General features: G+C 73.1%; 52 protein-coding genes and 1 riboswitch (1 of these 53 only partly in view). Of the genes, 23 read left to right on the forward strand and 29 right to left on the reverse strand.

Translation table 11 applies throughout. From position 1 onward, the window contains the following. Positions 1–919: 919 nt before the first annotated feature. A complete protein-coding gene (locus ACZ4W9_RS19760) occupies positions 920–2617 on the reverse strand; it encodes a recombinase family protein (RefSeq protein WP_467937402.1) in 1698 nt (565 codons plus the stop codon). An 88-nt stretch (positions 2618–2705) separates the two neighbouring features. Between ACZ4W9_RS19760 and ACZ4W9_RS19765 the strand changes: the two genes are divergently transcribed. Both ACZ4W9_RS19765 and ACZ4W9_RS19770 read left to right on the forward strand, forming a co-directional pair. Further along, positions 2706–3416 carry a DsbA family oxidoreductase gene (locus tag ACZ4W9_RS19765; RefSeq protein ID WP_467937404.1) on the forward strand — a complete coding sequence of 237 codons (711 nt, stop codon included), beginning with the start codon at positions 2706–2708 and terminating at the stop codon, positions 3414–3416. Positions 3417–3513: 97 nt separating this feature from the next. Continuing rightward, positions 3514–4575: an aminotransferase class V-fold PLP-dependent enzyme gene (locus ACZ4W9_RS19770; RefSeq protein WP_467937406.1), complete on the forward strand. Its 1062-nt coding sequence runs from the start codon at positions 3514–3516 to the stop codon at positions 4573–4575. 60 nt (positions 4576–4635) lie between these two features. Here the strand turns inward: ACZ4W9_RS19770 and thpD are convergent, their stop codons facing one another. The 5 genes from thpD to ACZ4W9_RS19795 all read right to left on the reverse strand — a co-directional run bounded on the left by thpD (position 4636) and on the right by ACZ4W9_RS19795 (position 9221). Then, positions 4636–5529, reverse strand: a complete 894-nt coding sequence (gene thpD / locus ACZ4W9_RS19775; protein ID WP_467937409.1) for an ectoine hydroxylase — start codon at positions 5527–5529, stop codon at positions 4636–4638. Positions 5530–5534: 5 nt separating this feature from the next. Further along, positions 5535–5939, reverse strand: a complete 405-nt coding sequence (locus tag ACZ4W9_RS19780; RefSeq protein WP_467937411.1) for an ectoine synthase — start codon at positions 5937–5939, stop codon at positions 5535–5537. A gap of 53 nt (positions 5940–5992) precedes the next feature. Next, positions 5993–7264 (reverse strand): diaminobutyrate--2-oxoglutarate transaminase, encoded by a 1272-nt coding sequence (ectB, locus tag ACZ4W9_RS19785; RefSeq protein ID WP_467937413.1) that lies wholly within the window; start codon positions 7262–7264, stop codon positions 5993–5995. A 13-nt stretch (positions 7265–7277) separates the two neighbouring features. Then, a complete protein-coding gene (gene ectA / locus ACZ4W9_RS19790; RefSeq protein ID WP_467937415.1) occupies positions 7278–7796 on the reverse strand; it encodes a diaminobutyrate acetyltransferase in 519 nt (172 codons plus the stop codon). Between the two features lie 324 nt (positions 7797–8120). Further along, complete coding sequence (locus tag ACZ4W9_RS19795) at positions 8121–9221, reverse strand: pyridoxal-phosphate-dependent aminotransferase family protein (RefSeq protein ID WP_467937578.1); 1101 nt, start codon at positions 9219–9221, stop codon at positions 8121–8123. Positions 9222–9361: 140 nt separating this feature from the next. Here ACZ4W9_RS19795 and ACZ4W9_RS19800 point away from each other — a divergent pair, with 140 nt between their 5' ends. The 11 genes from ACZ4W9_RS19800 (at position 9362) to ACZ4W9_RS19850 (ending at position 18639) form a co-directional block, all read left to right on the forward strand. Then, positions 9362–10210: a transporter substrate-binding domain-containing protein gene (locus tag ACZ4W9_RS19800; RefSeq protein ID WP_467937418.1), complete on the forward strand. Its 849-nt coding sequence runs from the start codon at positions 9362–9364 to the stop codon at positions 10208–10210. Next, the gene (locus tag ACZ4W9_RS19805; RefSeq protein ID WP_467937421.1) at positions 10207–11040 is read left to right on the forward strand and encodes an amino acid ABC transporter permease; all 834 of its coding nucleotides are present in this window, start codon (positions 10207–10209) and stop codon (positions 11038–11040) included. The genes ACZ4W9_RS19800 and ACZ4W9_RS19805 overlap by 4 nt, the downstream gene beginning before the upstream one ends. Continuing rightward, a complete protein-coding gene (locus ACZ4W9_RS19810; protein WP_467937423.1) occupies positions 11037–11831 on the forward strand; it encodes an amino acid ABC transporter ATP-binding protein in 795 nt (264 codons plus the stop codon). The genes ACZ4W9_RS19805 and ACZ4W9_RS19810 overlap by 4 nt, the downstream gene beginning before the upstream one ends. Positions 11832–11849: 18 nt before the next feature. Then, the gene (locus ACZ4W9_RS19815) at positions 11850–12941 is read left to right on the forward strand and encodes an amidohydrolase family protein (RefSeq protein ID WP_467937425.1); all 1092 of its coding nucleotides are present in this window, start codon (positions 11850–11852) and stop codon (positions 12939–12941) included. A 133-nt stretch (positions 12942–13074) separates the two neighbouring features. After that, the gene (locus tag ACZ4W9_RS19820) at positions 13075–13983 is read left to right on the forward strand and encodes an SCO1860 family LAETG-anchored protein (protein WP_467937427.1); all 909 of its coding nucleotides are present in this window, start codon (positions 13075–13077) and stop codon (positions 13981–13983) included. A gap of 316 nt (positions 13984–14299) precedes the next feature. Then, entirely contained in the window at positions 14300–14734 is a 435-nt protein-coding gene (locus ACZ4W9_RS19825) for an ATP-binding protein (protein WP_467937580.1), read from the forward strand. Between the two features lie 202 nt (positions 14735–14936). Further along, positions 14937–16463: a radical SAM protein gene (locus tag ACZ4W9_RS19830; protein ID WP_467937430.1), complete on the forward strand. Its 1527-nt coding sequence runs from the start codon at positions 14937–14939 to the stop codon at positions 16461–16463. Between the two features lie 58 nt (positions 16464–16521). Further along, on the forward strand, positions 16522–17151 hold the full coding sequence (locus ACZ4W9_RS19835) for an aspartate racemase/maleate isomerase family protein (RefSeq protein ID WP_467937433.1): 630 nt from the start codon (positions 16522–16524) through the stop codon (positions 17149–17151). Then, positions 17148–17741 (forward strand): hypothetical protein, encoded by a 594-nt coding sequence (locus tag ACZ4W9_RS19840; protein ID WP_467937437.1) that lies wholly within the window; start codon positions 17148–17150, stop codon positions 17739–17741. Before ACZ4W9_RS19835 ends, ACZ4W9_RS19840 begins: the two co-directional genes overlap by 4 nt. Further along, the gene (locus tag ACZ4W9_RS19845; protein ID WP_467937439.1) at positions 17738–18241 is read left to right on the forward strand and encodes a P-loop nucleotide/nucleoside kinase family protein; all 504 of its coding nucleotides are present in this window, start codon (positions 17738–17740) and stop codon (positions 18239–18241) included. The genes ACZ4W9_RS19840 and ACZ4W9_RS19845 overlap by 4 nt, the downstream gene beginning before the upstream one ends. An 83-nt stretch (positions 18242–18324) precedes the next feature. After that, positions 18325–18639, forward strand: coding sequence for a nucleoside triphosphate pyrophosphohydrolase family protein (locus ACZ4W9_RS19850; RefSeq protein WP_467937442.1), 315 nt, complete (start codon positions 18325–18327; stop codon positions 18637–18639). Positions 18640–18665: 26 nt separating this feature from the next. Here the strand turns inward: ACZ4W9_RS19850 and cobC are convergent, their stop codons facing one another. From cobC to cobM, 6 genes are read right to left on the reverse strand one after another with little or no spacing between them, the layout of a single operon-like run. After that, the gene (gene cobC, locus ACZ4W9_RS19855) at positions 18666–19730 is read right to left on the reverse strand and encodes an Rv2231c family pyridoxal phosphate-dependent protein CobC (RefSeq protein WP_467937444.1); all 1065 of its coding nucleotides are present in this window, start codon (positions 19728–19730) and stop codon (positions 18666–18668) included. After that, positions 19720–20631, reverse strand: coding sequence for a sirohydrochlorin chelatase (locus tag ACZ4W9_RS19860; protein ID WP_467937446.1), 912 nt, complete (start codon positions 20629–20631; stop codon positions 19720–19722). Before ACZ4W9_RS19860 ends, cobC begins: the two co-directional genes overlap by 11 nt. Further along, positions 20628–21218 (reverse strand): precorrin-8X methylmutase, encoded by a 591-nt coding sequence (locus ACZ4W9_RS19865; RefSeq protein ID WP_467937448.1) that lies wholly within the window; start codon positions 21216–21218, stop codon positions 20628–20630. The genes ACZ4W9_RS19860 and ACZ4W9_RS19865 overlap by 4 nt, the downstream gene beginning before the upstream one ends. Beyond that, on the reverse strand, positions 21215–22897 hold the full coding sequence (gene cobJ / locus ACZ4W9_RS19870) for a precorrin-3B C(17)-methyltransferase (protein WP_467937450.1): 1683 nt from the start codon (positions 22895–22897) through the stop codon (positions 21215–21217). The genes ACZ4W9_RS19865 and cobJ overlap by 4 nt, the downstream gene beginning before the upstream one ends. Next, positions 22894–24129 (reverse strand): precorrin-6y C5,15-methyltransferase (decarboxylating) subunit CbiE, encoded by a 1236-nt coding sequence (gene cbiE / locus ACZ4W9_RS19875; protein WP_467937452.1) that lies wholly within the window; start codon positions 24127–24129, stop codon positions 22894–22896. The genes cobJ and cbiE overlap by 4 nt, the downstream gene beginning before the upstream one ends. Beyond that, on the reverse strand, positions 24126–24944 hold the full coding sequence (cobM, locus tag ACZ4W9_RS19880) for a precorrin-4 C(11)-methyltransferase (RefSeq protein WP_467937453.1): 819 nt from the start codon (positions 24942–24944) through the stop codon (positions 24126–24128). The genes cbiE and cobM overlap by 4 nt, the downstream gene beginning before the upstream one ends. Before the next feature lie 82 nt (positions 24945–25026). Between cobM and ACZ4W9_RS19885 the strand changes: the two genes are divergently transcribed. Then, the gene (locus tag ACZ4W9_RS19885; RefSeq protein ID WP_467937455.1) at positions 25027–25785 is read left to right on the forward strand and encodes a ZIP family metal transporter; all 759 of its coding nucleotides are present in this window, start codon (positions 25027–25029) and stop codon (positions 25783–25785) included. 11 nt (positions 25786–25796) lie between these two features. Here the strand turns inward: ACZ4W9_RS19885 and cobI are convergent, their stop codons facing one another. The 10 genes from cobI to ACZ4W9_RS19935 all read right to left on the reverse strand — a co-directional run bounded on the left by cobI (position 25797) and on the right by ACZ4W9_RS19935 (position 39546). Further along, positions 25797–26528: a precorrin-2 C(20)-methyltransferase gene (gene cobI / locus ACZ4W9_RS19890; protein ID WP_467937457.1), complete on the reverse strand. Its 732-nt coding sequence runs from the start codon at positions 26526–26528 to the stop codon at positions 25797–25799. Further along, on the reverse strand, positions 26525–27874 hold the full coding sequence (locus tag ACZ4W9_RS19895; protein ID WP_467937582.1) for a cobyrinate a,c-diamide synthase: 1350 nt from the start codon (positions 27872–27874) through the stop codon (positions 26525–26527). The genes cobI and ACZ4W9_RS19895 overlap by 4 nt, the downstream gene beginning before the upstream one ends. After that, on the reverse strand, positions 27871–28470 hold the full coding sequence (gene cobO / locus ACZ4W9_RS19900; RefSeq protein ID WP_467937459.1) for a cob(I)yrinic acid a,c-diamide adenosyltransferase: 600 nt from the start codon (positions 28468–28470) through the stop codon (positions 27871–27873). The genes ACZ4W9_RS19895 and cobO overlap by 4 nt, the downstream gene beginning before the upstream one ends. Then, entirely contained in the window at positions 28470–30458 is a 1989-nt protein-coding gene (locus ACZ4W9_RS19905; protein ID WP_467937461.1) for a putative cobaltochelatase, read from the reverse strand. Before ACZ4W9_RS19905 ends, cobO begins: the two co-directional genes overlap by 1 nt. 169 nt (positions 30459–30627) lie before the next feature. Next, positions 30628–34278 carry a cobaltochelatase subunit CobN gene (cobN, locus tag ACZ4W9_RS19910; protein WP_467937463.1) on the reverse strand — a complete coding sequence of 1217 codons (3651 nt, stop codon included), beginning with the start codon at positions 34276–34278 and terminating at the stop codon, positions 30628–30630. Further along, positions 34275–35783, reverse strand: coding sequence for a cobyric acid synthase (locus ACZ4W9_RS19915; protein ID WP_467937465.1), 1509 nt, complete (start codon positions 35781–35783; stop codon positions 34275–34277). Before ACZ4W9_RS19915 ends, cobN begins: the two co-directional genes overlap by 4 nt. Continuing rightward, positions 35780–36724, reverse strand: coding sequence for a cobalamin biosynthesis protein (locus ACZ4W9_RS19920; RefSeq protein ID WP_467937467.1), 945 nt, complete (start codon positions 36722–36724; stop codon positions 35780–35782). Before ACZ4W9_RS19920 ends, ACZ4W9_RS19915 begins: the two co-directional genes overlap by 4 nt. A 98-nt stretch (positions 36725–36822) precedes the next feature. Further along, positions 36823–36965: riboswitch (cobalamin riboswitch) on the reverse strand. A 160-nt stretch (positions 36966–37125) separates the two neighbouring features. Then, on the reverse strand, positions 37126–37353 hold the full coding sequence (locus ACZ4W9_RS19925; protein ID WP_467937469.1) for a hypothetical protein: 228 nt from the start codon (positions 37351–37353) through the stop codon (positions 37126–37128). 34 nt (positions 37354–37387) lie between these two features. Next, a complete protein-coding gene (locus ACZ4W9_RS19930) occupies positions 37388–38665 on the reverse strand; it encodes an inorganic phosphate transporter (protein ID WP_467937471.1) in 1278 nt (425 codons plus the stop codon). Positions 38666–38808: 143 nt separating this feature from the next. Then, complete coding sequence (locus ACZ4W9_RS19935; protein ID WP_467937473.1) at positions 38809–39546, reverse strand: lysozyme; 738 nt, start codon at positions 39544–39546, stop codon at positions 38809–38811. Positions 39547–40006: 460 nt separating this feature from the next. Here ACZ4W9_RS19935 and ACZ4W9_RS19940 point away from each other — a divergent pair, with 460 nt between their 5' ends. From ACZ4W9_RS19940 to ACZ4W9_RS19950, 3 genes are all read left to right on the forward strand, one after another. Further along, positions 40007–40699, forward strand: coding sequence for a class II aldolase/adducin family protein (locus ACZ4W9_RS19940; RefSeq protein WP_467937475.1), 693 nt, complete (start codon positions 40007–40009; stop codon positions 40697–40699). 650 nt (positions 40700–41349) lie between these two features. Continuing rightward, positions 41350–42471, forward strand: coding sequence for an alpha/beta hydrolase (locus ACZ4W9_RS19945; protein WP_467937584.1), 1122 nt, complete (start codon positions 41350–41352; stop codon positions 42469–42471). A gap of 344 nt (positions 42472–42815) precedes the next feature. Then, positions 42816–44081 (forward strand): hypothetical protein, encoded by a 1266-nt coding sequence (locus tag ACZ4W9_RS19950; RefSeq protein WP_467937586.1) that lies wholly within the window; start codon positions 42816–42818, stop codon positions 44079–44081. Between the two features lie 17 nt (positions 44082–44098). On the opposite strand, the gene ACZ4W9_RS19955 is transcribed toward ACZ4W9_RS19950, so the two are convergent. Continuing rightward, entirely contained in the window at positions 44099–44512 is a 414-nt protein-coding gene (locus ACZ4W9_RS19955; protein WP_467937477.1) for a VOC family protein, read from the reverse strand. Positions 44513–44739: 227 nt separating this feature from the next. Between ACZ4W9_RS19955 and ACZ4W9_RS19960 the strand changes: the two genes are divergently transcribed. From ACZ4W9_RS19960 to ACZ4W9_RS19975, 4 genes are all read left to right on the forward strand, one after another. Further along, positions 44740–45468 (forward strand): hypothetical protein, encoded by a 729-nt coding sequence (locus ACZ4W9_RS19960; protein WP_467937479.1) that lies wholly within the window; start codon positions 44740–44742, stop codon positions 45466–45468. Positions 45469–45561: 93 nt separating this feature from the next. Continuing rightward, positions 45562–47160, forward strand: a complete 1599-nt coding sequence (locus ACZ4W9_RS19965) for an ABC-F family ATP-binding cassette domain-containing protein (protein WP_467937481.1) — start codon at positions 45562–45564, stop codon at positions 47158–47160. A gap of 336 nt (positions 47161–47496) precedes the next feature. Continuing rightward, positions 47497–47718 carry a helix-turn-helix domain-containing protein gene (locus ACZ4W9_RS19970; RefSeq protein ID WP_004002281.1) on the forward strand — a complete coding sequence of 74 codons (222 nt, stop codon included), beginning with the start codon at positions 47497–47499 and terminating at the stop codon, positions 47716–47718. 117 nt (positions 47719–47835) lie between these two features. Continuing rightward, on the forward strand, positions 47836–48639 hold the full coding sequence (locus ACZ4W9_RS19975) for an enoyl-CoA hydratase/isomerase family protein (RefSeq protein WP_467937483.1): 804 nt from the start codon (positions 47836–47838) through the stop codon (positions 48637–48639). A 91-nt stretch (positions 48640–48730) separates the two neighbouring features. Here the strand turns inward: ACZ4W9_RS19975 and ACZ4W9_RS19980 are convergent, their stop codons facing one another. The 5 genes from ACZ4W9_RS19980 to ACZ4W9_RS20000 all read right to left on the reverse strand — a co-directional run bounded on the left by ACZ4W9_RS19980 (position 48731) and on the right by ACZ4W9_RS20000 (position 53563). Further along, positions 48731–49486 (reverse strand): SDR family oxidoreductase, encoded by a 756-nt coding sequence (locus ACZ4W9_RS19980; protein WP_467937485.1) that lies wholly within the window; start codon positions 49484–49486, stop codon positions 48731–48733. A gap of 4 nt (positions 49487–49490) precedes the next feature. Then, on the reverse strand, positions 49491–51275 hold the full coding sequence (locus tag ACZ4W9_RS19985; RefSeq protein WP_467937487.1) for a glycoside hydrolase family 15 protein: 1785 nt from the start codon (positions 51273–51275) through the stop codon (positions 49491–49493). A gap of 124 nt (positions 51276–51399) precedes the next feature. Next, positions 51400–52197, reverse strand: a complete 798-nt coding sequence (locus ACZ4W9_RS19990) for an SURF1 family cytochrome oxidase biogenesis protein (protein WP_467937489.1) — start codon at positions 52195–52197, stop codon at positions 51400–51402. 49 nt (positions 52198–52246) lie between these two features. Beyond that, a complete protein-coding gene (locus ACZ4W9_RS19995; protein WP_467937491.1) occupies positions 52247–52480 on the reverse strand; it encodes a hypothetical protein in 234 nt (77 codons plus the stop codon). Between the two features lie 99 nt (positions 52481–52579). Beyond that, the gene (locus tag ACZ4W9_RS20000) at positions 52580–53563 is read right to left on the reverse strand and encodes a DEDDh family exonuclease (protein WP_467937493.1); all 984 of its coding nucleotides are present in this window, start codon (positions 53561–53563) and stop codon (positions 52580–52582) included. Between the two features lie 464 nt (positions 53564–54027). Between ACZ4W9_RS20000 and ACZ4W9_RS20005 the strand changes: the two genes are divergently transcribed. Both ACZ4W9_RS20005 and ACZ4W9_RS20010 read left to right on the forward strand, forming a co-directional pair. Continuing rightward, complete coding sequence (locus ACZ4W9_RS20005) at positions 54028–54738, forward strand: VIT1/CCC1 transporter family protein (RefSeq protein ID WP_467937495.1); 711 nt, start codon at positions 54028–54030, stop codon at positions 54736–54738. Positions 54739–54969: 231 nt separating this feature from the next. Next, positions 54970–56019 (forward strand): zinc-dependent alcohol dehydrogenase family protein, encoded by a 1050-nt coding sequence (locus tag ACZ4W9_RS20010; RefSeq protein ID WP_467937497.1) that lies wholly within the window; start codon positions 54970–54972, stop codon positions 56017–56019. A gap of 9 nt (positions 56020–56028) precedes the next feature. Here ACZ4W9_RS20010 and ACZ4W9_RS20015 read toward each other — a convergent pair whose 3' ends face one another. After that, positions 56029–56654: the 3' end of a CoA transferase gene (locus ACZ4W9_RS20015; protein WP_467937499.1), read on the reverse strand. 772 nt of this gene lie beyond the right edge of the window; the window shows 626 of its 1398 coding nt (coding positions 773–1398); the start codon falls outside the window, past its right edge; its stop codon occupies positions 56029–56031.

Genomic DNA, 56654 nt, shown 5'->3' on the forward strand with positions numbered 1-56654 from the left:
AGGCCCTATCCGGGGGACTCGCACATCGGGACACCACGACCGGATGTGCGAGTCAACCCAGATAGGGCCTTGTCACGCGCGTTTGTTACCGACGCGCGGAACGGGGGTCTAGCGAGCGAACTAGAGTGGTGTCGTCCGCCGTGAGGAACAACCAGCGGTGTCCCCTACTTGTACTAGAGCGCAAGGGTTTCGGATTTCGGCGATTCTAAGACTGTCGAGCGAATTTGTTATCCCACCGTTACCGAGCCGGCTTCCGGGTAGCAGAGGCATGACGAGCAGCGCGAGGGAAGACCCCTTCTGACCTGCGAATATGACGCACATGACGAAATGACACCGGGGCGCAATCACGCCTACAGCAGAGGGAGAGAGCGGCTGTATAGGGGGATTGAGATTTAGCGCCATATTCATCATATCGTCATGCTCTAGAGAGTTTCCGCTGGTCAGAGGCTTATGGAGGGCATGACGGAACCTTGCCTCCCCTTTGCTGTTCGTCATGCGTCGTCATGTCTGCCACCGTCGGCACGGTCCGTGCTGCGGGGAACGCGCTCGTTCCTCGCTACGAGCCTGAGCCGTCCACGTGGTGGGGAGCGTGGGCCCGGCTCCGCGTACGGCCGCAGACGGGCTCTCAGAGGCTTGGGAACGTCCAGTACGGACCGGTGGCCGCTCGTAGTGCCGTAAGGCCGTCTGGGGGCACAAAGAAAGCCCCCCGCCGCTCATTGCTGAGGGACAGGGGGCCGGGGCCGGAAGGGTCAGAGAGACAGGGCCTCAGGGAAGCCGAGGAGCGCGGTTATCAGAGCCTCTGTGCGCCTCAGTCGCTCCCGGATATAGGCCGACTCGCCACCGGTCGTCAGTCGGGCGCTCAGGGCGTTCCAGCGCTGCGAGAGGGCTCGGTATTCAGCCGTGCGAAAGTCCTGCATCTTCACGCTGCCTCTTGGCCAGCAAACGGGCTGCTGTGCTGTGCGCTGGCGAAGGCCAACTCATATTCCTCGCTGCCGCGTCCGTTCTTTTTGTCCTTCCAATCGGGCACAAGCCGCTCAAGGATCGGAGTTCGGTCGCCCCGGTACTTGGACGGCAGCAGCGTGATCCCGTTCAGCGCTGCCCGCAGCAAAGCGCGCTGTCCGCCGATGCCAGCACCTTCCCAAATGCCGATGAGTGTTTCCGGATTCATCAACGGGGAAATATCGGCCTCCCGAGACAGCTCCTCAAGTTCTGCCTTGAGGCTGTCTATCTGCCCGTTAAGTTCTCGCCACAAATACTCATAGGTGGCCTCGTCCATACGGTTGAGGATGAACCGCTCTTTCCGGAGCTGTATTTCGCGGCCTACCGCCGACTCAAGCGCAGCGTTTACGTGAGCCTTGCGTGCCTCCTTTTCCGGGTCTTGGTAGGACAGCCACTCGCGTGCGATGGCGAGAATGGTTGGAGAGTGAGGGGACAGTGCAAGTATGTGATTGACCCACAGGTTTGTTACTGCCTCATCTACGCGATTGCGTTCCGTGGAAACTCCCTGGCAGGAAGACGCTCCCTCGACCTGCCGTGCATAGCACCGGTAGTTGACTCCGCCATTCGCCATAGGGCCACCGCATCGCGCGCACTTGAGGAGTCCGGAGAGGAGCGCCACCGTTTCTCGCTTACCGCGCTTGCGAGAGCCGATGGAGGTTCCCGGCTGCGCCCGCTCAGCAAGGATTTTGCTAATCTTCACGTGTTCGGCAAAGGTGATCACGCCCTCACCGCACGAAATCGGGTTTCCGCGCTTGTCCAGAAGAGGAGCCCCACCCCTGTGGTACTTGCCGGTTTCGTTGCCGTGCTCATCGAGCATCTTCTCTCGCTTGACCACAAGTCCCGCCCATGCGACGGAGTGAGCAAGGCTGACGATTCCGGGGCCGGTCCACTTCTTTCCGTGGCGAGTTTTGATTTCCTCGCTGTTCAGCTTGTCAGCGATCCAATTTGGGGTCTTGCGGTGAAGCAAGTAGTCGGCGATGCGCCGGGCAATCGGGTATTCCTGCGGTTGGCGCTTGAGCTTGCCTGAACCCTTGGGGGAGTAGAGCCCGAAAGGAGTGACGCCCCCGGTCCAGCGACCGTCAGCCTTGTTGCCGTCAATTCCGATCTTTGTGAAATCGCCAATGTCCGATGCCTGCTCGCGTGCCTGTTCGCTCAGGATGGCGAGCACCATGCGTGATTTGGTGGAGTCCAGATTTTCGGCGACGACGAAAATCCTTGCCTGTCGCTCCTCGAACTTGTCCAGCAACAGGCCAACCTGTCCCATACCGCGACGGGAAAGGCGACTGGTCTTGAACACGTACAGGGTCTTGGACAGCCCAGCGTGAGTGATTGCAGCCGTCGCCTTTTCGAACTCTTCTCGCCGGACGTACGACTTGCTGGCGCTCTTCTGCTCAAACCAGACGTGCCGGATGCGTTTTCCCTCGTGCGCTGCGTGAGCGCACATTCGGCGAACCTGTTCCCGCAGGGAGCTGAGTGTGTCCTTTTTCTTGCTGCGCCGGACATACATCTCTGCCAGCGAGGCAGGGTCACCGATTACCGGTTCCCAAAGACCAAGCTCTTTCAGATCTGCTTCGTTGAAACCAAGTGCCAGCAGCGCGGGGCGGTCGTCGCGGTCCATGCGGTTCCTTCACGGAGGAGGGGGCTACCGCCCGCCGCTAGAGCGCAAGAGCTGTCACTCAGACACGTTTCCGCAGGTCAGTAGCCGTATGGCTCCGTTGGTCCATGGGTGCCCCTGGTGCTACGTGGGCAAGGCCCGCTTCGAGAAGGCGCTGGCTGCCTTCCCGCACCGTGCCGAGGTCGAGGTGGTGCACCGGTCCTTCGAGCTGGACCCGGGCCGCGCCAAGGACGACGTGCAGCCGGTGATCACCATGCTGACCAGGAAGTACGGCATGAGCGAGGCCCAGGCCCAGGCCGGCGAGGACAACCTCGGCGCCCAGGCCGCCGCCGAGGGCCTGGACTACCGCACCCGGGACCGCGACCACGGCAACACCTTCGACATGCACCGCCTGCTGCACTTCGCCAAGGAGCACGGCCGCCAGGACGCGCTGATCCAGATCCTGTACCGGGCCAACTTCGCCGAGGAGCGGTCCCTCTTCACCGAGGGCGACGTGCGCCTGGTGGAGCTGGCCGCCGAGGCCGGACTCGACGCCGGGGCCGCCCGCGCCGTCCTCGCCGACCCGGACGCCTACGCCGACGAGGTCCGCGCCGACGAGCGCGAGGCCGCCGAGCTGGGCGCCACCGGCGTGCCGTTCTTCGTCCTCGACCGGAAGTACGGCGTCTCCGGCGCCCAGCCCGCCGAGGTCTTCACCCAGGCGCTCACCCAGGCCTGGGGCGAGCGCCCCCCGCTGCGGCTGGTCGGCGAGGGGGACGCCGACGCCTGCGGCCCGGACGGCTGCGCGGTTCCCCGGCACGGCTGAGAAACCGCGGGTGGGGGCCGTCGTATCAGCGCCCCTGAGGGCCACCACGCGACAATCCGCGATGGACGGGGTGTTCCGGGGGACGCAGAGTGGTCCCATGCAGACCACGGAGACGTTCGACCGCCTCGTCCGCGCCGAGTTCCGCCCCCGGGGCACCTATCTCAACACCGCGAGCAACGGCCTGCTGCCGGCCCGCGCCGTCGCCGCCCTCCAGGAGGCGGCGCTGCTGCGGGCCGAGGGCCGGCCGCTGACCCCGCTCTACGAGGACGTGGAGGCGAGCCGGGCCGCGTTCGCCCGGCTCGCCGGGGTGCCGGCCACCCGGGTCGCGGCCGGCGCCTCCGTCGCCGCGCACACCGGGGTGATCGCCGCCGCGCTGCCCGAAGGTGCCGAAGTCCTCACCGCCGAGGACGACTTCACCTCCGTGCTCAACCCGTTCCACGTCCGCGGCGACCTCAAGATCCGCACCGTCCCGCTGGAGCGGATCGCCGAGTCCGTCCGGCCGGGCACCGCGCTCGTCGCGGTCAGCGCCGTGCAGTCCGCCGACGGCCGGCTCGCCGACCTTTCCGCCCTGCGCGAGGCCGCCCGCGCCCACGGCGCCCGCACCTACGTCGACTTCTCCCAGGCCGCCGGCTGGCTGCCCGTCGAGGCGGACGCCCACGACTTCACCGCGAGCGTCGCCTTCAAGTGGCTGCTGGGCCCGCACGGCGCCGCCTTCCTCACCGTCCCCGAGGACTTCGGCGGGCTCACCCCGGTGCTCGCCGGCTGGGTCGCCGCCGAGCGGCCGTGGGACAGCTGCTACGGCCCGGTCGCCGAACTCGCGCGTTCGGCCCGGCGGTTCGACCTCACCCACGCGCTGTTCACCTTCGCCGGACTGCGCCGCTCCCTCGAACTCGTCGAGGAACTGGGCGTGTCCGCGATCCACGCCCACGACACCGCGCTCGCCGACCGGTTCCGCGCGGGGCTCGCCCGCCTCGGCCACGAACCGGTCCCGGCCCCGGGCTCGGCGATCGTCTCGGTGCCCGGGCTGGGCGTCCGGCAGGCGGGGTTGAGCGAGGCGGGCATCGAGATCTCCGACCGCGCGGGCAACCTGCGCGCGGCCTTCCACCTCTACAACACGGCCGAGGACGTGGACCGCCTGCTGGAGAGGCTGTCCGGCTGAGACGCGACCGGGCCGGCACCCCCGTCCCGCGGGAGGTCCCGGCCCGGTGGCCGGGGGCGGCTACCGCACCGGTGTGAAGTCCCGGGCGCCGATGAACTCCGGCCGGCGCACCGGGGCCGCGAACGGCTCGACCGCCGTGTTCTCCACGCTGTTGAACACGATGAAGACGTTGCTGCGCGGGAACGGGGTGATGTTGTCGCCCGAGCCGTGCATGCAGTTGCAGTCGAACCAGGTCGCGGAGCCGGCCCTGCCGGTGAACAGGCGGATGCCGTACTCGCCCGCCAGCGCGGTCAGCGCCTCGTCGGACGGGGTGCCCGCGTCCTGCATCTGGAGGGACTTCTTGTAGTTGTCCTCCGGCGTGGCACCGGCGCAGCCGAGGAACGTCCGGTGCGAACCCGGCATGATCATCAGGCCGCCGTTGGTGTCGTGGTTCTCGGTCAGCGCGATCGAGACGGACACCGTGCGCATGTTCGGCAGGCCGTCCTCGGCGTGCCAGGTCTCGAAGTCCGAGTGCCAGTAGAAGCCGCTCGCACCGAAGCCCGGCTTGACGTTGATCCGGGACTGGTGGACGTACACGTCCGAGCCGAGGATCTGGCGGGCGCGGCCCACCACCCGCGGGTCGCGCACCAGGTTCGCGAAGACCTCGCTGATCCGGTGGACCTCGAAGACCGAGCGGATCTCCTTCGACTTCGGCTCCACGATGGAGCGCTCGTCGGCGCGGATCGCCGGGTCGGCGACCAGCCGGTCCAGCTCGCGCTTGTACATCGCGACCTCGTCCGGACCGATCAGCTCCTCGACGGCGAGGAAGCCGTCGCGCTCGTACGCCTGGAGGTCGGCGGTCGTGATCGGGCCCGGGGTGTCCGGGGCGCCCCAGACGACGGGGTCCTGGCGGGGGACGGTCACCTCGGTGGTGCCGCGGGTCGGGTAGAGGTCCCTCACGGTGGCGGTGGTCATGGTCCTCACACCTCCTCGTCCTCGGTGAGCAGGGGATAGACGCCGTTCTCGTCGTGGTCCTCCCGGCCGGTGACCGGCGGGTTGAACACGCAGATGCAGTGGAAGTCCTCCTTGACGCGCAGCGTGTGCCGCTCGTGCCCGTCGAGGAGGTACATGGTGCCGGGCGTGATGGTGTACTTCTTCCCGGTCTCCTGGTCGGTGAGTTCGGCCTCGCCCCGGGTGCAGACGACGGCCTCGATGTGGTTGGCGTACCACATGGACGTCTCGGTCCCGGCGTACAGAATCGTTTCGTGCAGGGAGAAGCCGACCCGCTCCTTGGCCAGGACGATCCGCTTGCTCTCCCAGGTGCCCGACGCCGCCTTCACATGACGGTCGGTGCCCTCGATCTCCTTGAACGATCGGACGATCACGGTGGTGCTCTTCCTCCTTGCCCGGCCCGTGCCAGGCGGTCTCCAGGCGGTTGCTAGGCGGTTTCGCGGACGGAGCGGGCGAGGACGCTCAGGCCCTCGTCCAGCTCCTCGGGGGTCACGGTGAGCGCGGGCAGCAGCTTGACGACCTCGCCCTGCGGGCCGGACGTCTCGATCAGCAGCCCCAGTTCGAAGGCGCGCCGGGCGACCCGCGCGGCCCGGTCCTTCGCGTGGAACTCCAGTCCCCAGACGAGACCGCGCCCGCGGTACTCCTTGACGTCGGCGAGGTTCTCCTCGGTGAGGGAGATCAGGGCCCGCTCGACCTGCTCACCGCGGGCGCGGGTCTGCTTCTCCATGGCCGAACCGTCGGTCCAGTACGTCTCCAGGGCGGCGGTGGCGGTGACGAACGCCGGGTTGTTGCCGCGGAAGGTGCCGTTGTGCTCGCCCGGCTCCCAGACGTCCAGCTCCGGCCGGAACAGGCACAGCGACATCGGCAGGCCGTAGCCGCTGATCGACTTGGAGACGGTGACGATGTCCGGGGTGATGCCCGCCTCCTCGAAGGAGAAGAAGGCGCCGGTGCGGCCGCAGCCCATCTGGATGTCGTCGACAATCAGCAGCATGTCCTGCCGCTCGCACAGCTCCTTCAGGGCGCGCAGCCACTCGGGCCGGGCGACGTTGATGCCGCCCTCGCCCTGCACGGTCTCCACGATCACCGCGGCGGGCTTGTCCAGTCCCGAGCCCTGGTCCTCGAGCAGCCGCTCGAACCACAGGAAGTCCGGGACCGTGCCGTCGAAGTAGTTGTCGAACGGCATCGGCGTGCCGTGCACCAGGGGGATGCCGGCGCCGGCCCGCTTGAAGGCGTTGCCGGTGACGGCGAGCGAGCCCAGCGACATGCCGTGGAAGGCGTTGGTGAACGACACGACCGCCTCGCGGCCCTTCACCTTCCGGGCCAGCTTCAGCGCGGACTCCACCGCGTTGGTGCCCGTCGGCCCCGGGAACATCACCTTGTACGGCAGGTCGCGCGGGCGTAGCACCAGGTCCTGGAAGGTGCGCAGGAAGGTCCGCTTGGCCGTGGTCGACATGTCCAGGCCGTGCGTGACGCCGTCCCGTTCCAGATAGTCGAGCAGCGCCCGTTTCAGTACCGGGTTGTTGTGACCGTAGTTGAGTGATCCGGCACCGGCGAAGAAGTCGAGGTAGGCATGGCCGTCCTCGTCGTACATCCGGCTGCCCCGGGCCCGGTCGAAGACGGCGGGCCAGCCGCGGCAGTAGCTGCGTACCTCGGATTCGAGGGTCTCGAACACGCTCAGGTCGGGCTGGGTGATGGTCATGGTGAAACGCTCCTCACAGGGCGGTGGACTCGGTCAGCGGGCCGATGCGGTAGAGGACTTCGGGGTCGTGCGAGCCGTCGGGGAACAGGTCGGCGGAGAAGAGCACCTCGCGGCTGACCCGTGCGCCGTGCCGCTCGGCGAACGAGGTGAACAGCCGCTCGGAGGCGGTGTTGCCGGGGGTGATGGTGGTCTCCAGCCCGGTGATGCCGTGCTCGGCGGCGAGCCGTGCGGTCAGCGCGTCCAGCAGTCGCCCGGCGATGCCGTGGCCCTGGTGCGCGGGGTCGACGGCCACCTGCCAGACGAGCAGGGTGCGGGGGCTGCCGGGCCGCAGGTAACCGGTGACGAAGCCGATCGGCTCTTCGTCCGCGCCACGGGCCACCACCGAGGTGCCGGCGAAGTCCCGGCACCACAGCAGATAGCTGTAGGACGAGTTCAGATCGAGGGTTTTCGAGTCCTTGGCGATGCGCCAGAGCGCGGCCCCGTCATGGGGCGCCGGATGGTCGATGAGCAGGTCTGCGGGTGCGGCGGTCATGCGGCACGAATTTAGCGAGGCGAATTAGAAAATGCACGGGAGTCGACACGAGGGCCCTGTGACGCCAGAGGCTAATGTCCGCAATGTCCCTAGGAAAATCGGTACAAAACATCTATCCTGTGGAACGTGTCACAGCCTGAAATGCCCGGGAAGCACACCGGAAAAGTCTCCGGTTTAGCTCTGCAAAAAGCGGGCAGAAGAAAACGGGAAGCTATCGTCCGGAGAATTGGCGGAAATCGTGAAAATGAAAGGGAGTGGGTTTCGATAACATCCGGGCATAAAAAAGTTCCCGGGAGCGGAGCCCCCGGGAACCGTGACCGACGGCTAACGCCAGGCGTCCTCCGCGGCCCGGCGGGCGGCGGCCGGGTCGACCGGCACGCCGTGCTCCGCGAGCGCCGCGCCCAGCGCCGCCAGCGAGCCCTGCACCGCGCCCGGCGTCGCGTCCCGGCCGTAGTGGTTGACCCGGATCATCTCCTTGGCCAGCGCTCCGCCCCCGGCCGCCAGCGGCAGCGCCGGATCGCTCCGCAGGGCCCGCGCCACGAGGTCCGACGCCGCCACGCCGGCGGGCGCCCGCAGCGTCGTGGCGACCGGCGCCGCGTCCCGCTCCTCGTACACATACGGCTCCAGGCCCCCGCCCAGCGCCACCGCGCCGGCCCGCGCGGCCCGCGCCGCGCGCCGGTGCCGCGCCATCACCGTCTCGAGCCCCTCCGCCTCGATCCGCTCCACACACGCCTGGAGCGCCAGCATCTCCAGCTGGGCCGGCGCGTGCGGCAGCACCCTGCGGCCGGCGTCGGTCCAGCGCTCCTTCCAGTCCAGCAGGGAAAGGTAGGAGCGGCGCGGGGCGTTCGGGTTGGCGGCCATCCGGGCCCACGCCCGCTCGCTCACCGAGATCGCCGACACGCCCGCCGGACCGCCCATCGCCTTCTGCGCCCCGATCACGCACAGGTCCACGCCCCACGCGTCCGGCAGCACGGGCTCCGCGCCCACGGAGGCCACCGCGTCCAGATAGAAGAGGGCGCCCTGCTCCCGCACCGCCTCTCCGATCTCCGCGACCGGGTTGGTGTTGCCGGTCGCCGCCTCGGCGTGCACCAGCGACACGAAGTCGATCTCCGGGTGCTCGGCGAACGCCTCCCGGATCTGCCCGGCGGTCACCGCCGTGTGGAAGGGGACGGAGAGGTCGTGCACGGTGGCACCGGCGTCCCGCAGCCAGTTCCCGAAGGTCTGCCCGTACGGACCCGTGATCACGTTCAGGGCCACCGTGCCCGGGCCGGCCGCCGCGCGGATCGCGCCCTCCAGGGGCAGCAGCGCCTCGCCCTGGGTGATCAGGACGTCCTGCCGGGTGTCCAGCAGCCGGGCCACGCCGTCCTCGATGGCGGCGAAGCGCTCGGCACTCAGCGGGGGCAGGTCGAGGAAGGGATGAATCACGGCGTGCTCTCTCTTCATACGCGGAGGTCGATTCTCCCGATCTTAGGCGCAGCGCCTCCGTTACCATGGGTTTGATTTGAGGGGCTCAAACTTTTCCTTATAATCGGAACCCATTGTTCCCCTACCGGGAGATTCCCCCCATGACAACGCTCCTCGGACGCCGGACCCGCGCTCTGGCAGCCATCACCGTGACGGCCGGGCTCGCGCTCGTGGCCGGCTGCTCCTCGGACGACGGCGGGGGAAGCGGCAAGACCACCGTCAAGGGCGTCCACCTGGCCAAGGCCGGCCGGCTGACCACCTGCACCCACCTTCCGTACCCGCCGTTCCAGTCGGAGGTCGACGGCAAGGTGCAGGGCTTCGACGTCGCCCTGATCGACCTCGTCGCCAAGGACCTCGGCGTCGAGCAGAAGATCCTCGACACGCCCTTCGAGAACTTCAAGACCGGCGCCTTCCTGAACTCCGGGGAGTGCGACCTGGCCGCCGCCGGCATGACCATCACCGACGAGCGCAAGAAGAACGTCGACTTCTCCGACCCGTACTTCGAGGCCACCCAGGCCGTCCTCGTCGACAAGGACAGCGGGCTCACCTCGCTCGCCGACGTCAAGGCCAAGGGCAAGAAGCTCGGCGCCCAGGCGCAGACCACGGGCGAGGACTACGTGAAGGGCAAGGGCTACGACCCGATCTCCTTCGAGTCCTCCGACGCCGTCCTCAACGGCCTGCGCACCGGCCAGGTCAAGGCCGTCGTCATCGACTACCCGGTCGTCCAGGGCTGGCTGAAGGACAAGGCCAACGCGGACGAGTTCAAGGTCGTCGACAACCTCAAGACCGGCGAGCAGTACGGCTTCACCGTGAAGAAGGGCAACACGGCGCTGCGCGACGCCATCGACAAGGCGCTGGCGCAGGCCAAGGCCGACGGCACCTACAAGAAGATCTACGAGAAGTGGATCGGCCCGTACGAGGCATCCGTCGCCTCTCCCGCCGCCTCATGACCGACACGGACACACCCCTCCAGCCGAAGAAGAAGGGACTGACCCGGCGGCAGAAGCGCACCCTGTCGCGGGGCGCGCAGTACGCCGTCTTCGCCGCGGCCGTGATCGCCTTCGCGGCCACGGCGGACTGGGGCCGGCTGAAGAACCAGTTCGCCCAGGCCGACATCGCGCGGCAGATGTTCCCGGACGTCATCACGCTGGCGCTGAAGAACACCGTGCTGTACACGCTGTCCGGCTTCGTCGTCGGGCTGGTCCTCGGCATGGTCATCGCGCTGATGCGGCTGTCCTCCGTGGGTCCCTACCGCTGGCTGGCCGGCGTCTACATCGAGATCTTCCGCGGCCTGCCCGCCCTGCTGATCTTCATCTTCGTCGGCGTGGCCGTCCCGCTCGCGTTCCCGGGCACGGAGATCCCCGGCGGCACCTACGGCAAGGTCGCCCTCGCGCTCGGCCTGGTCTCGGCCGCGTACATGGCCGAGACGATCCGCGCCGGCATCCAGGCCGTGCCCAAGGGACAGATGGAGGCGGCCCGTTCGCTCGGCTTCTCGCCGGCGAAGGCCATGGTCTCGATCATCGTCCCGCAGGCGTTCCGGATCATCCTGCCGCCGCTCACCAACGAACTCGTCCTGCTGTTCAAGGACTCCTCGCTGGTGCTGTTCCTCGGCGTCACCCTGGAGGAACGGGAACTGTCCAAGTTCGGCCGGGACCTGGCCAGTACGACCGCCAACTCCACGCCGATCCTGGTCGCGGGCCTGTGCTACCTGCTGGTCACCATCCCGCTCAGCTTCGTCGTCCGCCGCATGGAGACCAAGGCCCAGGAGGCGATCCGATGAGCCGCCCGGAGATCGAGGTCCGCGGGCTGCACAAGTCCTTCGGCGACAACGAGGTGCTGCGCGGCATCGACCTGGAGATCGGCCAGGGCGAGGTCGTCTGCGTCATCGGTCCCTCCGGCTCCGGCAAGTCGACGCTGCTGCGCTGCGTGAACCTGCTGGAGGAGCCCACCAAGGGCCAGGTGTTCGTCGGCGGCACCGAGGTGACCGACCCCGACGTCGACATCGACGCCGTACGCCGCCGTATCGGCATGGTCTTCCAGCAGTTCAACCTCTTCCCGCACCTGAGCGTCACCGAGAACCTCACGCTGCCCCAGCGCCGGGTCCTCCGGCGGGACAAGGCGACCGCCGCGCGGATCGCCGCCGAGAACCTGGCCCGGGTCGGCCTCGCCGAGAAGGCGGACGCCTACCCGTCCTCCCTCTCCGGCGGCCAGCAGCAGCGCGTCGCCATCGCCCGCGCGCTCGCCATGGGTCCCGAGGTGATGCTCTTCGACGAGCCGACCTCCGCGCTCGACCCCGAGCTGGTCGGCGACGTCCTCGCCGTCATGCGCATGCTCGCCCGGGAGGGCATGACGATGATGGTCGTCACCCACGAGATGACCTTCGCCCGCGAGGTCGCCGACCGGGTCGTCTTCATGGACGGCGGAGTGATCGTCGAGGACGGCAGCCCGGACCAGGTCATCGGAGACCCGCGGCACGAGCGCACCCGGCACTTCCTGTCCCGCCTGCTCGACCCGGCGATGGCCGACGTGGAGGAGGAGACCTCCGACCAGGTGGGGAAGTCCGAGCCGTAGGCCGTTAGGGTGCGGTGCATGAGCGATGGCGCTGTGCTGCACGTGAAGGGGCGCGTCCTGGCCGGTCCGGACGACGTCCGGGACGAGCTGTGGGTGGTCGGGGGCCGGATCTCCTACGACCGCCCCGCCGGAGCCCGGGACCTGCGGACCGTCACCGGCTGGGCCCTGCCCGGCCTGGTCGACGCGCACTGCCATGTGGGCCTGGACGCGCACGGCCCCGTCGACGCCGAGACCGCCGAGAAGCAGGCGCTCACCGACCGGGACGCGGGCGCCCTGCTGCTCCGGGACGCCGGCTCGCCCTCCGACACCCGCTGGATCGACGACCGCGCCGACCTGCCGAAGATCATCCGGGCGGGCCGGCACATCGCCCGCACCCGCCGCTACATCCGCAACTACGCCTGGGAGATCGAACCGGACGACCTCGTCGCCCACGTCGCCCGGGAGGCCCGGCGCGGCGACGGCTGGGTCAAGCTGGTCGGCGACTGGATCGACCGCGACCTCGGCGACCTCGCGCCCTGCTGGCCCCGCGAGGCGGTGACGGCGGCCATCGCCGAGGCCCACCGGCTCGGCGCCCGCGTCACCGCGCACTGCTTCGCCGAGAGCTCGCTGCGCGACCTGGTCGAGGCGGGCATCGACTGCGTCGAGCACGCCACCGGGCTGAGCGAGGACCTGATCCCGCTGTTCGCCGAGCGGGGCGTCGCCATCGTGCCCACCCTCGTCAACATCGCCACCTTCCCGAAGCTGGCGGAGGGCGGCGAGCGGAAGTTCCCCCGCTGGTCCGCCCATATGCGCCGGCTGTACGAGCGGCGCTACGACACCGTGCGCGGCGCCTACGACGCCGGCGTCCCGGTCTACGTCGGCACGGACGCCGGCGGCTCACTGGCCCACGGCCTGGTCGCCGAGGAGGTCGCCGAGCTGGTCGGCGCCGGCATCCCGCCCGTCGAGGCCCTCTCGGCGACGGCCTGGGGTGCCCGCGCCTGGCTCGGCCGGCCCGGACTGGAGGAGGGCGCCCCCGCCGACCTGGTGGTGTACGAGACCGATCCCCGGGCCGACGTACGGGTGCTGGCGGCGCCGCGCCGGGTGGTGCTGAACGGGCGGGTCATCGAGTAGACGCACCCCCGATTCGAACCACCGTGCGGGGTATTCACGTTCGGGTGAAGTGACCCCGGAACGCTGACCGTTCACCCACACCGGGGACAAGGTTGACGGGTCCCAAGCACTTCCTTCTGGGGGGCCCACCGCCTTGAACAGCACCAACTTCCGCATGTCCGCACGCCGTCCGCTCGCCCTCGCGACGGCCGCCGTCCTCACCGCGGCGCCCGTGGTCCTGGGCGCGGGCACCGCGCACGCGGCCGGCGGCCACGGCCGCGCCTCCGCCGTCGTGCTGCGCACCGCGCTCGACGTGTCCCTGCTGAACAAGACCGTGCACGTCCCGCTCGCGGTCTCCCTCGACGAGGTCCGGGCACCGCGCAGCGCGGACCGCACGGCGCTGTCCGCCCGGCTCGACGGCGTCGACGGCGGCAAACCGTTCACCGTGCTCGGCGCGGACGTCGCCGAGTCGAAGGCCACGGTCACCGCCCGGCGCGCCGAGGGCTCGGTCCGCGTCGCCCACGCCCGGCTGCACGTCCCCGGGCTGCCGCTGCTGTCCCTGATCGAGGCCGACGCGGTCACCGCGAAGGCCACCTGCGCGGTCGGCGAGGCGCCCACCGCCGACGCGAACGTCCTCGGCACCGTCACCGTCCTCGGCAAGCGCGTCACCCTGACCGCCGGCGCCCCCGTCGAGGTGAAGGTGCCCGGCGTCGGCGAGGTCCGCCTCGGCCTGTCCCGGCGCACCACGACGACCCGGACGGCCGCCGCGACCGCCCTGGAACTCGAAGTCGCCGTCAACCCGCTGCACCTCGACGTCGCCGAGGTCGAGGGCACCCTCACCCTGGCCGAGGCCACCTGCGCGTCCCCGATGACCCCGCCCACCGCCAAGCCGGTCCCGAGCCACGACCCGGCCGCCGGCACCCGCCCCCAGGGCGCCCCCGCGGAAGCCAACCTTGCGGAAACCGGCGGCAACTCCACGACCCCGTACATCGCCGGCGGCGCCCTGGCACTCCTCCTCGCAGGCGCCGGAGCCCTGACTCTGTCTCGCCGCAGGAAGCACTGACGGCTCGGGCGAGTCAAGGGCAACGACCCGGTTCCCTTTTACGGATGGGGGACCGGGCCGTTCTGCTTGGTGCCGGTCAGGCGGTGAAACACCGCTCGGCGGCACGGCCCGGCTTGGCGGCTCCGGCCTCTGCTCCCCGTCGGAGACCGGGGCCGCCCACCCTCACGCAGTCGATCCCCGCAGAGGCCACCACGAGCCTGAACTCCATCGCCACCCCCGCCCCCCACCTGTCACGCTCGCACCATGGCCGCACCCCAGCCATAAACGGCCCCACCGTAACCGGCCCCACAATCACGCCCGGCCGCTGACCGGCGTGATGACCGACCCCATGACGGCTTCCGCGATCGAGCCGCAGCAGTACAGCGACGGCTACACCGCCGACCACTCCGCGCCCTCCCGCGCCCGTCAGGAGCTCCGCCTGTACCTGCAGAGCTGGCAGTTGGAGGACTTGGTCGACAGCGCCGAGCTGATTGTGTCCGAGTTGGTCACGAACGCGGTCACGCACACCACCACGGGACGCGTCGGTTTGTCCGTGACTCGGTTCGCCGACCGGGTAAGGATCACTGTCACCGACACCAGCCGCACCAAGCCCACTGTGCGCACCGAGACACCCTCGGACAGCGACGAGCACGGCCGTGGCCTCTTGCTCGTGAAAGCCATGGCGATGCGCTGCGGCGCTGAACGAGTCACCACCGGCAAACGCGTATGGGCCGAGATCGCCGTGCCCTCAGAGGATGCAACAACCACGTGATCACCACGGCCATCCGCCATCCGTCCGCCAGTGGCCGGCGCTGGAATCCGCACCCCGGCTCTTCCGCTGGTTGCGCCCCGTAGACCGGTGGGGCAACACGTGCCAATCTCGGCATCCCGTTTCCGAGTCTGGTATCCCCTCGTATTTCCACCCGGCCGGCCATCCGGCGGGCCAGGCCGCAGAACAGGTGAAGGGATCACCGATGAGCCAGCACTCCGTCGTACTGGACTGCTACACCGTCGAGCCCAGCGGGCTGGGAGTCCCGCCTTACCTCTCCACATACGTGCGCACCGCGTACTCGGCGTTGCGGCAGGCACGCCCCGACCACGACGTCCGGTATCTGACGATCGACGACATCCGCTGGTGCCTCAACGGCGGGCAACCGCACGTGGCCGCACCCCTCAGCGACCCGCTCACCTACTCCACGACCGTCAACCGGGACGAGGCGATCCGGCTGTTGCGCGACGCCCGGGAAGTCGTCGTCATCGGCGGGGACAAGGTGCCCTCCGTCCACCTGCACGCGGTCAACGGTGGACTCCAGGACATCGCACGCGCGCTGTCCTGCGTGCGCGGCAATCGGTATCTCCTGGGCCCGATGACCACATTCATGCTCTCGGAACCCGCCGAGTACGCCGGGCTGTTCGACGCCGCCCACACGCACACCATTACCTCGCACGACATCGCGCTCGGCAGTCGCACGCCCGCGCCCTACGACCGGCTCCGCGCCGACCGGGATTCCTTCGCCGGCCTGGTCGACCAGATGCCCTGGACCCCCATCGCCGAGCTGGAGATGTACCGCGGCTGCACCCGCCGCCATTTCTGCGACTTCTGCAACGAACCCGGCAAGTCCCCCATCGTCGCGTTCCGGGACGTGGACGACATCGTGGACGAAGCCGCCCGGCTCCACTCCGCCGGCGTCAGGCACTTCCGCCTTGGTCAGCAGACCTGCTTCTTCTCGTACCACAACCGTGACCTCGGCAAGATCAAGGCGCTGCTGGCCGGCATCCGTGAGCGTTGCCCCGACCTGGAAGTCCTGCACATCGACAATGCCGATCCGCTGGCAGTGGCCGCCCCGGTCGGCAAGAAGATCGCCCGGCTCGTCGCCGAGTACTGCACCGAGGGCAACTGCGCTCCCATGGGCATCGAGTCCTTCGACCCGGTGGTGATCGAGCGCAATACCCTCACCTGCACGCCGGAGATCCTCATGCGCGCGGTGCGGCACGTCAACGAGGCAGGTGCCGAACGCGGCCCCGATGGACTGCCGCTACTGCTGCCCGGTCTGAACCTGATCTATGGCCTGCCCGGTGAGACCCACGCCACGCACATCGCCAATCTGACCTGGCTGACCAGGATCCTCGACGCCGGACTGATGTGCCACCGCACCAACGTGCGCCAGGTGCGCGCCTTTCCCGGCACCCCGCTCGCCGCCCTGCCCGGTCTGCCCCCGGCCCCGTCGGTCAAGCACTTCGACACGTGGAAGGCCGACATCGACCATGGATGGGACCAGCCCATGAAGGAGCGGGTCTATCCCACCGGCCTGCACGTGCCGGGTCTGCACTCGTATTTCGTCAACGACAAGGGCACGTGGTGGCGGCGCCTGGGCTCGTACTCCATCCAGATCATCGAGCCCGACACCGCGACCCCCGTCGGCACCGGCGCAGGCCTGTCCGTCACCGGCCATGCCCCCCGTGTCATCTTCGGACAGCGCCTTGTCGCCGGCGCGGCCTGACCGGCCACCGGCCGTTCCTTCGCCCGGGGGCGGCCGGCGGTACCGGGTCGGCGTTCTGTTGCCGTGGGCCAACGTCGCCATCGAGGAGGAACTGCCTCTCCTGGCACCCGACTGGGTCATCTTCCACTACGCCCGTCTCGTGCCGGCTTCGCGCACCACCGCCATCGACAACAGGTTCTGGGAGGGCTTGCGGGGCGCGGCCTCCATCGCCGTCGACTCCATGCGGCACATCCCGCTGGACGTCACGCTCCTTGGGTGCACGTCCGCCGGCTTCACCGAGGGAGCAACTCCCCTCCCCGAAGGGCTGGTCACCGCGTTCGACGCGCTGCTCACCGAACTCGCCCGCATTGAGGCCCGCCGAGTCGTTCTGGCCACACCGTACCCGGATGACGTCACCCGAACAGAAGCCGCCGCGCTGGCCAGTCATGGCGTCGAAGTGCTGGCATCGGCCGCCCTGGGCCTCACCGACGGCTATCCGCAGGTAGACCCGCGGCAGGCCAGAGCCCTGGTGCTGAACATGCCCGAACGCGCGCTTCGGGAGGCGGACGCCGTGGTCCTGTCCTGCACCGGCTGGCGAACTGCGCCGATTTTGGCCGAAGTCGCCCAGTGTACGGGCCGTCCCGTCGTGTCGTCCGTCTCCGCCATGGCCGGCTACTCCGCTCACCTCGTGCAAGGAGCGATCCCGTGACCCACTCCACCGCGATCCAGCGCAAGCGGATCACTCGTCTTGCCGAGATCGCTGCCTCCCTTCCCGACGTGCGTGCGGAAGTCGAGGCCAATCACGACGACAATCGCTGGTGGCCGACCCGTATCGCCGATCCGCGCATGCGGATGCTGGCCGCAGGGTGGTCCACCCGCGTCAGCTACCGCATGGTCGGGTCGTACGCCGACGTGATCGGCAAGGCCGACGCCCTCGGCTTCGACGCGCTCACTGCCCCCGGCCTGCTCGCCGCTGTCCGGTCCAGCGGCCACCCCGCACGCGCCTCGCGTCGGTTCACCGCCTGTGATCCCCTCAGCGCCGCCGTGGAGGACTGGGACCTGGCCGCCACCTCGTGGGCACTCGTCGCGGACGTATCCGGCCCCGAAACCCCGCCTGGTGCAGCCATTCTGATCGGGGCCGCAGCGGCCCGCCGCCAACGCGTCATCGCCTACCAGCCGCGCCCCACCTACACCCATGCCCCTGGTCGGGAACCCAACTGGCGCAACCTGATGATCCAGTACGCGAGCGACCTGCACGCGACCACCCTGTCCGACGTGACCACCGGCCTGGCGCCATGAACGCCGGCGCCCTGGCCGCCGTCCGGTACGACACCGTGATCCTGGAGGGCGGCGACGGAGCGGGAAAGAGCACCTTCGCCAGACACTTGGCCGACAGGCATGGTTTCACCATCGTCCACTCGCCCCTGACCCCGCACACCGTCAGCCTCGTCGACCGCTACACCGACCTCCTGAACAAGCCGGGCCGGCTCGTTCTGGACAGGTGCTTCATCAGCGAACTCGTCTACGGCCCGCTGTACCGAGGACGCTCCCGGATCACCTGGTCGGAGGTGCTGGAACTGGTCGATCTGGTCATCACCCGCAAGGGCGTGCTCGTTCACCTCACCGCATCCCCTGCCGTGATCCGTGACCGCCTCCTCCAGCGTGACGGGATCGCGCCGCCGCTCTCGGAGCTGGAGGATCTGATCGCCGCCTATCAAACGGTCTTCAACAGCCTGAGCACTTGCATCGACATCATCACCATCAGACCAGAACCGGACACCGCACGCTCGACTGGCTGACAATCGCCGTACGGGCACTCTGGACCATTCCGCCCCGCTAGGCTCCTCCGGCATCAGTTCCCCCCCCCACGCCGGAGGCAGCCATGGAGATCCGCGAGGCGCAGAAGCTTGCCTGGGCCAACAAGGTCGCGAAGGGGTTCAACACCACCGACGTGCCGCTGGAGTTCGGGCTGCTGACGGCGGAGGTGGGGGAGGCCTTCACGGCCTGGCGCAAGGGGCTGCCGGACTTCGGGGAGGAGTTGGCCGACGTCCTGCTGTACCTGGTGGGCGTCGCCGAGATGGCCGGTGTCGATCTGGCCGGCGAGGTGGAGCGGAAGATCCGTAAGAACGAGGCGCGGGTCTATGCCCGTGACCGGCGGGGGGTGCCGGTGCGGGTCGCCGAGGGCGGGGCCTCGTAGGTGTGTACGAGGTCCCGTCCCGGGTGTCAGCCCAGCGCGGTCGACAGGGCTTCCAGGAAGGCGTCCGTCGTCTGCCGGTCGCGTACGGCCAGGCGGATCCAGTTCTCGTCCAGGCCCGGGAACGTGTCGCCCCGGCGGACCGCGTAGCCGAGGTCGCGCAGGCGGCGGCGGACCGTGGCCGCGTCCGGGACGCGGGCCAGCACGAAGGGGCCTCGCGCCGGCTGCACCACCCGTACCCCGTGGGCGGCGAGCGCGGTCAGGCCGCCCACCAGGTGCGCCCGGTCGCCCGCGACGCGGTGGGCCGCGTGGCCCGCCTCGGCCAGGGCCCGGGGGGTCACGCACGCCCGCGCCGCGGCCAGGGCCGGGGTGGACACCGGCCACAGGGGCTGGGCCCGCTCCAGTTCGGCGATGATCTCCGGGGGAGCCAGGACGTAGCCGATGCGCAGACCGGCCAGGCCCCAGGTCTTGGTCAGGCTGCGCAGCACGACGAGCCCGGGCACGTCCGTGCGGCCGGCCAGCGCCTCGTGCTCGCCGGGCACCGCGTCCATGAACGCCTCGTCCACCACCAGCGTCCGGCCGGGGCGCGCGAGCCGTGTGACCGTCCCGGCCGGATGCAGGACCGACGTCGGGTTGGTGGGGTTGCCGATCACCACCAGGTCGGCGTCCTCGGGGACGGCCGCCGGGTCCAGCCGGAACCCGTCCCGCTCGCGCAGCAGCACCCGGTCCACGCGGTGCCCCGCGTCCCGCAGCGCCGCCTCCGGCTCCGTGAACTGCGGATGCACGACCACCGGCCGGCGCACCTCCAGCGCGCGGGCCAGCAGCACGAACGCCTCCGCGGCCCCCGCCGTCAGCAGCACCCGCTCCACCGGCAGCCCGTGCCGCTCCGCCACCGCCGCCCGCGCGGCCCGCCCGTCCGGGTAGGCCGCGAGGGAGGACAGCGAGCCGGCGATCTCCTCCCGCAGCCACGGCGGGGGCGTGTCCGCCCGGACATTGACGGCGAGGTCCACCAACGCGGCCCCGCCGTCCCGGACCTCGGCGTCCCCGTGGTGCCGCAGATCGTGCCCGGACCCGCCGCCCGGCTCAGTGCGCATGGCTGTGCGAGTGGCCCCCGTGATGGTGGTGCCCGTGGTGGTGACCGTCGTCGTCCGGGTGGAAGTGCGGCTGCTGCGGCAGCCCCACCTTGTCCTCGAACCCCGGCAGCGCGATCCGGTACACGCACGAGTCGCAGTTCATCCGCAGATCGCCCTGCACGGCCTCCTCGTACCGCTCCATCACCAGGTCCAGCAGCTCCGGCTCGGGCCCGATGACATCGGCCGACCGCACGTCCAGCTCCGGGTGCGCGGCGGCCCATTCCCCGGTCTGCCGCCGCACCCGGTCCGGCAGGATGCCGGTGAACAGGAAGTACGGCAGGACGACGATCCGCCGCGCGCCCAGCGCCGCGCACCGCTCCAGCCCGCTCGGCACGTCCGGCGCCGCCAGCGACACGAACGCCGTCTCCACCCCGGCGTACCCCCGGCCCTCCCACAGCAGCCGCGCCGCCTTGAACACCTCGGCGTTCGCGTCGGGGTCGGTGGAGCCGCGCCCCACCAGCAGCACCGTCACGTCCGCGCGGTCGGCGCCGTCCAGCACCTCCTCCAGCCGCCGCTCCAGCACGTTCAGCAGCGCCGGGTGCGGGCCCAGCGGGCGGCCGTACGTGTACGAGATGCCCGGGTGCCGCTCCTTCTCGCGGGCCAGCGCGGCCGGGATGTCGCCCTTGGCGTGCCCGGCGGACACCAGCATCAGCGGCACCGCGGCGAACCGGCGCACCCCCTGCCCCACCAGTTCGGCGACGGCCTCGCCGAGCGGCGGCGGGGACAGTTCGATGAAGCCGCCCGCGACGGGCAGGCCGGGGTGGCGGCGTCCCAGTTCCCGGACGAAGTCGCGGAACGCCTCGGCACCGGCGTCGTCACGGGTGCCGTGTCCGGCGATGAGCAGGGCGGGCGGGGTGGTCACGAGGTCTCCTCGGAGTACGGAACGGGGTGGTACAGCAGGGCGTTGAGCGCGGCGGACGCGACCGCCGACCCGCCCTTCTCGGACACGTTGCTCACGGCCGGCAGTCCGCTCTCGCGCAACGCGGCCTTGGACTCGACCGCGCCGACGAAGCCGACGGGCAGCCCGATGACGAGCGCCGGGGCGGCGTCCAGGGTCAGCAGCTCCTCCAGCGCGGTCGGCGCGTTGCCGATCACCCAGAGGGCACCGGGACCGACCTGCTCGTACGCGAGCCGGATCGCGTGCGCCGACCGGGTCAGCCCCGGCCCGGCCACGGCGTCCCTGAGCCGGCAGACGGTCTCCCGCCGGGTGATCCCGGCGGCCACCATCTCGACGTCCACGACCACCGGCGCCCCGGCGTGCAGCGCGGCGTGCGCCCGCACCAGGTCGTCCTCGGCCATGACGAGATCGGTCGCGTACTGCAGGTCGGCGGCGGAGTGGACGACCCGCTCCACCACCGCCCGGGTCAGCGGCGGGAAGTGCGAGGTGTCCAGGCGGGCGCGCAGCCGCCGGTAGGACTCCTCCTCGATCGGGTGGACGACGCGGTTCACTTCGGCTCCTCCTGCCAGCGGTAGCCGCGCGGGGTCACCATGCGGCCCGCGATGATCCGGGTGGCCGTGTTGCCGACGGTGACGACCGTCATCATGTCGACCGTCGCCGGATCCAGCGCGGCCAGCGTGGTGACCCGGCTCGACTCGTCCGGCCGGGACGCGTTGCGCACGACACCGACGGGCGTCGCCGGCTCCCGGTGCGCGGCGAGGATCGCCAGCGCCTTGGGCAGCTGCCAGTCCCGGCCCCGGGAGCGCGGGTTGTAGAAGGTGACGACGAGGTCCGCCTCGGCCGCCGCCCGCACCCGCCGCTCGATGACCTCCCACGGCGTGTGCAGGTCGGACAGGCTGATGGACACGTGGTCGTGGCCCAGCGGCGCGCCCAGGATCGCCCCGGCGGCCAGCGCCGCCGTCACCCCGGGCACCCCGACCACGTCGATGTCGTCCGACGCCTCCGCGAGCGCCGGGGAGGCCATGGCGTACACGCCCGCGTCCCCGCTGCCGATCAGCGCCACCGCGTGCCCCTCGCGGGCCTGGGCGACCGCCGTCCGCGCCCGCTCCTCCTCCGCGCCGAGCCCCGACTCCAGCACCCGGGTGCCGGGCCGCAGCAGATCGCGGATCTGGTCGACGTACTGGTCCAGCCCGACCAGCACGGACGCCCGCCGCAGCTCGGCCGCCGCGCGCGGGGTGAGCAGGTCCCGGGCGCCCGGCCCAAGCCCGATCACCGCGAGCCGCCCGCGCGCCGGCCGCCGCACCACCGCACAGGTCGCCATCGCGGGGCGCGCGTCCGACTTCCGCTTGGGCACGAGGAGTTCACCGCCGCGCAGCAGGGCGGCGGCCTCCGCCACCGACGGCGTGCCGACGGCGGCGAGCGGGGCGGCGGACGGGTTCGGCACCTCCACCCGCGCCAACTCCTCGGCGGAGTACGTCACCAGGGGCACCCCGAACCGCTCGGCGGCGGCCACGATGCCCGGCTCCCCGGCCTTGGCGTCCACGGTGGCCAGCTCGGCGACCGACCCCGGCGAGAGTCCCGCCTCCCGCAGCGCCCCCTCGACCAGGGCGACGACCTCCTCGGCGGGCGCGTCCTTCGACGCCCCGACCCCGACCACCAGCGACGGCGGACGCAGCAGCACCTCCCGCTCGCCCGGTACGACATCCCGGTCGGTGACCCGGACCGTGTACGCCCCCTCGGGCGCGAGGGGCAGCGGCGGCAGCGGCCACGCCACCTCCGCCGCCAGCGCGACCGGCTCCCCGTCCAGCAGCGCCCGGGACACCGCCGCCACCGCACCCTCGTACGGCAGCCCCAGCGTGTCCAGACCCGGCAGCCCGACGGCGTCCGTCGCGGTCGTCACCACCGGCTCGGCGCCCAGCAACGCGCCCACCTCGCGGGCGAGTGCGTTGGCGCCGCCACCGTGCCCGCCGAGCAGCGACACCGCGAACCGTCCGCCCTCGTCCACGCACACCACACCCGGGTCGGCCGCCTTGCCGGCCAGCAGCGGCGCCAGCAGCCGCACCACCGCGCCCGTCGCCAGGAAGCACACCAGCTGCTCGCACTCGGCGAACGCGGCCCGCACCGCCTCCTTGACGGGACCCTCGTACACCCGCGTGCGGTCCGGCCAGGCCGCGGCCAGCCGGTCCCGCGCCGCCGCCCCCGCCGCGGTGGCGGAAATCAGGCCGATCACTGGTCAACTCCTTCACTAGACACCGGGGTTCTCACGCCCCACAGCAAAAACACCGGATTGGTGGCCGCCAGCCGGGTCACGTCCCCCGGCAGCGGCGCGAGACGCGAGGACTGCAACAGCACCCCGTCGCAGGCGAACCCGGCCTCGGTCAGCGCCGCGCGCGCCGCCGGCACCCGGTCCAGCGCGGCCATCGCGACGACGACCGTCCGCCGCGCCCGCCGCGCGCACGCGGCGACCACGTCCGGCAGCTCCCGGCCCCCGCCGCCGACGAACACCGCGTCCGGATCGTCCGCCAGCCCCGCCAGCGCCCCGGGCGCCGCACCGTGCACCACGTCCACCCGCACGCCGTGGGCGTGCGCGTTGGCCCGGATCCGCCCGGCCCCGTCGGCCGTCTTCTCCACGGCGACGACCGCCGCGCCGAGCCGCGCGCACTCCACCGCGACCGACCCCGACCCGGCGCCCACGTCCCACACCAGGTCGCCCAGGCGCGGCCCCAGCCGGGCCAGTGCCAGCGCCCGGACCTCGAACTTGGTGATCATCGAGTCCCGGTGCGCGAACGCGTCCTCCTCCAGCGCCCACCGGTCCGGCGCCCCCGGCACCCCCGCGACCGTCCGCACCGCGCCGAGCGCCCGCGCCTCGTCCAGGCACAGCACCACGCTCACCGCCGTACCCCAGTCCCGGGCCGCCGCCTCGGCCGCCGTCACCCGCTCCACGCGCTCGCGCCCCGGGTCGCCGAGGGCGCTCGCCACGACCAGCACCCGGTCCCCGGGCAGCGCCGCGCCCAGCTCGGCCGGCCCGGCCCCCGGACCGGTCAGCACCGCCACCTTCGGCCGCGCCCGGCACACGTTCACCGCCGTCCGCAGCTCCCGGCCGTGCGCGCTCACCACGACCGCGTCGTCCCAGGGCAGCCCGATCCGGGCGAACGCCGTCGCCACCGAGGACACCCCCGGCCGCACGTCCAGCAGCCCGGCACCGAACCGCTCCGCCAGCGCCCGCACGATCCCGAAGAACCCCGGGTCCCCGGAGGCCAGCACCACGACCGGCAGTTCCTTGCCGACGTACTCCGCGACGGTGTCCAGCGCGGGCGCCAGCGGCCCGAGCACCACCCGGTGGGCGCCCTCGGGCAGCCCCGCGGCGTCCAGGTGCCGCCGCCCGCCGACCACCAGCGCGGCCCCGGCGAGCACGTCCGGGGGGACCGGCGCCCCGGTCCCCGTGCCGACGACCGTGATCAACTCTTCGCCCTCTGCTCCCGCAGGGCCCGCCGGGCCTCGGGGTCCGCCTTGCGGTAGCCGTGGAAGTGCCCCGGGTGGTACAGGTGCGAGCGGGTGCCGTGCGCGTCCAGCGCCGGACCGACCAGGAACAGCGTGTGCTTCCAGAGCCTGTGCTCCTTGACCGTCTCCTCCAGCGTGCCGATCGTGCACTTCACGACCAGCTCCTCCGGCCAGGTCGCCTGGTAGGCGATCACCACCGGGGTGGACGTGGGGTAGCCGCCCTCCAGCAGCTCCCGCACCAGCTGCCCGCTGCGCGCCGCCGACAGGAAGACGGCCATGGTGGTGCCGTGCCGGGCGAACTCGCGCACCTCCTCGCCGGGCGGCATCGGCGTCTTGCCGCCGCCCAGCCGGGTCAGCACCACGGACTGCGCGACCTCCGGGATCGTCAGCTCCCGCTGCGCGAGCGCGGCCACCGCCGAGAACGAGGACACGCCGGGCACGACCTCGGTCGCGATGCCGATCTCCCGGCAGCGGTCCAGCTGCTCCTGCGTGCCGCCCCACAGCGCCGGGTCGCCGGAGTGGATCCGGGCCACCCTCAGCCCCTCCTCGAACGCACGTCGGTACACCGCGACGACGTCCTCCAGCGACATGGCCGCCGAGTCCAGGATCTCGGCGCCCTCGCGCGCGTGGTCCAGGACCTCCGCCTGGACCAGGCTCGCGGCCCAGATCACGACGTCGGCCTCGGCGATGGCCCGCGCGGCACGGAACGTCAGCAGATCGGCGGCGCCGGGGCCGGCACCGACGAAGGTCACCTTGCCGGTGGTGGCATCGGCCATGGGAATCGGTCCTCTCCTACGAGTACTGCGGTGATTGCCGTCGGACGTGCGGGAACACGGGTGGATCCGATAGCAAGGGCGTATGGCGGTCTTCGTCGCGCTCGGCGCGTTCCTGATGACGCTGGCCGGCGGCTGGACGGCACAGCGCGTGACCGACCGCCGCCATCTGGTGCTGGGCCTGGCCGGCGGGCTGATGCTCGGCGTGGTCGGCCTCGACCTGCTGCCCGAGGCGCTGAGGGCGGCGGACGACGAGATCCACGGCGTCCCGGCCGCGCTCCTGCTGTTCGTGGCCGGCTTCCTCCTCGCCCATCTGGTGGAACGCCTGCTGGCGGCCCGCAGCGCCGCGCACGGGGGTGTCGAGCACGCGGGCGCCGCGCACGGAGGTGGGGAACACCCCCACCGCAGCCCCGAGGTGGGACTGACCGCGGCGGCGGCGATGGTGGGGCACAGCCTCATGGACGGCGTGGCGATCGGCGCGTCCTTCCAGGTGGGCGGCGGCATGGGCACCGCGGTCGCGCTCGCCGTCATCGCCCACGACTTCGCGGACGGCTTCAACACCTTCACCCTCACCCGCCTGTACGGCAACGCCCGCCGCAAGGCCCTCGCCATGCTCTTCGCGGACGCGGTCGCACCCGTCGCCGGGGCCGCCGCGTCCTCGTTCCTGACCATCCCGGAGAACGTCCTCGGCGGCTATCTCGGCCTGTTCGGCGGTGCCCTGCTCTACCTCGCCGCCGCCGAGATCCTCCCCGAGGCCCACCACGAGCACCCCGCCCGCTCCACCCTGCTGTGCACGGTCGCGGGCGTCGCGTTCATCTGGCTGGTGGTGGGCGTCACCGGATGACCCGGACGGTCTCACAGCTTCCCGCCCCGCCCGCCGTCCCGCCGCGGCGGCGCGATCAGCGTCGACAGATACGGCAGCGCGGACCCGTCCAGCTCGGCGGCCGGCCGCACCGACTCCTCCGGCAGCCCGAGCGCCGACCCCCACACGGCGTCCGCGAGCCGCCCCGTCCGCGCCAGCGCCTCGGCGACCTCGCCGGCCTGCCGGCCGAACTTGTACGCCACCACCGTGCCCGGCCCGGCCAGCGCCTCCCTCAGCACCGCCGCACCGGCCGTCACCGGCACCAGGGTCAGCGGCTCGGTGCCCTCCGTCAGCACCGCTCCGGACCGCGCCGCGAGATCCTGCATCGCGGTGATCCCGGGCACCGTCTCCACGGCCACCCCGGGCACCAGCTCCACGATGGTCTGCGCCAGATAGGTGAACGTCGAGTACACGTTCGGGTCGCCGATGGTGGCGAACGCCACGGACGCGTGCGCCCGGAGCAGCTCCGCGACCCGCTGCCCGGCCGCGTCCCAGGCCGCCTCCCGGCGCCCCCGGTCGGTCCGCTCGTTCAGCGCGAACACCACCCGCACGATCTTCTCCGCGGGCACGTAGTGCGCCGCGGTCGCCTCCGCCCGGCCCCGCTCCCCGGTGTCCATGACGGGTACGACGACGACGTCGGCCTCCCGCAGCGCGTTGACCCCCTTGACGGTCACCAGCTCCGGGTCACCGGGGCCGACCCCCACTCCGACCAGCCTGCTGCTCATGACGTCCGGCACCTCTCCACGAACCGACGGGCCACACCGGGCGCGGACGCCCAGTGCGTGTGCAGATAACTCGCGTGCACGCCCTGCTGTACGAAACCCTCGACCCGCCGGACCGGGGCCGTGACCCCCCAGGCGGGGGCGGCACCGGCGCCCGGCTCCACGACCGTGCGGTGGAACTCGTGCCCCCGCATCCGCGTCCCGGCCGCCGCCAGCGCGCTGTCGCCGACGGCCACGGCGTCCCGGTAGCCGAGGGTCAGCCGCTCACTCATGCGCGCGGTGGCGTCCAGCACGCCGCACAGGGGCTTCCCGTCCAGCTCGCGGCACAGGTAGAGCAGCCCGGCGCACTCGGCGGCCACGGGGGCGCCGGAGCGCGCGAGCCGGGCCACGGCCTCGCGCAGCGGCTCGTTGGCGGACAGCTCGGCGGCGTACACCTCGGGGAAGCCGCCGCCGATGACCAGACCGGCGGTGCCTTCCGGGAGCCGCTCGTCCCGCAGGGGATCGAAGGTGACGACCTCGGCCCCGGCGGCGGTGAGCAGCTCGGCGTGCTCGGCGTAGGAGAAGGTGAACGCGGGCCCGCCGGCCACGGCGACCACCGCACGCCTGCCCGCCGCGCCGACGGGGGCTTCCCAGGGCGCGTCCGGCAGCGGCCCCGCACCGCTCGCCAGCCGCGACAGGGCGTCGAGATCACATCCCCGCTCGACCTGCGCGGCCATCGCCGCGACCGCCTCCAGCGCCCCGGCCCGCCGCTCCGCGACCGGCACCAGCCCCAGGTGCCGGGACGGGGTGTCCACCTGCGGAACCCGCCGCAGCACACCCAGGACCGGCACCCCGGCCGCGTCCAGTGCCTCCCGCAGCAGCGCCTCGTGCCGGTCGGAACCCACCTTGTTCAGGATCACGCCCCCGACGCGCACCCGAGGGTCCCAGGAGGCGAACCCGTGCACCAGCGCCGCCACCGACCGCGACTGCGAGGACGCGTCGACCACCAGCACCACCGGTGCCCGCAGCAGCTTGGCCACGTGCGCGGTGGACGCCAGCTCGCCCTGCCCGGCCGCCCCGTCGTACAGCCCCATCACGCCCTCGACCACGGCCAGGTCGCACCCCCGCGCCCCGTGCAGGAACAGCGGGGCGATCAGCTCCGGTCCGCACAGGTACGCGTCCAGGTTGCGCCCCGTACGCCCGGTCGCCAGGGCGTGGTACCCCGGGTCGATGTAGTCCGGCCCGACCTTGTGCGGGGACACGGCGAGCCCCCGCGCGGCGAACGCGGCCATCAGCCCCGTGGCGACGGTGGTCTTGCCGCTGCCCGAGGAGGGCGCGGCGACGACCAGCCGAGGCACCGACGATGTCACCACTCGATGCCCTTCTGGCCCTTCTGCCCCACGTCCATGGGGTGCTTGACCTTGGACATGTCGGTGACGAGATCGGCGAGGTCCACCAGCTTCTCCGGCGCGTTGCGCCCGGTGATCACCACGTGCTGGGTGCCGGGCCGCCCGCGCAGCACCTCGATCACCTCGTCGGTGTCCACCCAGCCCCAGTGCATCGGGTACGCGAACTCGTCCAGCACGTACAGCCGGTACGTCTCGGCGGCCAGGTCCCGCTTGACCTGCTCCCAGCCCTCCCGGGCCTTCTCCTCGTTGTCCATCTGAGCGTCGCGCTGGACCCACGACCAGCCCTCGCCCATCTTGTGCCAGGCGACCGTGCCGCCCTCACCGGAGGCGCCGAGCACGCGCAGCGCGTTCTCCTCGCCGACCTTCCACTTCGCCGACTTGACGAACTGGAACACCCCGATGGGCCACCCCTGGTTCCAGGCGCGCAGCGCGAGCCCGAACGCGGCGGTGGACTTGCCCTTGCCGACGCCCGTGTGCACGACGACCAGCGGCCGGTTGCGCCGCTGACGCGTCGTCAGCCCGTCGTCCGGTACGACACTCGGCTGTCCCTGCGGCATTACGCGGCCCTCCTGCCCTGAATTCCCTTCACCAGCCCGGCGATCGAGTCCGCCCGCAACTCGTCCAGCGTCACCGCCGTACCGCCCAGCTCGCCCGCGAGCCGTCCCGCGAGCCCCAGCCGTACCGGCCCCGACTCGCAGTCCACGACCACCGAGGCGACCTGCTCGCCCGCCAGCAGCCGCGCCGCCCGCTCCGCCAGCGCCACCGGCTCCGGACCTCCCGTGGCCCGCCCGTCGGTCACCACGACCGCCAGCGGCCGCCGCGCCGGGTCCCGCAGCCGTTCCACCCGCAGCACCTCGTGCGCCTTCAGCAGCCCGGCGGCGAGCGGCGTGCGCCCGCCGGTCGGCAGCGACTCAAGCCGCGCGGCGGCGGCGTCCACGGAGGACGTCGGCGGCAGCGCGACCTCGGCCGCCGATCCCCGGAAGGTCACCAGCCCCACCTTGTCCCGCCGCTGGTAGGCGTCCAGCAGCAGCGACAGCACGGCCCCCTTCACGGCGCTCATCCGCTGCCGCGCGGCCATCGAACCGGAGGCGTCCACGACGAACAGCACGAGGTTTCCCTCACGCCCTTCGCGCGTCGCCTGCCGCAGATCGTCCCGGCGCACGACCAGCCCCGGCCCCGACCGCCCCCGCGCCCGCTGATGCGGCGCGGCAGCCAGCACGGTGGCCGCCAGGTGCAGCTTGGTCAGCGTGCCCCGGGGCCGGCGGGCCCCGGTGGTCCGGCCGTGCTCGGTCCGCGCCCGGGACCGCCGCCCGGCGGCGCCCTCCCCGATGCCGGGGACGGTCAGCGCCCTGGTGCGGAAGGGTTCGGCGGCCCGCGCGGCCGGCTGCTCGCCGGCGCCGGACGCCTGCGGCTGCCCCTCCTCACCGGCTTCCGGCCGCGCGGCCCCGCCCCCGTCGCCCTGCGGAGGGCCGTCCGGCGCCGGCTGCCCGCCGCCACCGGGGCCGTCGGGGTCGGGCTCGTCGTCGCCGCCGTCCCCGGAGTACTGCTCCAGAGTCTCGTCCAGCTTGTCCTCGTCCAGGCCCGGCGCGTCGAACGGGTTGCGCCGCCGCCGGTGCGGCAGCGCCAGCAGCGCGGCCTGCCGCACGTCCTCGGCGAGGACGTCGGTCCGCCCGGCCCACGCGGCCAGGGCGGTCGCGGTCCGCGCCATCACGATGTCGGCGCGCATGCCGTCCACCTCGAACGCGGCGCAGGTCGCCGCGATCTGTCGCAGCGCGCCGTCACCCAGCCGCACCTGCGGCAGCAGCTCCCGCGCGGCGACGATCCGCTGCCTTACGGCGGCCTCTTCCTCCGCCCACTTCGCGGCGAAGGCGGCGGGGTCGTCGTCGTAGGCGAGCCGGCGCCGCACGACCTCCACCCGCTGGTCCGGCTCCCGCGAGGCGGCGACCTCCACGGTGAGCCCGAACCGGTCCAGCAGCTGCGGCCGCAGCTCGCCCTCTTCCGGGTTCATGGTGCCGACGAGCAGGAACTTCGCGGCATGCCGCACGGACACACCCTCGCGCTCCACGTACGAGGCGCCCATCGCCGCCGCGTCCAGCAGCAGGTCGACCAGGTGGTCGTGCAGCAGGTTCACTTCGTCGACGTAGAGGATGCCCCGGTGGGCGTCGGCCAGCAGCCCCGGCTCGAACGCCTTCACGCCCTCCGCGAGCGCCCGCTCGATGTCCAGCGCGCCGACCAGCCGGTCCTCGGAGGCGCCGACGGGCAGCTCGACCATCCGCGCGGCCCGCTCGGTCCCGCCCTGTGCCTCGTGCGGCCCGTCCGGGCACCCCGGGTCCGGGGCGGCCGGATCACAGGAGAACCGGCACCCGGGGACCACGGCCACCGCGGGCAGCAACGCCGCGAGCGCCCGCACGGCCGTCGACTTGGCGGTGCCCTTCTCGCCGCGCACCAGCACACCGCCGACCGCCGGCGACACGGCGTTCAGCAGCAGCGCGAGCCGCAGATCGTCCTGGCCGACAACGGCCGTAAAAGGAAAGGGGGCAGTCACGCCGCGATCACTCCTTCGAGCGCCTTGTGCGATGGCAGGGTGCCGCGAGCTGTACAGGCTGTCAGGCTGCTGCTCTGCTCCCCGCCACTGCGGGGGTGGTCCCAAGTCGAACCCGTGGGCGTTGCGGGGGATGACGTGCTCCCCGCCACCGCGGGGGTTTCCGGGTACATCACTCTTCTCCCTCCAGATCGCCCTCAAGTTCGAGGTAGGTCGCCCGGAGCCGGTCCAGGGTCTCCTGGTCCGGTTCCGCCCACAGACCACGGTCCGCCGCCTCCAGCAAGCGTTCGGTGATGCCTCTCAAGGCCCATGGGTTCGAGCGCTTCATGAACTCCCGGTTCTCCGGGTCGAAGACGTACTCCGCGCTGAGCTTCTCGTACATCCAGTCGTCGACCACGCCCGCCGTGGCGTCGTAGCCGAACAGGTAGTCCACGGTCGCCGCCATCTCGAAGGCGCCCTTGTAGCCGTGCCGGCGCATGGCCGCCATCCAGCGCGGGTTGACCACCCGCGCGCGGAAGACCCGGTGCGTCTCCTCGCCCAGCGTGCGCGTCTTCACCTGGTCCGGCGTCGCCGAATCGCCCACGTAGGCCTCGGGGTTGGCGCCCGTCAGGTGCCGGACCATGGCGACCATGCCGCCGTGGTACTGGAAGTAGTCGTCGGCGTCGACGAGGTCGTGCTCACGCGTGTCGACGTTCTTCGCCGCCACCGCGATCCGCCGGAACGCCGTCTCCATGTCCCCGCGTGCCGCCCGGCCGTCGAGACCGCGGCCGTAGGCGTAACCGCCCCAGACGGCGTACACCTCGGCCAGGTCCGCGTCGCTGCGCCAGTTGCGGGCGTCGATCAGCGGCAGCAGGCCGGCGCCGTAGGCACCCGGCTTGGAGCCGAAGACGCGGGCCGTGGCGCGGCGCCGGTCGCCGTGTCCGGCGGTGTCCTCGTCCACGTGCGCCCGCACGTAGTTGGATTCGGCCGGCTCCTCCAGCTCCGCCACCGCCCGGACCGCGTCGTCGATCAGCCCGACCACGTGCGGGAAGGCGTCCCGGAAGAACCCGGAGATGCGGACCGTGACGTCGATGCGGGGCCGCCCCAGCTCCGCCAGGGGGATCACCTCGAAGCCGGTCACCCGGCGCGAGGCCTCGTCCCACACCGGGCGGCAGCCCAGCAGCGCCAGGATCTCGGCGATGTCGTCGCCCTGGGTGCGCATCGCGGAGGTGCCCCACACCGTGAGGCCCACGGACTTCGGGTACTCGCCGGTGTCGCTCAGGTACCGCTGCACCAGCGAGTCCGCCAGCGACTGCCCGACCTCCCAGCTCAGCCGGGACGGGATGGCCTTGGGGTCGACCGAGTAGAAGTTGCGGCCCGTCGGCAGGACGTTCACCAGGCCGCGCGTCGGCGACCCGGACGGGCCCGCCGGGACGTAACCGCCGTCCAGGGCCCGCAGGATGTGCCCGATCTCGTCGCTGGTCCGCGCCAGCCGCGGTACGACCTCGTCGCACGCGAACTCCAGCACGGCGACCGCCTCGGTCGGCTCGGCACCGAGCACGCCCCGCAGGAGGGCCGGGACCACCGCACGGTCCCACGCCCGGGCCTCCATGCCCTCCGCGATCCGCCGGCACAGCTGCTCCAGCAGGTCGATGGCGTCGGCGGCGGACCGGGCCGGGCCCTCCACCAGGTCCGTCAGCTCCACCGGCACCTTCACCGGGGCACCCGGCTCGGCCAGCAACTCCTTCTCCACCAGCCCGAAGTGGGCCGCCAGCGAGGCCCGCAGCCCGGGCAGGGCGTCGGCCTGCCCGCCCCACACCTGCGAGGCGCGCAGCACGGCCAGCACGAGGTTCACCCGCGGTTCGCCGACCGGGCCGCCGCCCAGGATGTGCAGGCCGTCGCGGATCTGCACGTCCTTGATCTCGCACAGATAGCCGTCGATGTGCATGACGAACTCGTCGAACGCGTCGTCGTCGGGCTGCTCGTCCACGTGCAGGTCGTGGTGCAGCTCCGCCGCCTTGACCAGCGTCCAGATCTGCGCGCGGACGGCCGGGGCCTTCGCCGGGTCCAGGTCGCTCACCAGCGCGTACTCGTCGAGGAGCTGCTCCAGCTTGGCCAGGTCGCCGTAGGTGTCCGCGCGGGCCATCGGCGGCACCAGGTGGTCGACCACGGTGGCGTGGCCACGCCGCTTGGCCTGGGTGCCCTCGCCGGGGTCGTTGACGATGAACGGGTAGATCAGCGGCAGTTCGCCGAGGACGGCGTCCGGGGCGCAGCCGCGCGACAGCCCGAGGCCCTTGCCCGGCAGCCACTCCATCGTGCCGTGCTTGCCCATGTGCACGATCGCGTCGGCGCCGAAGCTGTTCTCCAGCCAGCGGTAGGCCGCCAGGTAGTGGTGGGAGGGCGGCATGTCGGGGTCGTGGTAGATCGCGATCGGGTTCTCCCCGAAGCCGCGCGGCGGCTGGATCATGACGACGACGTTCCCGTACCGCAGACAGGCCAGCACGATGTCGTCGCCGTCCACGTAGAGGCTGCCCGGCGGCTCGCCCCACGCCTCGGTCATGGCGTCCCGCAGCTCCGGGTCGAGCGTGCCGAACCATGCCCGGTAGTCGGCCAGCGGCACCCGCGCGGGCGCGGCGGCCAGCTGTTCCTCGGTCAGCCATTCCACGTCGTGGCCGCCGGCCTCGATGAGCCGGTGGATCAGCTCGTCGCCGCCGTCCGGGTACGCGGTCAGCGAGTAGCCGGCGTCCCGGAGCGCGTCGAGCACCCGGACGGCCGACACGGGGGTGTCCAGGCCGACCGCGTTGCCGACCCGGGAGTGCTTGGTCGGGTAGGCGGTGAAGACGAGCGCGACCTTCTTCTCGGCGTTCGGCTTGTGCCTCAGCCGGGCGTGCCGGACGGCGATGCCGGCGACCCGGGCGGCCCGCTCGGGGTCGGCGGTGTACACCGGGACGTCGTCGGGGCCCTGCTCCTTGAAGGAGAAGGGGACGGTGATCAGCCGGCCGTCGAACTCGGGGATGGCGACCTGCATCGCCGCGTCCATGGGGGACAGGGCCGCGTCGGACTCCTCCCACGCGGCGCGCGAGGAGGTGAGGCACAGCCCTTGCAGCACGGGGACGTTCAGGTCGGCGAGCGCGCCGATGTCCCACGCTTCGTCGTCGCCGCCCGCCGACGCCTGGGAGGCGTGCGTGCCGCCGGCCGCGAGCACGGTGGCCACCAGCGCGTCGGCCCGCCCCAGCAGTCCGTACAGCGCGGGATCCGCGCCGCGCAGCGAACCGCAGTACACCGGCAGGGCGTTGGCGCCGGCCGCCTCGATCGCCTCGCACAGGGTGTCCACGAAGGCGGTGTTCCCGCTCAGTTCGTGCGCCCGGTAGAACAGCACACCCACGGTCGGGCGGCCGTCCCGGATGTCGTAGGCGCCGTGCACGCCGAACTCGGGCATGCGGTGCGGCTCCGCGAAGCCCTCGCCGGTCAGCAGCACGGTGTCCGACAGGAACCGGGACAGCTCCAGCAGGTTCGCGGGGCCGCCCTCGACCAGGTACTTCAGCGCCTCCGCGACCACACCGGCGGGCACCGACGACTCGGCCATCAGCTCGGCGTCCGGTACGGCCTCGCCGCCCAGCAGGACGGTGGGGATGCCGGACGCCTTCAGCGCGGCCAGCCCGTCCTCCCAGGCCCGCTTGCCGCCCAGCAGCCGTACGACGGCGAGGTCCGCGCCCTCGATCAGGGCCGGCAGTTCCCCGGCGACGTCGACCCGGGTGGGGTTGCCGATGCGGTAGCCGGCGCCCGAGGCCCGGGCCGCCAGCAAATCCGTGTCGGCGGTCGACAACAACAACACTGTGCTCATGCGGGCGCTCCCGGTGGGATGAAGGGCAGTCCTTGCGGCGCGCCGGACTCGATGAGCCGCCACAGCGCGTCCGTGTCCGCGTGCTGTTCGATCAGGTCGCCGAGCCGGTCGAGCTGCTCCTCGCGCAGCGCGGCGAAGGAGGTGTCCGGCGCGGGCACGAAGCGGCGGCCCGCGGCGGCGGCCACCTCGCGCAGGAAGGCCCGCCGGAAGCCGTCCGACTCCAGCGAGCCGTGCCAGTGGGTGCCCCAGGTCTGGCCGACGCGGCAGCCGTCGAGGAAGGGCTCGCCGCCCTCGACCGTGGCCACGCCGTGGTGGATCTCGTAGCCGTCGACCCGCTCGCCGAGAGCCTCTCCGCTGGGCCGGGTGAGGGTCTTCTCGCGGGCGAAGCGCACGCGCACGGGCAGGATCCCGAGCCCGTCGACGTGGCCCTGGCGGCTCTCGACCTCGTCCTCGATGTGCTCGCCGAGGATCTGGAAGCCGCCGCAGACGCCGAGCACGGGCCGTTGTTCGGCGGCCCGGCGCACGAGGGCGTCCGCCAGCCCGCGTTCCCGCAGCCACCGCAGCGCCCGTACGGTGCCGCGGGTGCCGGGGATCACCACGAGGTCGGCGTCGGCCAGTTCCTCCGGCCGGTCCACGAACCGCACGACGACGCCCGGTTCGGCGGCCAGCGCGTCCACGTCGGTGAAGTTGGACATCAGCGGGATCGCGCACACGGCGACCCGGAGCACGTCCGCGCCGACCGGGGGAGTGACGGCGGACTCCCGTACGGTGCCCCGCAACGAGACCCGCAGTCCGTCCTCCTCGTCGATGCCGAGTCCGTGCCGGAAGGGCAGCACGCCGTAGGTCCGCCGCCCGGTGAGGCCGTGCAGCATGTCCAGGCCGGGTTCCAGCAGGCCGACGTCGCCGCGGAACTTGTTCACGAGGAAACCGGCGACGAGTTCCTGGTCCTCGGGCGAGAGCAGGGCGACGGTGCCGAAGAAGGACGCGAAGACGCCCCCGCGGTCGATGTCGCCGACCACCAGCACCGGCAGCCGCGCGCCCCGCGCGATGCCCATGTTGACGATGTCGGTCCGGCGCAGGTTGATCTCGGCCGGGCTGCCCGCCCCCTCGCAGATCACCGCGTCATACGTGCCCCGCAGTTCGGCCAGGCAGTCCAGCACCGTGCCCAGCAGCCGCTGCTGGCGCCCGCCGTGGTAGCCGCGTGCGCTCAGCTCGCCCACCGGCTTGCCGAGCAGCACGACCTGGCTGCTCTGCTCGCCGCCGGGCTTGAGCAGCACCGGGTTCATCAGCGCGGTCGGCTCGATCCGGCAGGCCTGGGCCTGCATGGCCTGGGCCCGGCCGATCTCCGCGCCCTCCCGGGTCACGAACGAGTTCAGGGACATGTTCTGCGCCTTGAACGGCGCCACTTTCACGCCCTGGCGGACCAGCCACCGGCAGATCCCGGCCGTCACGACGCTCTTGCCGGCGTCCGAGGTGGTGCCGGCCACGAGGAGGCCACCGTTCACTTCCCACGTCCTTTCAGGAGTGTGCGCGCGGCGAGTGTGGTGCCGAGGGCGAGCAGGCCGACGCGGCGGGAGAGCCGTACGGCCCGGTCGATGTCGGTGACCTCGACCGGGCGTCCGGTGCCGCCGTTGAGCACGGGCCGGTGCTCGACCCGGCCGCCGTAGGAGAGCGTCCCGCCCAGGCGCACGCCGAGGGCACCCGCGAAGGCGGCCTCCACGGGACCGGCGTTGGGGCTCGGGTGCTTGCCCGCGTCGGCCTTCCAGGCGCGCAGGGCGCCGCGCGGGTCGGGTCCGGCGACGGCGGCGAGGGCGGCGGTCAGCCGGGCCCCCGGCCAGCCGGCGACGTCGTCGAGGCGGGCGGAGGCCCAGCCGTAGCGGCGGTGGCGGGGCGACTTGTGGCCCACCATGGCGTCCAGCGTGTTGACGGCCCGGAACCCGAGCAGACCCGGCACCCCGGCCACCGCTCCCCACACCAGGGCGCCGACCACGGCGTCGGAGGTGTTCTCGGCGACCGACTCGACCACGGCCCGGGCCATCCCGTCGGCGTCCAGCGCCTGCGGGTCCCGGCCGCACAGATGGGGCAGCCGGGCGCGGGCGGCCTCGATGTCCCCCGCCGCCAGGGCACGCCCGACGGTGCGGGCCTCGCGGCCGAGCGAGGTGCCGCCGACGACGGCCCAGGTGGCGGCGGCGGTCAGCGCGACGGAGGCGGTACGGGAGGGGCGTACGGCGCGTGTGGCCAGCGCCCCGAGGGCGACGACGCCACCGGCGCACACGGCGGTGTGCAGGGCGCCCCAGCCGCGGTGGTCGTGCCACAAGGCGCCTTCCACGGCCGTGGCCGCGCGGCCGAACGCGGCGACCGGGTGCCCGCGGCGGGGATCGCCGAGAAGCAGGTCGCCGAGGACGCCGGCGGCGGCGCCGTACGCGTAAGTGCGATCGGCACCCATCGGCTCAGCCGGCCGTGGGCACAGGGGCGTTCCCGGTACGGGTCCTACGGCAGCCGAGCATGGCGATTCGTGTCCTCACTCAGGGTGTCCACGCCCTGGGTCGACGGATTCCGGCGGCGAGAGTTCCTGGCTCCCGGGGAGTTCTTCCCCGGTGACAGTGGCGGGACCGCGCCGGATTCGCACCGGCTTCCTCTTCTGCCGCCGTACATGGCCTGGGCAGTCCACCACGTGCCCGGAAGGGCCGTCAACTCGCCTTTGACCTGGGATGCCCGACTGTGCCGAGGCCCACATCGCCGGGACGCCGGGCGGGCTGACGGGGACCGCCCCGGCATGCGTCCGCCCCGCCGGCTCCGGCGGGCGGGCCGGTCGGCGGGGCGGTCGCGGGGATCGGGGGCGGGCGGTCAGCCCTTGCCCACGATCAGGTAGATGCCGTAGGCGACGGCCGCCGCGCAGGCCGCGAAGCAGACGTAGGCACCGGTGACGGCGAGCGCGGCGGAGCCGCCCTGGGCCGCGGCCCGCTCGCGGCGGGACAGGCCGTTGACGCCGAGGGTGAACAGGGCCACCAGGCCCACCGTGAACACGACGCTGGTGCCGAGAACGGAGCCGAGGGCCGCCCAGTCGATCTTCATGGGGATGCTTCCTTCAGTAACCGTGCGGGCGGGGTCAGACCGTGGCGGCCGGCGGGACGGCGGCGGGCGCCGGCTCGGTGGCCGGGGCGGGGATCGTGGCCGTCAGGCCGGCGGTCGCCAGGTCCGCGGTCGTCAGTTCCCCGGCGATCTGGCCGGCGGGCGGCGGGGTCACCGCGGCGATGGCGGTGGTGACGACACCGGCCGGCTCGCCGGTCTCCCCGACCACGTTGGTGTGGTCGACGACCTCGCGGCGGGAGATCTTCCAGATCGCGGCGCTCGCGGCGACCAGGAAGACGGCCACGGCGGCGGTGCCCCAGTCACCCAGGTCGGTGACGGACTCGGCGCCCGCGCCGACCAGCGCGGCGGCCGGCAGGGTGAGGACCCAGGCGACGGCCATGCGGGTCGCGGTGGACCAGCGGACCACGCCGCCCTTGCGGCCGAGACCCGCGCCCATCACCGAGCCGGAGACGACATGGGTGGTGGACAGGGAGAAGCCGAGGTGGGAGGAGGCCAGGATAGCGGTCGCGGCACCGGTCTGGGCGGCGAAGCCCTGGCGCGGCTCCAGGTCGGTCAGGCCCTTGCCCATGGTGCGGATGATGCGCCAGCCGCCGATGTAGGTGCCGAGCGCGATGGCCAGGCCGGCGGAGAGGATCACCCAGGTGGGAGGGTTGGAGCCGGGGGCGAGGGAGCCGCCCGCGATCAGGGCCAGGGTGATGATGCCCATCGTCTTCTGGGCGTCGTTGGTGCCGTGCGCGAGGGAGACCAGGCCGGCGGAGGCGATCTGGCCGGCCCGGTAGCCCTTGCGGCTGGCCTCGGTCTCGGCGGTGCCGCCGACGCCGTAGGAGAGCCGGGTGGCCAGGAACGAGGCGAGGCCCGCCACGACCGGCGCCGCGACGGCCGGCAGCAGCACCTTGGTGACCAGGACGCCGCCGTGGACGGCGTCGAAGCCGGCGGAGGCGACGGTGGCGCCGACCAGGCCGCCCATCAGGGCGTGCGAGGAACTGGAGGGCAGGCCCACCAGCCAGGTCAGCAGGTTCCAGAGGATCGCGCCGACCAGGGCGGCGAAGATGACCTCGGGGCGGATGCCGGTCTCGTCGACGAGACCCTTGGAGATCGTGTTCGCGACCTCCACGGAGAGGAAGGCGCCCGCGAGATTGAGGGCGGCGGACATGGTCACCGCGATCTTGGGCTTCAGGGCGCCTGTGGAGATGGTGGTGGCCATCGCGTTCGCGGTGTCGTGGAAACCGTTCGTGAAATCGAACGCGAGAGCGGTTATTACCACAATCGCGAGGATCAGCGAGAAGCTTTCCATTTACCCAGGCAATCGTTCGAGGTCATTGGCTGGATGAACGTAGGCAAGCTGGGTGAACGGAAGATGAACTGGGACGGGCGTGGTGGTGTCGGTAACGCCATGCCGAAGTCGTGTTCCGCGCCGTCGGGCCGGGCGCCCCTTGGCTACCGGGTCCGCGCGAAGATCCGCAACCGGTCCAGGGTGCCGTTGAAGAGATCCTGGTCACCCGGCAGCGCGCCCTTCACGCGGTACTGCCAGAACGTCCAGTACCGCCAGCCGCCGGGCAGCGTCCCCGGCCGCGCCGTGCCGTGCCGGGCGATCCACAGCGGGTGGTCCTTGGAGAACGCGCGGCTGTTGCCGGTGCACAGCTTCCACCACTGGGTCGTCGTGTAGATCACCGGGCGACGGCCCGTCCGGCGCCGGGTCTCGTCGCTGAACGAACGGATCCAGCCGACCATGCCCTTCTTGCTCAGCCCGTAGCACTTGCGCCGCGCGTTGTACGGGTTGTACTCGATGTCGAGCGCCGGCGGCAGCGTCCAGCCGTCCGCCCGCCAGCCGCCGCCGTGCCGCACGAAGTACGAGGCCTGCTTGGCGCCGGAGGACCGGTCCGGGAGGGCGAAGTGGTACGCGCCCCGGATCAGCCCCGCCTTGCGGGCGCCGGAGTACTGCCCGGCGAAGTAGGGGTTGCGGTAGCCCGTGGACTCGGTCGCCTTGACGAAGACGAACCGCGCGCCCTTCTTCCGGGCGGCCGGCCAGTCCACGCGCCCCTGGTGGGACGACACGTCGTGGCCCTGGGGCGGCTTGGCCGCGGCGGTCGCGGGGCCGGTGAGGGCGAGGACCGCCGCCACGGCCGCCGCGAGGAAGCTCGCGCGGCGACGGGCAAGGGTGGGTACACGGGCCATGCGACTCCCCCGGGGGATGGCGGTCGGCGGGCGCGCCGGGCCTCGGGGCGGCGGCGGCCGTGGGGTGGGCAGGAAGCAGCCATTCAAGGTCCGCCGATCACGAAAGCGAGGGTGATTTCAGGCGTTTCAGCCCGAATTCCGCCCGTTCGGCTCCACGGCCCCCGGCCCGGAACCACCGGCCCGCGCGCTCCCCGCCCCGCCCGCCGGCTGGCAGGATCACCGCATGGCTGAACCGCGACGGAACGTGGAAGACGGGCGACGGGACGAACGGCCGGACGCGGGACCGGCGGCGCGCCGGGCCGGCCGGGGGAGCGAGACACCGGACGGGACCGGGGACGGGAACGGGGGCGCACGCCGGGGCGCGGGGGAGGGGAGGGCCGAACCGGGCGCCGCGGCGCCGGAGGGGGGACACGCCGGCGATACGGCGTCGGAGGCGGGGCGGAGCGCACCGGGCGGCGGGATGCCCGAGGCGGGGGAGGTCGCGTGGGGCGGTGGGGTGGCCGGGGTGGGGCAGGACGTGGCGCTGCTCTGGGACGAGGTCGTCGCCACGGCGCGGCGGACCGTCGTCGACGGGCTGGTGGTCGGCACCTCCGGCAACGTCTCCGCCCGCCTCGGCGACCTCGTGCTGGTCACCCCCTCGGGCGTCCCCTACGACCGGCTCACCCCGGCCGATCTCACCGGCGTCGACCTCACCGGCCGCCAGGTGCTCGGCCGCCTCGTGCCGACCAGCGAGCTGCCCATGCACCTCGCCGTCTACCGCACCACCGACGCCCGCGCGGTCGTCCACACCCACGCCGTGCACGCCACCGCGGTCTCCACGCTCGTCCCCGAGCTGCCGCTGGTCCACTACATGGCGGCGGCGCTCGGCGGTCCCGTACGGGTCGCCCCCTACGCCGCCTACGGCACCGACGAGCTGGCCGGGAACATGCTCCGCGCCCTCGCCGGCCGCTCCGGCTGCCTGCTGCAGAACCACGGCACGGTCACCTACGGCGCCACCCTCGACCAGGCCTACGACCGCACCGCCCAGCTGGAGTGGATGTGCCGCCTGTGGCTGACGGCGTCGGCGGTGCCGGGCCTGAGCCCGTCCCTGCTGACCGAGGCACAACTCGCCGAGGTCGGGGAACGCTTGAAGGGATACGGCCAACGGAGGTGATCCCCTTGCCGAGCGGCAACCCGTCCCGCGCCCCGCGGACCCCGCCCGCCCCGCCGGTCCCCCACGGCCGGGCCCGGCCGCCCTTGGTCACCGCCCTGCGCCAGGCCCCGCCGCCCCGGCCCGCCGTGCGCGGGGGAGTCGGCCTGGCACCGGCCGCCCCCGCGTGGGCGGTGTTCGCCGGTCTCGGCCGCGCCCTGCCGGTCCGCCTCCGCCGGGCCCGGCCGCCCTTGCTCACCGCCCTGCGCCAGGCCCCGCCGCCCCGGCCCGCCGTGCGCGGGGGAGTCGGCCCGGCACCGGCCGCCCCCGCGTGGGCGGTGTTCGCCGGGCTCGGCCGCGCCCTGCCGGTCCGCCTCCGCCGGGTCCGGCCGCTCTTGCTCACCGCCCTGCGCCAGGCCCCGCCGCCCCGGCCCGCCGTGCGCGGGGGAGTCGGCCTGGTACCGGCCGCCCCCGCGTGGGCGGTGTTCGCCGGGCTCGGCCGCGCCCTGCCGGTCCGCCTCCGCCGGACCCGGCCGCCCCTGCTCACCGCCCTGCCGGACCGGTCCGCCCCGGTGCTCCCGGGGTCCTCGGCCCGCCCGTCACCCCTCCCGTGGTCCTCACCCCGCCCCGCGGTTCGGCTGGCCGCCGTCCGCCCTCCCCGTGACACTGGAGCCGTGCGTACCGTCACCGCGACCGCCAGTGCGGTCACCGCCGTTCTGGCCGCCGGCACGGCCTCCGTGGTCGCCGGCCGGCTCGCCAGCGACGCCGCGCTGAAGGCGTCCGCGGGCCGTCCGCTACCCACCGAGCCCCGGCTCACCGTGCACGGCACGGCCGCCGGCCGGATCACCCTCACCCGCGACCTGGCCGCCCTGCGCCCCGGCGTCTACGGCCTCGCCGGCGACGGCTCGCACGCGGTCGTCGGCCCCGTCCTGGAGGGCACCCCGCACGCCGCCGACACCGTCGTACGGCGCCTGGAACGCGTCACCCACGGCACCCTCGCGCCCCGCGACGCGGCCTGGCTCACCCCCAACCTGTACGTCGGCAACCCCCGTACCGCCCTCGGCCTGGACCACGCCGACGTCGACGTGCCCGGCGAACTCGGCCCCCTGCCCGCCTGGTTCGTCCCCGGCGCCCGGGACACCTGGGTGATCGCCGTGCACGGCCTCGGCACCACCCGGGAGCACGCCCTGAACGTCATGGGCTTCCTGCACGCCCGCCGGCTGCCCGTCCTCGCCCTCGCCTACCGCGGCGACCCCGGCGCCCCCCGCCCGCCGGACCGGCTGAACCACCTCGGCGAGACGGAGTGGCGGGACGTCGAGGCGGCGATCCGGCACGCCGTGGACCAGGGCGCCCGCCGGGTCGTCCTCCTCGGCTGGTCCACCGGCGCCACCATGGCCCTGCGCGCCGCCGAGCACTCCGCGGTCCGCGACCGCATCGCCGGGCTCGTCCTCGACTCCCCGGTACTCAGCTGGCAGGCCACGCTGCGCGCGCTGGCCCGCGCCCGCCACGTCCCGGAGCCGCTGCTGCCGCTCGCGGTACGGGCCGCGCAGGGCCGGGCCGGACTGCACACCGACGGGCTCGCCGAGGCCGCCGGCCGGCTCCAGGTCCCCGCCCTGCTCGTGCACGGCCCGGACGACCGGGTCGCCCCCTGGGAGTACTCCCGCCGGCTCGCCCGGCGCCTGCCCGGCCTCGTCACCCTGCACACCGTCCCGGACGCCCCGCACGCGGCGATGTGGAACGCGGACCCCGAGGAGTACGAGGAGCGGCTGCGCCGGTTCCTCACCCCGCTGCTGTGACACCCCGGCGCCGGGCCCGCCGGCGCCGGTGGCGGACATTCCGGTTACGGCCGTGGCGCCGGTCCGGCCACGGCCGTACGACTGGCTCGATCCCGCCCGTCCCCCGCGTCCCGCGCCCCGTGCGTTGGCCAGTCCCGTCGCCCGCCGTGACATTCCGTTTGGGTTTTCGGACCGTCAACCGGAAGACTGCACCCGTGACGTCCCGTATCCCGCGCGACTCCAGGCTCCGACTCGTCCGACCTCGACCCCTGGCCGCCGCCCCCAGAGCTGTGAACCAGCGGCGCCCCCGCCGCGCCGCGCCCCGGCCGCCCGAGGGCACACCCGCCCCCGCCGAACTGGCCGGAATGGCCCGTGCCGGTCTGGCCGGCGCGGTCCGCGTCGCCCGCTGGGCCGACGCCGCCCTCGGCCCCGGCCGGGACGGTGCCACCGCCGACGGCAAGGCCACCCTCTCCGACGCCACCGCCGAACGCGCCGCCGCCGACCTCGGCCTGAGCGCCGCTCAGGTCCGCGCCGACTGGGACACCGCCCGCCTCGCCGGACTCGTCGAGGTGCACGGCGACCGCGCCCGCCCCGGCTGGCGGCTGCGCGCCTGGGACCGCGACGACAGCGCCGTGCTGCGCGGCTGGGTCGCCCTCTTCGACGCCTGGTCGCTGGCCTCCGCCGAGCCCGGGGGGTACGAGCCGGCCGCCGTCGCCGAGGTCGTCTCGGCCATGCCCCAGGTGCTCTCCTTCCTCCAGCTGTCCGCCGGCCCGGTCCCGGTCGAGCAGCTGCTCGACCTGCTCCAGCAGCGGGTCACCGAGCTGCGCACCGAACGCTGCGAGGTCGCCTACGAGCCCGGCACCGGACGGCCCGCCGGATCCCCCGCCCCGGCCCAGGTCACCCCCGCCGACGCCCCGCTCGCCCCGCTGCTCGACTGGGCGCTCCGGGCCCTCGCCGCGGTCGGCGCCCTCACCTACGGCGGCGGCCAGGCCACCCTCACCCCGCTGGGCAGCTGGGCGGTGTGGGTCAAGCTGGAGCAGATCTGCGTGGCCGCGCAGAGCCCCGCCGGCAACATCGAGCAGTCCGCCGAGGACATGCTGCGCGGCTGCGCCCAGCTGCGCCCCAACGCGGCCCGCGCCGAGTACCGAGCCTGGCTCGCCGCCCGCCCCGTCGGCGGCGCCGTCACCGAGCTGATCGCCGCCGCCCGCGGCGACGACGCGCTGCTGCGCGGACTGGCCTTCGAGGCGCTGCGCGTCGTCGGCGCGCCCGCCGAGCCCGACGTACGGGCCGTGGTGGACGAGCCGGCCCTGCGGCCGTACGCCCTGCTGTGGCTCGCCGAGCACGACGGCGTCGACCCGGAGGACGCCCACGAGGTGCTCACCCGCGAGGAGGCCACCTGGCTGTGGGTGGACACCGCCGCGGCCGTCGCCGACCACGGTGAGGCGCCGATGCTGGTCCGGCACCTGGAGTCCGCGGTGCAGCCCACGGTGCCCCAGCTGCTCGACGAGGTACGCGCCGTGGGCCATCCGCGCACCGTGCAGGTGCTGGTCGCGCTCGCCGCGGCGCACCCCGACCCGGCGCTGGCCAAGGCCGTGCGCCGGGCCGCGTTCCAGGTGCACACCGGGGGATGAGGTACGGCCGGGGCGGCTCAGGCCCCGGTCTCCGGGGCGTACGTCCCGAAGCTCCAGACGTTCCCCCCGGCGTCCCGGGCCAGGTACTCCCGGGCGCCGTAGTCCTGGTCCGCCGGGGGCATCAGGATCTCCACGCCGTGCGCCACGGCCCGCTCGTGGTGGGCGTCCACGTCGTCCACCACGACGTACACGCCGGAGGGTCCGGCGTCCTTCAGGACGGTGTCGAGCGGGCCGCCGCGGCCCTTGGAGCCGATCATCACCACGCCGCCGGCCTGGATCAGCTCGGCGTGCAGGACCGTGCCGTCCGCCTTCTCGTACACCGACAGCTCGGTGAAGCCGAGGCCCTCGGTGAGCTGCCTGATCGCCGCCTTCGCGTCCGCGTACAGCAGCGTGGGGCAGACGCCCGGCCGCCCGCCGCCCGTACCCGTCATGCCGACCACTCCTTCGCCTACCGGTTCCGTCGTCCCCCGGCGGCCCTCGCACCGCACGCGTCTTCGCTTCCCACCGCACACAACACCCGAAACCGCCACATCCCCACCGGCCATCACCTGCCCGGGCGACTTTCCCCGCCCGCCCCGTCCCGCCACCCCGCCGCACCCGCCGCCGGTCACTAGGCTGCGCCCCCAGCCACGCCCAGGGGACAGCGAAGGGGGAAAAGGTGCCCACCCCGCCCCACCACCCGGCTCCGCCGTCCCCCCGCCCCCGCTCCCGTAACGCGTGCCTGTGCCGGGTGCTGGGGGTGGTGGCGGGGCTCTGCCTCCTCGTCGTGCTCCACCAGGCGCGGCCGCCGGCCTACGGAGACCGGCTCGTGGGCTCCGCGCAGGGGGAGCGGACGTGGGTGCCCCGGGTGCGGGGAGCCGTCGTGGCCGGGTACGGCACCCGCACCGGCGCCCCGAGCTGGCGCTACGCGCGCGCGGGGCACCGGCCCGTCGCCACGCTCCCCGCGCGCGGGCAGGCGATCACGCTCTGGGACGACGGGCTGCTCACCGCCACCGACGGCCGCACCGTGCGCTGGCACCGGGCCCTGCCCGACGCCGCCGAGTGGCTCCCCGCCCACGGCGGCACCGGCGTCCTGCGCCCCCTCGGCCACGGCATCCTCGTCGTCGTCACCCCGCACCGCGTCACCGCGTACCGCACCACCGACGGCGACCTGCGCTGGACACTGCCCGCCCGCGGCGGCTGCGCGTTCCGCCCCGAGGGCGCGGTCCGGCGCGGTACGGCCCTGCTGCTCGCCCAGCCCTGCGCGGACACCGCCTGGACCGGCCAGCTCGTCGCCCTGGACGATCTGGGCCGCATCGCCCCCGGCCGGACCCCGCTCGGCAACGATCCGCCCGGTCCGCGCCCCGGGCACCGGGACACAGGAAAACAGCTTGCCCCGCCCCGTTAGACTGGGACCCATGGCCATTCTCCTCGCGCATTAGACGGCGGGAACGTCCTCAGCCGCCCACCCGCCAACCTCTGTACGCCCTGGAGTCTGTCCGTGATCTCCGCCTCCGGTATCGAGCTGCGCGCCGGTGCGCGCGTCCTCATCGAGAACGCCACCTTCCGTGTCGCCAAGGGCGACCGCATCGGCCTCGTCGGCCGCAACGGCGCAGGCAAGACCACTCTCACCAAGTGCCTGGCCGGCGAGGGCATCCCCGCCTCCGGCACGATCACCCGCTCCGGCGAGGTCGGCTACCTCCCGCAGGACCCCCGCACCGGCGACCTCGACGTCCTCGCCCGCGACCGCATCCTGTCCGCGCGCGGCCTCGACGTACTGATCCGCAAGATGCGCGACAACGAGGAGCGGATCGCCAACGGCAAGGGCTCCACGCGCGAGAAGGCCATGAAGCAGTACGAGCGCCAGGAGACGGAGTTCCTCACCAAGGGCGGGTACGCCGCCGAGGCCGAGGCCGCCACCATCGCCGCCGCGCTGAACCTGCCCGACCGGGTGCTCGGCCAGCCGCTGCACACGCTCTCCGGCGGTCAGCGCCGCCGTATCGAGCTGGCCCGGATCCTGTTCTCCGACGCCGACACCCTGCTGCTGGACGAGCCCACCAACCACCTCGACGCGGACTCGATCATCTGGCTGCGGGACTACCTGAAGTCCTACCGCGGCGGTTTCATCGTCATCTCCCACGACGTCGACCTGGTCGAGACGGTCGTGAACAAGGTGTTCTACCTGGACGCCAACCGCGCCCAGATCGACGTCTACAACATGGGCTGGAAGCTCTACCAGCAGCAGCGCGAGGCCGACGAGAAGCGCCGCAAGCGCGAGCGCGCCAACGCCGAGAAGAAGGCCGCCGCCCTGCATTCGCAGGCCGACAAGATGCGCGCCAAGGCCACCAAGACGGTCGCCGCGCAGAACATGGCCCGCCGCGCGGACAAGCTGCTCTCCGGCCTGGAGGCGGTCCGCCAGTCCGACAAGGTCGCCAAGCTCCGCTTCCCCGAGCCCGCGCCCTGCGGCAAGACCCCGCTGATGGCCGAGGGCCTGTCGAAGTCGTACGGCTCCCTGGAGATCTTCACCGACGTCGACCTGGCCATCGACAAGGGCTCCCGGGTCGTCATCCTCGGCCTCAACGGCGCCGGCAAGACCACCCTGCTGCGTCTGCTCGGCGGCGTGGAGCAGCCCGACACCGGCCAGGTCGTCCCGGGCCACGGCCTCAAGCTGGGCTACTACGCCCAGGAGCACGAGACCCTCGACCCCGACCGCACCGTCCTGGAGAACATGCGCTCGGCCGCCCCCGACATGGACCTGGTCGAGGTCCGCAAGGTGCTCGGCTCGTTCCTGTTCTCCGGCGACGACGTCGACAAGCCGGCCGGCGTCCTCTCCGGCGGCGAGAAGACCCGGCTCGCCCTCGCCACGCTCGTCGTCTCCTCGGCGAACGTGCTGCTCCTGGACGAGCCGACGAACAACCTCGACCCGGCCAGCCGTGAGGAGATCCTCGGCGCCCTGCGCACCTACAAGGGCGCGGTCGTCCTCGTCACCCACGACGAGGGCGCCGTCGAGGCGCTCCAGCCGGAGCGGATCATCCTGCTCCCCGACGGCGTCGAGGACCTGTGGGGCTCCGGCTACGCGGACCTGGTCGCCCTGGCGTGATCGACGGGCCGGATCCCCCGGGCATGGATCATTCGGCCTATCCGTGATCCATCATCTGTGTGAGATCTCCTCGTATCGAGGTGTGTCGTACACGGATTTCGCGGCCGACCCCCCGGTAGCCGGAGGGCCGGCCGCTCGGCATTCCTGACCTGGTACTTCGCGAATCCACCCGTACGGACCCCCGGACGCCACCCACTGGAATTCCGCATTCCGCTTGTGGGGATCGCCTCCTGTCGTCACAACGATGTCTCACCGACCTTGCCGAATGGGTGGCCATCACGCCCGGGAGGGGTGATCATGAGGAGACCAGAGCGCACTTCCCATGAGGAGGCACGGGTGGCCGAGACTCTGAAGAAGGGCAGCCGGGTGACCGGCGCCGCGCGCGACAAGCTCGCGGCAGACCTGAAGAAGAAGTACGACTCCGGTGCGAGCATCCGGGCACTGGCCGAGGAGACCGGCCGCTCGTATGGCTTCGTGCACCGGATGCTCAGCGAGTCGGGCGTCACGCTCCGTGGGCGTGGCGGAGCGACCCGGGGTAAGAAGGCCGCTTCGTCCTGACTCCGGGCGGCCCATCGGCTTCGATGGTGGCCACCCGGTCGGCGGTCCGACCGGCCGGGTGGTTACTGTGCAGTCACTTAGCTCCGCTCTGCTGACCGCACCCATCGGAGGCACCCCATGGCTTCACCCGACCAGGACCTCGCTCCCGCACTCGACAAGGACGGGGTACGGCTCACCGTCGAGGACACCCTCGCCACGGTGACGCTGGCCAACCCGGCCAAGCGCAACGCGCAGACCCCCGCCCTGTGGCGGGCGCTCGCCGAGGCCGGGCGGCTGCTGCCGGGCTCCGTCCGCGTGGTCGTGCTGCGCGGCGAGGGCCAGTCGTTCTCCGCCGGGCTGGACCGCCGGATGTTCACTCCGGAGGGGATCCCGGGCGAGCCGACCTTCATCGAACTCGCGCGCCGTGACGACGCCGGGCTCGACGCCACCATCGCCGGATACCAGGAGGCGTTCACCTGGTGGCGGCGGACCGACCTCGTGTCCATCGCCGCCGTCCAGGGCCATGCCATCGGCGCCGGCTTCCAGCTCGCGCTGGGCTGCGACCTCAGGGTCGTCGCCGACGACGTCCAGTTCGCCATGCGCGAGACCAGCCTCGGCCTCGTCCCCGACCTGACCGGCACCCACCCGCTGGTCGGCCTCGTCGGGTACGCCCGCGCGCTGGAGATCTGCGCGACCGGGCGGTTCGTCGGGGCCGAGGAGGCCGTGGCGAGCGGGCTGGCCAACCTCGCCGTGCCCGCGACCGAACTGGACGCGACGGTGCGCGACCTGGCGGCGGCGCTGCTGGCCGCGCCCCGGGACGCCGTGGTGGAGACCAAGGCACTGCTGCGCGGCGCCGTCGACCGGACGTACGACGAGCAGCGCGCGGCCGAGCGCGCCGCCCAGGCCCGCCGCCTGCGCGACCTGGCCGGCCTCGGCGAGTAGGCCCCGAGCGCACGCGGCCGCCGGGCCCGCTCCACGGCCCGGCGGCCGCGCGCCGCGACGTCCCGGCACGCCCGCGCGCACCGGAGCGCCGTCAGAATCCGTGCCGCATGCCGCCGTCGACGGGCACCATGACCCCGGTCAGGTACGACGCGGCCGGAGACAGCAGGAACGCGGCCGTCCGGCCGAACTCCTCCGGCCGCCCGTAGCGGCGCAGCGGGATGCGCGAGGCGTTCGCGGTCCGGGTGGCCTCGGGGTCGGCGGACCGCCCGTCCAGCTCGCGGACGCGATCGGTGTCGATCCGGCCCGGCAGCACCCCCACCACCCGGATGCCGCGCGGCCCCAGCTCGTCGGCGATCGACTTGGCGAACCCGGCGAGCCCCGGCCGCAGCCCGTTGGAGACCGTCAGCCCCGGGATCGGCTCGTACACCGACCCGGACAGCACGAACGCGATCACCCCGCCCTCCGGCAGCTCGGCCGCCGCCGCGCGGGCCAGCCGTACCGCGCCGAGGAAGACGGACTCGAACGCGTCCCGCCACTGCTCGTCGGTGTTGTCGGCGACGAAGCCGGGCGCCGGCCCGCCCACGCTCACCAGCACCCCGTGGAAGCCCCCGAAGTTCTCCCGGGCCGCCCCGATCAGCCGCTCCGGAGCGCTCGGGTCGGCGTTGTCCACGGCCACGCCCACCGCGTTCGGGCCGAGGGCGGCGGCGGCCTCGGCGACCCGCTGCCCGTCCCGGCCGCTGACGACCACCTTCGCCCCGTCCGCGACGAGTTCCCGCGCGGTGGCGTTGCCCAGTCCCCGGGTGGCTCCGGTGACGACGTACACCCGGTCCTTCAGTCCAAGATCCATGGCCCTATCCTGCCCCGTCCTCCCCGAAGAGCGTGAGTGCGGTGTTCACCAGTCCGATGTGGCTGAACGCCTGCGGGAAGTTGCCGAGCTGGCAGCCGCCGACGGGGTCGTACTCCTCGGCCAGCAGGCCCACGTCGTTGCACAGGCCCACCAGCCGGTCGAACAGCTCGCGGGCCTCCCGTGTCCGGCCGGTCACGTGCAGCGCGTCGGCCAGCCAGAAGGAACAGGCGAGGAAGGCTCCCTCGCCGCTCGGCAGCCCGTCGATCACCGAGTCGTCGGTGTCGTAGCGGCGCAGGAAGCCGCCGTGCCCGAGGTCGTCGCGGATGGCGTCGACCGTGCCGACCACCCGGGGATCGTCCGGCGGCAGGAAGCCCACGCGCGGGATGAGCAGCAGCGCGGCGTCCAGTTCCCGGGAGCCGTAGGACTGGGTGAAGGTGTTCCGCTCCGGGTCGAAGCCCTTCTCGCACACCTCCCGGTGCACCTCGTCGCGCAGCCGGCGCCAGCCCTCCAGGTCGCCGCTCAGCTCCGGGTGCCGCTCCAGCGTCCGCACGGCCCGGTCGGCGGCCACCCACACCATCACCTTGGAGTGCACGAACTGCCGCCGGCCGCCGCGCACCTCCCACAGGCCCTCGTCCGGCTGCCGCCACGCCGACTCCAGGAAGCCCATCAGCGACCGCTGCATGGCCCACATGTGCGGCTTGGGGGACAGCCCCGAGGTGCGGGCCAGCGACAGCGAGTCCATCACCTCGCCGTACACGTCCAGCTGGAGCTGGTCGACGGCGCCGTTGCCGACGCGCACGGGGGCGGAGCCGGCGAAACCGGGCAGCCACGGCAGTTCCGTCTCCGGCAGCCGCCGCTCGCCCGCCACGCCGTACATGATCTGGAGGTCGGCCGGGTTGCCGGCGACCGCGCGCAGCAGCCAGTCCCGCCACGCCCCGGCCTCCTCCTGGTAGCCCGCGGTGAGCAGCGCGCCGAGGGTGAGGGTGGAGTCGCGCAGCCAGCAGTACCGGTAGTCCCAGTTGCGCACGCCGCCCGGCTTCTCGGGCAGCGAGGTGGTCGCCGCGGCGACGATCCCGCCGGTCGGGGCGTAGGTGAGGGCCTTGAGGGTGATGAGGGAGCGCACCACCGCCTCCCGGTACGGCCCGTCGTAACGGCACCGCCCGGTCCAGGCCCGCCAGTCGGCGACGCTGCTCTCCAGCGCTTCGTACGGGTCGATCAGCGGCGGGCGCTTCTCGTGCGAGGGGTGCCAGGTGAGCACGAACGCGACCCGCTCGCCCTCGGCGACGGTGAACTCCGAGTGGGTGCCGTACCGCTCGCCCCAGGTGCGCACGTCCGGCTCGGTGCGCAGCCAGGCGGAGTCCGGGCCGGCGACGGCCACCCGGTGGCCGTCCGCGCGGCGCACCCACGGCATGATCGAGCCGTAGTCGAAGCGCAGCCGCAGCGTGCTGCGGACGGTGACCCGGCCGCGGACGCCCTCCACGATCCGTACGACGTCGGGGGCGCGCTCGCGCTGCGGCATCAGGTCGGTGACGCGCACCGCGCCGTCCGCCGTCTCCCACTCGGTGTCCAGGACGAGGGTGTCGGGCCGGTAGGCGCGGCGGGCGCAGACGTCCGCTCCCTCGGGCGCGATCCGCCAGTGGCCGTGGTCCTCGTCGCCCAGCAGCCGGGCGAAGCAGGCACCGGAGTCGAAGCGTGGCAGGCACAGCCAGTCGATCGAGCCGTCCTTGCCGACCAGGGCCGCGGTCTGTTCGTCCCCGATGAGGGCGTAGTCGTCGATGCGCGCGTTCACGGGATCCGGTTTCCCGGCAGCCCAGAGGGCCAACCAGGTGGTCGGCCGGGGGAGTGAGACGTGAGGGGGACGGGCGGGGTCCGGCCGGTGGCCGGGGCGGGCGTGGGGGGAGGGCGGACCGGGGTCAGACCGGGGCCGGTTCGTTCTCCTCGGTGCGGCTCTCCGCCGCGGCCTCCGCCCGGTCGCGCAGCTCGCGCCGGACCAGGAACCACCAGCCGACCGGGACGGCCGCCGCGAACAGCCACCACTGGATCATGTACGCGTAGTTCAGCGGGGCGTCCTCGCTGCCCGGGTCGGAGATCTGCTCCGGGGAGCCGTTCTCGGCGCGGGGCGCGGTCTGCTGGATGTAGCCGCCGAGCACCCGCGCGTCCAGCCGCCGGGCCTCCTCGGCGCTGTTGATCAGCATGATCTGCCGGTCGGGCAGGCCCTTGACGTTCTTGATGCCGCTCGCGGCGGTCGTCTCGTCGGCCATCAGCCGTCCGGTGACGGTGGTCCGCCCGGCCGGCGGCGCCGGCACCTTGGGATAGTCGGTCTGCGCCCCGTTCGCGGGGATCCAGCCCCGGTTGACGAGCAATACCTTGCCGTCGTCGAGGACGAGGGGGGTGAGGACGTGGAAGCCGACCTCGCCGTCGGAGTTGACACGGCGGCGGACCACGACCTCCTTCGAGGTGTCGAAGGTGCCGGTCGCGGTGACCGTGCGGTACTTCTCGGTGCGGGACACCGCGTGCCCGGGGGAGGTCAGCCGCTCGACCGGGACGGGGTCGGCGTGCAGCGCGGCGGAGACCAGGTCGTTGCGGGCCGTGCGCTCCTCGTAGCGGTGCTGCTGCCAGAAGCCCAGCCTGATCATCGTCGGGATCAGCGCGATCGCGACGAGGGTGAGGATCACCCACTGGCGGGACAGCAGGAAGCGGTAGCGGTGCACCCCACGACGGTACCTCCGCGTCATGGGGTGCGTTCAGGCGGGTACCGGGTCAGACCCGGTCGACGATGCCGGCCCTCCCCTCGGCCCGGGCGCAGTGCGCGCCGCAGTACCAGTGGCCCTCCACCTCCACGCCCTGGCCGATGATCTGCACCCGGCAGTGCTCGCAGAGCGGGGCCATGCGGTGGATCGCACAGGAGAAGCAGTCGAAGACGTGCACGGCGCCCTGCGCGTGCACCTCGAAGGTCATTCCGTAGTCATTGCCGCAGACTTCGCATGTCGCCATGCGCCACAGGGTGAGCCGTCGCCGTTTCCCCGGCGAGCCGGTGCCGGGTGAGTCGTGGGGCAATCACCCGTTCGTACGATGAACCGCGCGCGTCCTCGGCTACTCGTCGGCGGGCTCCACGTCCCTCAGCAGCTGCCCGAACGCGGCCTCGTCCAGGATCGGCGTGCCGTACTGCCGGGCCTTGACCGTCTTCGACGTGCCCGAGTCCGGGTCGTTGGTCACCAGCAGGCTGGTCAGCCGGGAGATGCTGCCGGCCACGTGCAGCCCGGCCTCGGTGGCGCGGTCCTCCAGCAGCTCGCGCTCCGTCGACGTGTCACCCGAGAAGGCGACCCGCATGCCCTGTTTGAGCCTTTTGCCGTCTTCATAGCGACCGGGGTTGGGATAGGGGCATGCGGGCCTTTTGCGGGAGGGGCGCCAACCGCCCTGCCGATAGCCGCCGTAGCCGCCGGACGCCTGCCGGGGCACCGGCCGGTCCGACCACTCCGTCAGCGGCCGGCACTCCAGCAGCGGCAGCCGGACGCCGCCCGCCGCCGCGGCCCGCAGGCTGGGCCGGAACGCCTCCGCCAGCACCCGCGCGTCGTCCAGCGCGTGGTGCGCCCGCTGCTGGACGACCCCGAAGTGGGCCGCCAGCGACTCCAGCTTGAAGTTGGGCAGCGGCAGCCCCAGCTCCTTCGACAGCGCGATGGTGCACAGCCGCTGGCGCACCGGCGCCTCGCGCCGCACGCGCGCGTACTCCCGCGCGATCATCTGCCAGTCGAAGACGGCGTTGTGCGCCACCAGCACCCGGCCGTCCAGGCGGGCCGCGAACTCCTCGGCCACGTCCGCGAACAGCGGCGCGCCGTCGAGCATCTCGCTCGTCAGGCCGTGTATCCACACGGGTCCCGGATCGCGCTGCGGGTTGACGAGCGTGTACCAGTGGTCCTCGACCTCGCCGAGCGCGTCCAGCCGGTACACGGCCGCCGAGATGATCCGGTCGTCGCGGGCCAGTCCGGTGGTCTCCACGTCAACGACCGCGTATCCCTTCGGATACGCGGCCGGCCACGGGGTGGCGGAGGGCGCGGCGGTCGCACGGTCTTCGAGCATGGTCACTGAGGATACGGGCCGCCACCGACAGCGCCGTCCCCCAGGTCGGGCACCCGCACCCCGGACCCGCCCGCGCACTCGGCCACCGCACATACGCGCGCGTGCCCGCGCACTCCGTCCTCGTACGCGCGTGCCCGCTCACCCGGCACCGGCCACCGCCGCGTCCGCCACTGGCTGCCGTCCATCGACTCCCTTCCCGGGCAGGCCGCTCCCCGCCCCGGACCGTCGTGCCGGTGTCGCGGGTGACGGTTCGTCACAGGGGCCCGGTGAAGGGCGGTGCGATACGGCCCGGTGGCCGGGGCGGAGTTCACCGGTCCGGCGTTCGCCCGGGGCAGCGGTCCGGGCGTGGTGGCAGCGGTCCTCCGGCACCCTGCCCGCGCCCCCTCCGCCGCGGTGTCCCGCTCCGCCGGCCGGCCCCGCGTCGGTGCGGCGCCCGGGGCGCTGCCGGTGGGATCCTCCCTGCTGTGACGGAACCCACCCACGACGAGCTCCACGGCGGCGCGCTCGGCTCCCGGCTGAACTGGCTGCGGGCCGCCGTACTGGGCGCGAACGACGGCATCGTCTCCACCGCCGGCCTGGTCGTCGGTGTGGCCGGCGCCACCGGGAGCCGCTCCGCGCTGCTCACCGCCGGACTGGCGGGACTGCTCGCCGGCTCGATGTCCATGGCGGCCGGCGAGTACGTCTCCGTCTCCACCCAGCGCGACTCCGAGATGGCCGCGCTGGCCGCGGAGCGCCGGGAGCTGCGCGACCGGCCGGAGGCCGAACTGCGGGAGCTGACCGAGCTGCTGGCCCGGCGCGGCCTGTCCCGGGACGTGGCCCGCGAGGCCGCCGAACAGCTCACCGCGCGGGACGCGCTGCGGGCCCACGCGCGCGTGGAGCTGGGCATCGACCCGGACGAGCTGACCAACCCCTGGCACGCGGCCTGGGCGAGCTTCCTGGCCTTCACCGTGGGCGCGCTGCTCCCGCTGCTGGCCATCGTGCTGCCCCCGGCCGGCGCCCGGCTCCCCGTCACCGTGTGCTGCGTCCTCGCCGCCCTGGTCCTCACCGGCTGGAGCAGCGCCCGCCTCGGCGCGGCCCGCCCCCCGCGCGCGGTGGTGCGCAACGTGGCCGGCGGGGCGCTGGCGATGGGCGTGACCTACGCGGCGGGCAGCCTGCTGGGGGCGGCCGGGGTGTGAGCGCGCGGACACCGGTGCCGCGGCCGGGACGGCGGCACCCGCGCCGGCTCGGCCAGGGCCCGTACGGACGTCTCGTCCGCTCTTCGACGGCGAGCCCGGCACCGGCCCGGAAACCGGCCGCGACGGCCGGCCGCGCGGGACGCCGCGGGCACGACGTACGGTGAAGTGCGCCCGCCGCTCGCGGGCACGCCGCACCGCCCCGCACGAGCCCCGCACGAGAAGGACCCCGTCATGCGCGCCACCACCATCCACGCCCCGTACGAGATGCGCGTGGAGGACGTCCCCGACCCCGTGGTGCGGTTGCCCACCGACGCCGTCGTCCGGGTGCTGCGCGCCTGCATCTGCGGCAGCGACCTGTGGGCCTACCGGGGCGAGGCGGCCCGGCAGCCGGGCCAGCGGATCGGGCACGAGTTCCTCGGCGTCGTGGAGGAGACCGGCTCCGAGGTGGGCAGCGTCCGCCGCGGTGACCTGGTGGTCGCGCCCTTCATGTGGTCCGACGGCGTCTGCGACTACTGCCGCGAGGGCCTGACCACCTCCTGCGAGCACGGCGGCTTCTGGGGCTCGGTCGGCTACGACGGCGGCCAGGGCGAGGCCGTCCGCGTGCCGTTCGCCGACGGCACCCTCGTCCGGCTGCCCAAGGAGGCGGCCACGGACGACCACCTGCTGTCCGCCCTGCTGACCCTGTCCGACGTGCTCGGCACCGGCCACCACGCGGCCCTCGGCGCGGGCGCCCGGCCCGGGGCCACGGTCGCCGTCGTCGGGGACGGCGCGGTCGGCCTGTGCGCCGTCCTGGCCGCCAAGCGGCTCGGCGCCGAGCGGATCATCGCCCTGGGCCGGCACCGGGTGCGGACCGACATCGCGCGCCGGTTCGGCGCCACCGACGTGGTCGCCGAGCGCGGGGAGGCCGCCGTCGAGGCCGTCCGCGAGCTGACCCGCGGCCAGGGCGCGCACGCCGTCGTGGAGGCGGTCGGCACCGAGCAGTCCATGCGGACGGCCGTCGGCATCACCCGGGACGGCGGCGCCATCGGCTTCGTGGGCGTGCCCCACGGCAGCGGCACCGGCCTGGACCTCGGCGTGATGTTCGACCGGAACATCGCGCTGCGCGGCGGGGTCGCCCCGGTCCGCGCCTACATCCCCGACCTGCTGCCCGACGTCCTCGACGGCACGATCGACCCCTCCCCGGTGTTCGACCTGACCGTCGACATCGAGGGCGTCCCGGCCGGTTACCGGGCGATGGACGAGCGCACGGCCCTGAAGGTGCTGGTCACCAACGACCGGTGACCGCGTGTGTCACCCGCCGCCGGCCGGGGCGGCGGTCCAGCGGGCCGGGTCCGAACCCCAGGGCGCCGGGGGCCGGGCCCAGCCGGCGGGTCCGCCCGTGAAGGACACGGCCGGGCGGGCGTGCCGCAGCCGGCCCAGCGCGCCGCCGGTCTCGGCCAGCCAGGCGTCCGGACCCGGGTACGGCTCCCCCTCGGCCGGTTCCGGGCGGATGCCGTGGGCCAGCCAGTGCGCGGTCCGGGCCAGCGCGAGCCGCACCAGCCGGCTCCCGCCGTCGTACGACTGCTCGGTCAGCGCCCGCAGCACGGCCGCCGCCAGCAGATAGCCGGTGCCGTGGTCCAGGGCCTGCGCGGGCAGCGCGCCCGGCTCCCCGGCCGTGCCCTCGGTGACCGCGATGCCGGTGGCGACCTGCACCAGGCTGTCGAAGCCGCGCCGCGCGTGCCACGGCCCGTACGCGCCCCACGCCGACACCTGCGCCACGACCAGCCCGGGGTGGCGCCCGGCCAGCGCCTCGGGGGAGAGCCCGAACCGGTCCAGGGCGCCCGGCCGGTAGCCGGTGACCACGACGTCCGCCGTGCTCAGCAGGTCTTCGAGGACATCGCGGCCGGTGTCCAGGTCCAGCGTGGCGGACCGCTTGC

The organism is Streptomyces sp. NPDC029296, from assembly GCF_055569255.1.

Excerpts from the sequence above, each read along its gene's own strand:
- ACZ4W9_RS19760 (WP_467937402.1), bottom strand. The coding sequence starts at position 2,617 with ATGGACCGCGACGACCGCCCCGCGCTGCTGGCACTTGGTTTCAACGAA.
- ACZ4W9_RS19765 (WP_467937404.1), top strand. The coding sequence starts at position 2,706 with ATGGCTCCGTTGGTCCATGGGTGCCCCTGGTGCTACGTGGGCAAGGCC.
- ACZ4W9_RS19770 (WP_467937406.1), top strand. The coding sequence starts at position 3,514 with ATGCAGACCACGGAGACGTTCGACCGCCTCGTCCGCGCCGAGTTCCGC.
- thpD (WP_467937409.1), bottom strand. The coding sequence starts at position 5,529 with ATGACCACCGCCACCGTGAGGGACCTCTACCCGACCCGCGGCACCACC.
- ectB (WP_467937413.1), bottom strand. The coding sequence starts at position 7,264 with ATGACCATCACCCAGCCCGACCTGAGCGTGTTCGAGACCCTCGAATCC.
- ectA (WP_467937415.1), bottom strand. The coding sequence starts at position 7,796 with ATGACCGCCGCACCCGCAGACCTGCTCATCGACCATCCGGCGCCCCAT.
- ACZ4W9_RS19800 (WP_467937418.1), top strand. The coding sequence starts at position 9,362 with ATGACAACGCTCCTCGGACGCCGGACCCGCGCTCTGGCAGCCATCACC.
- ACZ4W9_RS19805 (WP_467937421.1), top strand. The coding sequence starts at position 10,207 with ATGACCGACACGGACACACCCCTCCAGCCGAAGAAGAAGGGACTGACC.
- ACZ4W9_RS19810 (WP_467937423.1), top strand. The coding sequence starts at position 11,037 with ATGAGCCGCCCGGAGATCGAGGTCCGCGGGCTGCACAAGTCCTTCGGC.
- ACZ4W9_RS19815 (WP_467937425.1), top strand. The coding sequence starts at position 11,850 with ATGAGCGATGGCGCTGTGCTGCACGTGAAGGGGCGCGTCCTGGCCGGT.
- ACZ4W9_RS19825 (WP_467937580.1), top strand. The coding sequence starts at position 14,300 with ATGACCGACCCCATGACGGCTTCCGCGATCGAGCCGCAGCAGTACAGC.
- ACZ4W9_RS19830 (WP_467937430.1), top strand. The coding sequence starts at position 14,937 with ATGAGCCAGCACTCCGTCGTACTGGACTGCTACACCGTCGAGCCCAGC.
- ACZ4W9_RS19845 (WP_467937439.1), top strand. The coding sequence starts at position 17,738 with ATGAACGCCGGCGCCCTGGCCGCCGTCCGGTACGACACCGTGATCCTG.
- ACZ4W9_RS19850 (WP_467937442.1), top strand. The coding sequence starts at position 18,325 with ATGGAGATCCGCGAGGCGCAGAAGCTTGCCTGGGCCAACAAGGTCGCG.
- cobC (WP_467937444.1), bottom strand. The coding sequence starts at position 19,730 with ATGCGCACTGAGCCGGGCGGCGGGTCCGGGCACGATCTGCGGCACCAC.
- cobM (WP_467937453.1), bottom strand. The coding sequence starts at position 24,944 with ATGGCCGATGCCACCACCGGCAAGGTGACCTTCGTCGGTGCCGGCCCC.
- ACZ4W9_RS19885 (WP_467937455.1), top strand. The coding sequence starts at position 25,027 with ATGGCGGTCTTCGTCGCGCTCGGCGCGTTCCTGATGACGCTGGCCGGC.
- cobI (WP_467937457.1), bottom strand. The coding sequence starts at position 26,528 with ATGAGCAGCAGGCTGGTCGGAGTGGGGGTCGGCCCCGGTGACCCGGAG.
- cobO (WP_467937459.1), bottom strand. The coding sequence starts at position 28,470 with ATGCCGCAGGGACAGCCGAGTGTCGTACCGGACGACGGGCTGACGACG.
- cobN (WP_467937463.1), bottom strand. The coding sequence starts at position 34,278 with ATGAGCACAGTGTTGTTGTTGTCGACCGCCGACACGGATTTGCTGGCG.
- ACZ4W9_RS19920 (WP_467937467.1), bottom strand. The coding sequence starts at position 36,724 with ATGGGTGCCGATCGCACTTACGCGTACGGCGCCGCCGCCGGCGTCCTC.
- ACZ4W9_RS19925 (WP_467937469.1), bottom strand. The coding sequence starts at position 37,353 with ATGAAGATCGACTGGGCGGCCCTCGGCTCCGTTCTCGGCACCAGCGTC.
- ACZ4W9_RS19930 (WP_467937471.1), bottom strand. The coding sequence starts at position 38,665 with ATGGAAAGCTTCTCGCTGATCCTCGCGATTGTGGTAATAACCGCTCTC.
- ACZ4W9_RS19935 (WP_467937473.1), bottom strand. The coding sequence starts at position 39,546 with ATGGCCCGTGTACCCACCCTTGCCCGTCGCCGCGCGAGCTTCCTCGCG.
- ACZ4W9_RS19940 (WP_467937475.1), top strand. The coding sequence starts at position 40,007 with ATGCCCGAGGCGGGGGAGGTCGCGTGGGGCGGTGGGGTGGCCGGGGTG.
- ACZ4W9_RS19950 (WP_467937586.1), top strand. The coding sequence starts at position 42,816 with ATGGCCCGTGCCGGTCTGGCCGGCGCGGTCCGCGTCGCCCGCTGGGCC.
- ACZ4W9_RS19955 (WP_467937477.1), bottom strand. The coding sequence starts at position 44,512 with ATGACGGGTACGGGCGGCGGGCGGCCGGGCGTCTGCCCCACGCTGCTG.
- ACZ4W9_RS19975 (WP_467937483.1), top strand. The coding sequence starts at position 47,836 with ATGGCTTCACCCGACCAGGACCTCGCTCCCGCACTCGACAAGGACGGG.
- ACZ4W9_RS19980 (WP_467937485.1), bottom strand. The coding sequence starts at position 49,486 with ATGGATCTTGGACTGAAGGACCGGGTGTACGTCGTCACCGGAGCCACC.
- ACZ4W9_RS19995 (WP_467937491.1), bottom strand. The coding sequence starts at position 52,480 with ATGGCGACATGCGAAGTCTGCGGCAATGACTACGGAATGACCTTCGAG.
- ACZ4W9_RS20000 (WP_467937493.1), bottom strand. The coding sequence starts at position 53,563 with ATGCTCGAAGACCGTGCGACCGCCGCGCCCTCCGCCACCCCGTGGCCG.
- ACZ4W9_RS20010 (WP_467937497.1), top strand. The coding sequence starts at position 54,970 with ATGCGCGCCACCACCATCCACGCCCCGTACGAGATGCGCGTGGAGGAC.